The 57,377-nt window shown below is 72.6% G+C and carries 49 protein-coding genes and 1 pseudogene (2 of these 50 only partly in view); 37 read left to right on the top strand and 13 right to left on the bottom strand.

What is annotated here, in order from left to right:
- The 3 genes from ACFYP4_RS24045 to truA form a co-directional block, all read left to right on the top strand.
- On the top strand, positions 1-871 hold the 3' portion of the coding sequence (locus tag ACFYP4_RS24045; protein ID WP_003966937.1) for a DNA-directed RNA polymerase subunit alpha. It extends 152 nt beyond the left edge of the window; the window shows 871 of its 1,023 coding nt (coding positions 153-1,023); the start codon falls outside the window, past its left edge; its stop codon occupies positions 869-871.
- 173 nt (positions 872-1,044) lie between these two features.
- Positions 1,045-1,563, top strand: a complete 519-nt coding sequence (gene rplQ, locus ACFYP4_RS24040) for a 50S ribosomal protein L17 (RefSeq protein WP_358852948.1) — start codon at positions 1,045-1,047, stop codon at positions 1,561-1,563.
- A 90-nt stretch (positions 1,564-1,653) separates the two neighbouring features.
- On the top strand, positions 1,654-2,517 hold the full coding sequence (truA, locus tag ACFYP4_RS24035; RefSeq protein ID WP_358852947.1) for a tRNA pseudouridine(38-40) synthase TruA: 864 nt from the start codon (positions 1,654-1,656) through the stop codon (positions 2,515-2,517).
- A gap of 15 nt (positions 2,518-2,532) precedes the next feature.
- On the opposite strand, the gene ACFYP4_RS24030 is transcribed toward truA, so the two are convergent.
- On the bottom strand, positions 2,533-3,399 hold the full coding sequence (locus tag ACFYP4_RS24030; protein ID WP_388787909.1) for a hypothetical protein: 867 nt from the start codon (positions 3,397-3,399) through the stop codon (positions 2,533-2,535).
- A gap of 74 nt (positions 3,400-3,473) precedes the next feature.
- Here ACFYP4_RS24030 and ACFYP4_RS24025 point away from each other — a divergent pair, with 74 nt between their 5' ends.
- From ACFYP4_RS24025 to glmM, 4 genes are all read left to right on the top strand, one after another.
- Entirely contained in the window at positions 3,474-4,685 is a 1,212-nt protein-coding gene (locus ACFYP4_RS24025; RefSeq protein WP_358852945.1) for a glycosyltransferase family 87 protein, read from the top strand.
- A 269-nt stretch (positions 4,686-4,954) separates the two neighbouring features.
- Positions 4,955-5,398, top strand: coding sequence for a 50S ribosomal protein L13 (rplM, locus tag ACFYP4_RS24020; RefSeq protein WP_010986363.1), 444 nt, complete (start codon positions 4,955-4,957; stop codon positions 5,396-5,398).
- 42 nt (positions 5,399-5,440) lie between these two features.
- On the top strand, positions 5,441-5,962 hold the full coding sequence (gene rpsI / locus ACFYP4_RS24015) for a 30S ribosomal protein S9 (protein WP_358852944.1): 522 nt from the start codon (positions 5,441-5,443) through the stop codon (positions 5,960-5,962).
- A 226-nt stretch (positions 5,963-6,188) separates the two neighbouring features.
- Entirely contained in the window at positions 6,189-7,547 is a 1,359-nt protein-coding gene (gene glmM / locus ACFYP4_RS24010; protein ID WP_358852943.1) for a phosphoglucosamine mutase, read from the top strand.
- A 137-nt stretch (positions 7,548-7,684) separates the two neighbouring features.
- Here the strand turns inward: glmM and ACFYP4_RS24005 are convergent, their stop codons facing one another.
- Together ACFYP4_RS24005 and coaA are read right to left on the bottom strand one after the other, a co-directional pair.
- Positions 7,685-8,629 (bottom strand): DUF389 domain-containing protein, encoded by a 945-nt coding sequence (locus tag ACFYP4_RS24005; RefSeq protein WP_358852942.1) that lies wholly within the window; start codon positions 8,627-8,629, stop codon positions 7,685-7,687.
- Between the two features lie 21 nt (positions 8,630-8,650).
- On the bottom strand, positions 8,651-9,640 hold the full coding sequence (coaA, locus tag ACFYP4_RS24000) for a type I pantothenate kinase (RefSeq protein WP_358852941.1): 990 nt from the start codon (positions 9,638-9,640) through the stop codon (positions 8,651-8,653).
- 171 nt (positions 9,641-9,811) lie between these two features.
- Between coaA and ACFYP4_RS23995 the strand changes: the two genes are divergently transcribed.
- From ACFYP4_RS23995 to ACFYP4_RS23960, 8 genes are all read left to right on the top strand, one after another.
- A complete protein-coding gene (locus tag ACFYP4_RS23995) occupies positions 9,812-10,048 on the top strand; it encodes a hypothetical protein (protein WP_358852940.1) in 237 nt (78 codons plus the stop codon).
- A 78-nt stretch (positions 10,049-10,126) separates the two neighbouring features.
- Positions 10,127-11,974 carry a glutamine--fructose-6-phosphate transaminase (isomerizing) gene (gene glmS, locus ACFYP4_RS23990; protein ID WP_388787902.1) on the top strand — a complete coding sequence of 616 codons (1,848 nt, stop codon included), beginning with the start codon at positions 10,127-10,129 and terminating at the stop codon, positions 11,972-11,974.
- 38 nt (positions 11,975-12,012) lie between these two features.
- Positions 12,013-12,384 carry a holo-ACP synthase gene (locus ACFYP4_RS23985; protein ID WP_358852938.1) on the top strand — a complete coding sequence of 124 codons (372 nt, stop codon included), beginning with the start codon at positions 12,013-12,015 and terminating at the stop codon, positions 12,382-12,384.
- Positions 12,385-12,605: 221 nt separating this feature from the next.
- The gene (locus ACFYP4_RS23980) at positions 12,606-14,036 is read left to right on the top strand and encodes an NAD(P)H-hydrate dehydratase (RefSeq protein ID WP_388787898.1); all 1,431 of its coding nucleotides are present in this window, start codon (positions 12,606-12,608) and stop codon (positions 14,034-14,036) included.
- 257 nt (positions 14,037-14,293) lie between these two features.
- The gene (gene alr / locus ACFYP4_RS23975) at positions 14,294-15,445 is read left to right on the top strand and encodes an alanine racemase (RefSeq protein ID WP_388787895.1); all 1,152 of its coding nucleotides are present in this window, start codon (positions 14,294-14,296) and stop codon (positions 15,443-15,445) included.
- 224 nt (positions 15,446-15,669) lie between these two features.
- Complete coding sequence (locus ACFYP4_RS23970; RefSeq protein WP_358855260.1) at positions 15,670-16,917, top strand: alpha/beta hydrolase; 1,248 nt, start codon at positions 15,670-15,672, stop codon at positions 16,915-16,917.
- Positions 16,883-17,416, top strand: a complete 534-nt coding sequence (gene tsaE / locus ACFYP4_RS23965; RefSeq protein WP_358855259.1) for a tRNA (adenosine(37)-N6)-threonylcarbamoyltransferase complex ATPase subunit type 1 TsaE — start codon at positions 16,883-16,885, stop codon at positions 17,414-17,416. Before ACFYP4_RS23970 ends, tsaE begins: the two co-directional genes overlap by 35 nt.
- Before the next feature lie 159 nt (positions 17,417-17,575).
- Positions 17,576-17,743 carry a hypothetical protein gene (locus tag ACFYP4_RS23960; protein WP_358855258.1) on the top strand — a complete coding sequence of 56 codons (168 nt, stop codon included), beginning with the start codon at positions 17,576-17,578 and terminating at the stop codon, positions 17,741-17,743.
- 115 nt (positions 17,744-17,858) lie between these two features.
- Here the strand turns inward: ACFYP4_RS23960 and ACFYP4_RS23955 are convergent, their stop codons facing one another.
- On the bottom strand, positions 17,859-18,413 hold the full coding sequence (locus ACFYP4_RS23955; RefSeq protein ID WP_358855257.1) for a hypothetical protein: 555 nt from the start codon (positions 18,411-18,413) through the stop codon (positions 17,859-17,861).
- A 122-nt stretch (positions 18,414-18,535) separates the two neighbouring features.
- On the opposite strand from ACFYP4_RS23955, the gene tsaB reads away from it, so the two are divergent.
- The 7 genes from tsaB (at position 18,536) to ACFYP4_RS23920 (ending at position 24,337) form a co-directional block, all read left to right on the top strand.
- A complete protein-coding gene (gene tsaB, locus ACFYP4_RS23950) occupies positions 18,536-19,189 on the top strand; it encodes a tRNA (adenosine(37)-N6)-threonylcarbamoyltransferase complex dimerization subunit type 1 TsaB (protein WP_358855256.1) in 654 nt (217 codons plus the stop codon).
- A gap of 17 nt (positions 19,190-19,206) precedes the next feature.
- Complete coding sequence (gene rimI / locus ACFYP4_RS23945) at positions 19,207-19,713, top strand: ribosomal protein S18-alanine N-acetyltransferase (protein WP_358855263.1); 507 nt, start codon at positions 19,207-19,209, stop codon at positions 19,711-19,713.
- Complete coding sequence (gene tsaD / locus ACFYP4_RS23940) at positions 19,706-20,824, top strand: tRNA (adenosine(37)-N6)-threonylcarbamoyltransferase complex transferase subunit TsaD (protein WP_358855255.1); 1,119 nt, start codon at positions 19,706-19,708, stop codon at positions 20,822-20,824. The genes rimI and tsaD overlap by 8 nt, the downstream gene beginning before the upstream one ends.
- On the top strand, positions 20,821-21,072 hold the full coding sequence (locus ACFYP4_RS23935) for a hypothetical protein (protein WP_358855254.1): 252 nt from the start codon (positions 20,821-20,823) through the stop codon (positions 21,070-21,072). The genes tsaD and ACFYP4_RS23935 overlap by 4 nt, the downstream gene beginning before the upstream one ends.
- Before the next feature lie 160 nt (positions 21,073-21,232).
- Entirely contained in the window at positions 21,233-22,312 is a 1,080-nt protein-coding gene (locus ACFYP4_RS23930) for a LacI family DNA-binding transcriptional regulator (protein WP_358855253.1), read from the top strand.
- A 168-nt stretch (positions 22,313-22,480) separates the two neighbouring features.
- Positions 22,481-22,837, top strand: coding sequence for a YciI family protein (locus tag ACFYP4_RS23925; protein ID WP_358855252.1), 357 nt, complete (start codon positions 22,481-22,483; stop codon positions 22,835-22,837).
- Between the two features lie 255 nt (positions 22,838-23,092).
- On the top strand, positions 23,093-24,337 hold the full coding sequence (locus tag ACFYP4_RS23920; RefSeq protein ID WP_388788219.1) for an RNA polymerase sigma factor: 1,245 nt from the start codon (positions 23,093-23,095) through the stop codon (positions 24,335-24,337).
- 16 nt (positions 24,338-24,353) lie between these two features.
- Here ACFYP4_RS23920 and ACFYP4_RS23915 read toward each other — a convergent pair whose 3' ends face one another.
- Positions 24,354-25,532, bottom strand: coding sequence for a methyltransferase domain-containing protein (locus ACFYP4_RS23915; protein ID WP_388787887.1), 1,179 nt, complete (start codon positions 25,530-25,532; stop codon positions 24,354-24,356).
- Positions 25,533-25,622: 90 nt separating this feature from the next.
- Here ACFYP4_RS23915 and ACFYP4_RS23910 point away from each other — a divergent pair, with 90 nt between their 5' ends.
- From ACFYP4_RS23910 to groL, 4 genes are all read left to right on the top strand, one after another.
- The gene (locus tag ACFYP4_RS23910; RefSeq protein WP_358855250.1) at positions 25,623-26,591 is read left to right on the top strand and encodes a polysaccharide deacetylase family protein; all 969 of its coding nucleotides are present in this window, start codon (positions 25,623-25,625) and stop codon (positions 26,589-26,591) included.
- Between the two features lie 88 nt (positions 26,592-26,679).
- Positions 26,680-27,519, top strand: coding sequence for a polysaccharide deacetylase family protein (locus ACFYP4_RS23905; protein WP_388787883.1), 840 nt, complete (start codon positions 26,680-26,682; stop codon positions 27,517-27,519).
- A gap of 224 nt (positions 27,520-27,743) precedes the next feature.
- Positions 27,744-28,052: a co-chaperone GroES gene (gene groES, locus ACFYP4_RS23900; protein ID WP_019066754.1), complete on the top strand. Its 309-nt coding sequence runs from the start codon at positions 27,744-27,746 to the stop codon at positions 28,050-28,052.
- 112 nt (positions 28,053-28,164) lie between these two features.
- A complete protein-coding gene (groL, locus tag ACFYP4_RS23895; RefSeq protein ID WP_358855249.1) occupies positions 28,165-29,793 on the top strand; it encodes a chaperonin GroEL in 1,629 nt (542 codons plus the stop codon).
- A 133-nt stretch (positions 29,794-29,926) separates the two neighbouring features.
- On the opposite strand, the pseudogene ACFYP4_RS23890 reads toward groL, so the two are convergent.
- The 3 genes and pseudogenes from ACFYP4_RS23890 to ACFYP4_RS23880 all read right to left on the bottom strand — a co-directional run.
- Positions 29,927-30,220 (bottom strand): annotated as a pseudogene (locus ACFYP4_RS23890) (ester cyclase); the annotation flags it as partial.
- Between the two features lie 118 nt (positions 30,221-30,338).
- Positions 30,339-31,112, bottom strand: a complete 774-nt coding sequence (locus ACFYP4_RS23885; protein ID WP_358855248.1) for an SDR family oxidoreductase — start codon at positions 31,110-31,112, stop codon at positions 30,339-30,341.
- Positions 31,113-31,324: 212 nt separating this feature from the next.
- Positions 31,325-31,993, bottom strand: a complete 669-nt coding sequence (locus ACFYP4_RS23880; protein WP_358855247.1) for an MOSC domain-containing protein — start codon at positions 31,991-31,993, stop codon at positions 31,325-31,327.
- A gap of 80 nt (positions 31,994-32,073) precedes the next feature.
- On the opposite strand from ACFYP4_RS23880, the gene ACFYP4_RS23875 reads away from it, so the two are divergent.
- Entirely contained in the window at positions 32,074-32,970 is an 897-nt protein-coding gene (locus tag ACFYP4_RS23875; RefSeq protein WP_388787877.1) for a LysR family transcriptional regulator, read from the top strand.
- A gap of 152 nt (positions 32,971-33,122) precedes the next feature.
- On the opposite strand, the gene ACFYP4_RS23870 is transcribed toward ACFYP4_RS23875, so the two are convergent.
- Positions 33,123-33,458, bottom strand: a complete 336-nt coding sequence (locus ACFYP4_RS23870) for a WhiB family transcriptional regulator (RefSeq protein WP_358855245.1) — start codon at positions 33,456-33,458, stop codon at positions 33,123-33,125.
- A gap of 389 nt (positions 33,459-33,847) precedes the next feature.
- Between ACFYP4_RS23870 and ACFYP4_RS23865 the strand changes: the two genes are divergently transcribed.
- From ACFYP4_RS23865 to ACFYP4_RS23850, 4 genes are all read left to right on the top strand, one after another.
- Positions 33,848-34,459 (top strand): response regulator transcription factor, encoded by a 612-nt coding sequence (locus ACFYP4_RS23865; protein ID WP_003948568.1) that lies wholly within the window; start codon positions 33,848-33,850, stop codon positions 34,457-34,459.
- A gap of 280 nt (positions 34,460-34,739) precedes the next feature.
- Positions 34,740-35,315: a sigma-70 family RNA polymerase sigma factor gene (locus tag ACFYP4_RS23860; protein WP_355314556.1), complete on the top strand. Its 576-nt coding sequence runs from the start codon at positions 34,740-34,742 to the stop codon at positions 35,313-35,315.
- 235 nt (positions 35,316-35,550) lie between these two features.
- Positions 35,551-37,053 (top strand): IMP dehydrogenase, encoded by a 1,503-nt coding sequence (gene guaB / locus ACFYP4_RS23855; RefSeq protein WP_358855244.1) that lies wholly within the window; start codon positions 35,551-35,553, stop codon positions 37,051-37,053.
- Positions 37,054-37,181: 128 nt separating this feature from the next.
- Positions 37,182-38,306: a GuaB3 family IMP dehydrogenase-related protein gene (locus ACFYP4_RS23850; protein WP_358855243.1), complete on the top strand. Its 1,125-nt coding sequence runs from the start codon at positions 37,182-37,184 to the stop codon at positions 38,304-38,306.
- Between the two features lie 62 nt (positions 38,307-38,368).
- Here the strand turns inward: ACFYP4_RS23850 and ACFYP4_RS23845 are convergent, their stop codons facing one another.
- On the bottom strand, positions 38,369-39,004 hold the full coding sequence (locus tag ACFYP4_RS23845) for a hypothetical protein (protein WP_388787872.1): 636 nt from the start codon (positions 39,002-39,004) through the stop codon (positions 38,369-38,371).
- A 120-nt stretch (positions 39,005-39,124) separates the two neighbouring features.
- The gene (locus tag ACFYP4_RS23840) at positions 39,125-40,333 is read right to left on the bottom strand and encodes a nucleotide sugar dehydrogenase (RefSeq protein ID WP_358852838.1); all 1,209 of its coding nucleotides are present in this window, start codon (positions 40,331-40,333) and stop codon (positions 39,125-39,127) included.
- 270 nt (positions 40,334-40,603) lie between these two features.
- Here ACFYP4_RS23840 and ACFYP4_RS23835 point away from each other — a divergent pair, with 270 nt between their 5' ends.
- Positions 40,604-42,310 (top strand): glycerol-3-phosphate dehydrogenase/oxidase, encoded by a 1,707-nt coding sequence (locus ACFYP4_RS23835; RefSeq protein WP_358852839.1) that lies wholly within the window; start codon positions 40,604-40,606, stop codon positions 42,308-42,310.
- A 145-nt stretch (positions 42,311-42,455) separates the two neighbouring features.
- Here ACFYP4_RS23835 and ACFYP4_RS23830 read toward each other — a convergent pair whose 3' ends face one another.
- Complete coding sequence (locus ACFYP4_RS23830) at positions 42,456-43,667, bottom strand: serine hydrolase domain-containing protein (protein ID WP_388787868.1); 1,212 nt, start codon at positions 43,665-43,667, stop codon at positions 42,456-42,458.
- Between the two features lie 182 nt (positions 43,668-43,849).
- On the opposite strand from ACFYP4_RS23830, the gene ACFYP4_RS23825 reads away from it, so the two are divergent.
- From ACFYP4_RS23825 to ACFYP4_RS23805, 5 genes are all read left to right on the top strand, one after another.
- The gene (locus ACFYP4_RS23825; protein ID WP_388787865.1) at positions 43,850-46,126 is read left to right on the top strand and encodes a protein kinase; all 2,277 of its coding nucleotides are present in this window, start codon (positions 43,850-43,852) and stop codon (positions 46,124-46,126) included.
- A 206-nt stretch (positions 46,127-46,332) separates the two neighbouring features.
- On the top strand, positions 46,333-49,434 hold the full coding sequence (locus ACFYP4_RS23820) for a protein kinase (RefSeq protein WP_388787862.1): 3,102 nt from the start codon (positions 46,333-46,335) through the stop codon (positions 49,432-49,434).
- A 245-nt stretch (positions 49,435-49,679) separates the two neighbouring features.
- On the top strand, positions 49,680-51,413 hold the full coding sequence (locus ACFYP4_RS23815; RefSeq protein WP_388788216.1) for a serine/threonine-protein kinase: 1,734 nt from the start codon (positions 49,680-49,682) through the stop codon (positions 51,411-51,413).
- A gap of 207 nt (positions 51,414-51,620) precedes the next feature.
- Positions 51,621-53,285 carry a serine/threonine-protein kinase gene (locus ACFYP4_RS23810; RefSeq protein ID WP_358852843.1) on the top strand — a complete coding sequence of 555 codons (1,665 nt, stop codon included), beginning with the start codon at positions 51,621-51,623 and terminating at the stop codon, positions 53,283-53,285.
- 222 nt (positions 53,286-53,507) lie between these two features.
- Complete coding sequence (locus tag ACFYP4_RS23805; RefSeq protein WP_358852844.1) at positions 53,508-55,226, top strand: protein kinase; 1,719 nt, start codon at positions 53,508-53,510, stop codon at positions 55,224-55,226.
- A gap of 35 nt (positions 55,227-55,261) precedes the next feature.
- On the opposite strand, the gene ACFYP4_RS23800 is transcribed toward ACFYP4_RS23805, so the two are convergent.
- Positions 55,262-57,377: the 3' portion of a glycosyltransferase family 4 protein gene (locus ACFYP4_RS23800; protein ID WP_388787857.1), read on the bottom strand. Its footprint extends 98 nt past the window's final position; 2,116 of the gene's 2,214 nt are visible here — the last part of the coding sequence; its start codon lies beyond the right edge, outside the window — the gene reads right to left on this strand; it ends in the stop codon at positions 55,262-55,264.

The following is a 57,377-nucleotide window of genomic DNA, read 5'->3' as shown; positions in this document are numbered from 1 at the left end:
CACGTCCATCCGCATCGACGGCGTCCTGCACGAGTTCACCACCGTGCCGGGTGTCAAGGAGGACGTCACCGACCTGATCCTCAACATCAAGCAGCTGGTCGTCTCCTCGGAGCACGACGAGCCGGTCGTGATGTACCTGCGCAAGCAGGGTCCGGGTCTGGTCACCGCCGCCGACATCGCGCCCCCGGCCGGTGTCGAGGTCCACAACCCCGACCTCGTCCTCGCCACGCTCAACGGCAAGGGCAAGCTGGAGATGGAGCTGACCGTCGAGCGCGGTCGCGGCTACGTCTCGGCCGTCCAGAACAAGCAGGTCGGTCAGGAGATCGGGCGCATCCCGGTCGACTCGATCTACTCGCCGGTTCTCAAGGTCACCTACAAGGTCGAGGCGACCCGTGTCGAGCAGCGCACCGACTTCGACAAGCTGATCGTCGACGTCGAGACCAAGCAGGCGATGCGTCCCCGTGACGCCATGGCCTCCGCCGGTAAGACCCTGGTCGAGCTGTTCGGTCTCGCCCGCGAGCTGAACATCGACGCCGAGGGCATCGACATGGGCCCGTCCCCCACGGACGCCGCGCTCGCCGCCGATCTCGCCCTGCCGATCGAGGAGCTCGAGCTCACCGTTCGGTCGTACAACTGCCTCAAGCGTGAGGGCATCCACTCCGTGGGTGAGCTCGTCGCCCGCTCCGAGGCCGACCTCCTGGACATCCGCAACTTCGGCGCGAAGTCCATCGACGAGGTCAAGGCGAAGCTGGCCGGCATGGGCCTGGCCCTGAAGGACAGCCCGCCCGGATTCGACCCGACCGCCGCCGCCGACGCCTTCGGCGCCGACGACGACGCGGACGCGGGCTTCGTCGAGACCGAGCAGTACTGACAGTTCGGGACCGTCCGCCGGTTCTTGGGTGCGGGTGCGCTGTGGCTGATCGCGCAGTTCCCCGTGCCCCCTCCAGGCCCCTCCGGGGGCCTGGATCTCCGACAGGCGATCGCCTGCTCGGACACTGACCTCGGTACCTGATACGGCCGGGGCAGACACCTAGGAGAAACACCATGCCGAAGCCCACCAAGGGTGCCCGTCTGGGCGGCAGCGCCGCGCACGAGAAGCTGCTCCTCGCGAACCTCGCGAAGTCGCTCTTCGAGCACGGCCGCATCACCACCACCGAGGCCAAGGCCCGTCGCCTGCGTCCCTACGCGGAGCGTCTGGTCACCAAGGCGAAGAAGGGCGACCTTCACAACCGCCGTCAGGTGCTCTCGGTGATCACGGACAAGAGCATCGTGCACACGCTCTTCACCGAGATCGGCCCGCGCTACGAGAACCGCCCGGGTGGCTACACCCGTATCACCAAGATCGGTAACCGCCGTGGCGACAACGCGCCCATGGCCGTCATCGAGCTGGTGGAGGCCCTGACCGTGGCCCAGGAGGCCACCGGTGAGGCCGAGGCGGCGACCAAGCGTGCCGTCAAGGAGGACTCCGCCAAGAAGGACGAGGCTCCGGCCAAGTCCGACGAGGCCGTCGAGGACGCCAAGCCGGCCGACGAGGCCGCCGCCGAGGAGTCCAAGGACGCCTGAGGCTCTGCCTGGCTGTGAGCGGGTCCGTCCCTTCGGGGGCGGGCCCGCTTCCCCGTGTCCGGACGGAATCGGTCCTGAGAGGATCAGCGTGTGAGTGACGAAGTACAGCCCGGGTTCGTGCGGGTGCGGATGGACGTGTCGTACGACGGCAGCGAATTCTCCGGGTGGGCCAAGCAGGCCGGCGGGCGGCGGACCGTGCAGGGTGAGATCGAGGACGCGCTGCGCACGGTCACGCGCTCGGGCCAGACCACGTACGAGCTGACCGTGGCCGGGCGGACGGACGCCGGGGTGCACGCCCGCGGACAGGTGGCCCACGTCGACCTGCCCGCGGAGCTGTGGGCGGAGCACCGCGAGAAGCTGCTCAAGCGGCTCGCGGGGCGGCTCCCCAAGGACGTGCGGGTGTGGTCCCTGGCCGAGGCGCCGAGCGGCTTCAACGCCCGTTTCTCGGCGGTCTGGCGGCGCTATGCCTACCGCGTCACCGACAACCCCGGCGGCGTCGACCCGCTGCTGCGGGGACACGTGCTGTGGCACGACTGGCCGCTGGACGTCGACGCGATGAACGAGGCCGCCTCCCGGCTCGTAGGGGAGCACGACTTCGCCGCCTACTGCAAGAAGCGGGAGGGGGCGACCACCATCCGCACGCTGCAGGAGCTGAGCCTGGTGCGCGGGGACGACGGGGTCATCACGGCGACCGTCCGCGCCGACGCCTTCTGCCACAACATGGTGCGTTCGCTGATCGGGGCGCTGCTGTTCGTGGGGGACGGGCACCGCGGGCCCGAGTGGCCGGGGAAGGTGCTGGCCGCCGGGGTGCGCGACTCCGCCGTGCATGTCGTGCGGCCGCACGGGCTGACGCTGGAGGAGGTCGGCTACCCGGCCGACGAACTGCTCGCCGCGCGCAGCAAGGAGGCGCGCAACCGGCGCACACTGCCGGGAGCCCGGCCGGGCTGCTGCTGAACTCCCGGCGCGGCGCTACTGGTTGGCCGCCGCCGACGCCTGTGCCTCACCGCGGCGGCGGATCTGCCGGAAGGTGAACTCGGCGAGGTCGTCGCCGGTGGTGAACACCTTGGCGTCCTTCGTCGTCACGTCCTTGCCGTCGGTGAACCCGGCGAGCGTGAAGTAGGCGTACCGGCCGTAGGAGTTGGTGGTCGAGCGGCAGATCGCCGTCTGGCAGAAGGCGGGGACGCCCTGGCCGGGCAGGGAGGCGACGATGCTCTTCCTGTCGGCGTCCGTCTTGGCCCGGGTGGCCTGCGCCTCGGTGTCGAAGACGGCGACACCGACGGTCACCGCGACGCCGTCCCTGGCGTAGGTGACGCGCATGACCCGGGTGCAGCCGTTCTTCGTGAGCACCGCGGGGAGCGTGTTCTTGGCGGCGGACGCGCAGGCGGTCGTGGAGGCGGTCGGGCCCTTGCGGTAGACGCGTTCACCCATCGTCAGCTGCGAGCCGGGGAAGAGGATGTCCGGGCTGAGCGGCGCCGTGTCCTTCTTCGCGCTGGACACGAAGTCCTTCGGATCGAGCGGGGGAGGGGCCGAGGTCGGCTCGAAGGAGGGGGTGGGCTCGGCCGTGCCGCTCGGGATGTCCGCGGTGGCGGGCAGCCCGCTGGGCGTGCCGGAGGCCCCGTTGTCACCGTCCGAGGAGACGACGGCCACCGCGACCGCCGCGCCCACCGCGACGGTCGCCAGGGCGGCACCGCCGACCAGCAGCAGCCTGCGCCGTCGGTTGCGGGACTCGGACGCCTCGGCGAGCGCCGCCCAGTCCGGCGTCGAGTTGTCCCACTGCGGCTGCTGAGAACCCGGTTTCCAGGGATCCCACGGGGGCTCCCCCTGCCCATAACTCATGGGCCGCATCTTAGACGTGCCGCACGGGGTGCCGTTCCGCCCCGGAGGGCGGTCGAGCCCCTAGCGTGACCTGAGTGCACACGGGCAAAAGTGACATCTCCGGGTGGTTGGTGCGTCGGGCGTCCTGGCACGCGTGGTCGGTGCTCGCGGTGGTGCTCTGCGCCGGGGTCGTGGGCGTCGCCCGCCGCAGGGCCGACGGCGGGATGGACAACGCCATCGTCGTCCGGGCCGCCAGGACCTGGCTGGACGGCGGCTCCCCGTACGGCGATCCGCACTTCCTCTATCTGCCGAGCGCGGTGCTCGCGGCGGTGCCTCAGGCGCTCCTCCCGTCGTACGTGCTCAGGGTGCTCGTGCCGCTGGCCGTGACGGTGCTGCTGGTGGCGGGCTGGGCGTGCGCCCTGCGGATCCACGACGTGCCGTGGCGCAGCCGCTTCGCCGTGCTCGGGCTGACCGGCCTCGCGATGGGCTTCGCGCCCTTCGGGCACCTGGTGCGGCTCGGCAACTGGACCGTGACCGCCGCGGCGGCCCTGCCCCTGGCCCTGCTGTGTGCGGTGCGCGGGCGCTGGGTCGCGGCGGGTGCCGTGATCGGCACCGCGGTCGCGCTGAAGCCGTTGCTCGCGCCGGTGGCGCTGCTGTTCGTCTTCGCCGGGCGGTGGCGTGCGCTGGCCGCGGCGGTGCTGGTGCCGGCGGCGGCCTCGGGCGGTGCGGCGCTGCTGATGCCGGACCCCGCGGGGTTCTTCACCCGGACGCTGCCGTTCCTGCTGCGCGGGCGGGACGGCTTCGTCCGGCTCTACGAGGCGTCGCCCGCGGCGGTGCTGCCGCGGCTGGGGGTGCCGGCCGGGGCCGCCGCGCTGCTCGGGCTGGCGGCGGCGGCGTGCGGTACGTGGTGCGCGTACCGGCGGTGGCGGCTCGGCGGTCCCGGTGCGCAGCGGATCGTGGAGACGGCGGTGCTGCTGATGCTGTCGGCGTTCCTGGTCTCGCGCCCGTCGTACGACCACTATCTGCTGGTCGTGGTGCCGCTGCTGCTCGCCGGGGCGCCGGCCGCGGGGTCGGTGGCCCGCTCGCCGTGGTTCTGGCTGGCGCTGGTGCCGCAGGTGCCCGGTTTCGCCTGGCCGTACCTGGAGCCGGGGACCAGGCGGGCCTTCAAGGACTGTCTTACGCTGTGCGTACTGGCCGCCTCGGCGGCCGTGCGGCCCGGACTCCTCCCGCGGACCGCTGCCCGGCGCCCGGTGTCCCGGCCCGTTCCGGCCCGCCCCGCACAGCGGGAGGACTGCCCCCAGCGGTAGCGTCATAGTGGCCGGCACGGTCGCGGCGACAGCCGCCGGACGGGTGGCGCACGCGCGTTTTGACCCGTCCGGGGCAGGACGGTACTCTTGCAGTTCGTTATGTGTATTGGCTTGCTCATTCTCACGTGAGGGGCCCTTACACCGGTCCACCGGGCCGATGACCAGCGACCAGCACGCGGTTTGCGTCACCGCTGTGCGGTCAGGGCTGTCGTGATCGTCCGTGGTGGCCATGTCAGGACCCACTCACTGAAGAAGCGAAGGCTACGACCGTGCGTACGTACAGCCCCAAGCCCGGCGACATCACTCGCCAGTGGTACGTCATCGACGCCCAGGATGTCGTCCTGGGACGTCTGGCGACCACTGCCGCGAACATCCTGCGGGGCAAGCACAAGCCGATCTACGCGCCCCACGTCGACGCTGGTGACTTCGTCATCATCATCAACGCCGACAAGGTGCACCTCTCCGGCAACAAGAAGACCCAGAAGCTGGCGTACCGCCACTCGGGCTACCCGGGTGGTCTGCGCTCCGTCCGCTACGACGAGCTGCTGGCGAAGAACCCGGAGAAGGCCGTCGAGAAGGCCATCAAGGGCATGATCCCCAAGAACACCCTGGGCCGCCAGGTGCTCTCGAAGCTGAAGGTCTACTCGGGCGACCAGCACCCGCACGCTGCCCAGCAGCCGGTGCCGTTCGAGATCACCCAGGTCGCGCAGTAGTTCCGGCCACCACCTAAGACTGAAGAGAATCTGAGGAGAATCGTGGCCGAGACCACTGTTGAGCAGCCGGTCGAAGAGACTGAGCTCGTCGACGTCGAGAACTACACCACCGAGTCCGAGGTCCCCGTCGAGGGCGAGTACACCTCCGAGTCGATGGCGTCCCGCTTCGGTGACCCGCAGCCGGCCGCCGGCCTGGGCCGTCGCAAGAACGCCATCGCGCGTGTGCGCATCGTGCCGGGCAGCGGCAAGTGGAAGGTCAACGGGCGCACGCTCGAGGACTACTTCCCGAACAAGGTGCACCAGCAGGAAGTCAACGAGCCCTTCAAGGTGCTCGAGCTCGACGGCCGCTACGACGTCGTCGCCCGCATCTCGGGTGGCGGAGTCTCCGGTCAGGCCGGTGCCCTGCGCCTCGGCGTGGCCCGCGCGCTGAACGAGGCGGACGTGGACAACAACCGCCCGGCGCTGAAGAAGGCCGGTTACCTCAAGCGTGACGACCGTGCGGTCGAGCGCAAGAAGGCCGGTCTCAAGAAGGCCCGCAAGGCCCCGCAGTACAGCAAGCGCTAATCGCTGCCTGCTTCGTACGTTCGTTCGCCCCGGCGGCACGCTGTGTGCCGCCGGGGCGTTCGTTTATCACAGCTGTGGGCGTATAACGGCATAAGGCGTTCAAAGCTTTGGCTGCTCGGATGCTTATAGAAGCCTCATACGGGGCTTCCTTCACTTTCTGAGTCCTCGTCAGGGTCGAGGCCTCGGACGGTTTCTTCGGGATTTCCGATAGTTCGGAGGACAGCAAGTGGGACGACTCTTCGGCACGGACGGCGTGCGCGGTGTCGCCAACGCGGATCTGACGGCCGAGATGGCACTCGGTCTCTCCGTCGCGGCGGCTCACGTACTGGCCGAGGCGGGTACGTTCGAGGGCCACCGGCCGGTGGCGATCGTCGGGCGGGACCCGCGTGCGTCCGGGGAGTTCCTGGAGGCCGCCGTGGTCGCCGGACTGGCCAGCGCGGGCGTGGACGTCCTGCGGGTCGGTGTGCTGCCCACGCCCGCGGTGGCGTATCTCACCGGCGCGCTCGGCGCGGACCTCGGCGTGATGCTCTCGGCCAGCCACAACGCGATGCCCGACAACGGCATCAAGTTCTTCGCGCGCGGCGGTCACAAACTCGCCGACGAGCTCGAGAACCGGATCGAGGCCATCTACGAGGAGCACCGCACCGGCGCTCCCTGGGACCGCCCGACCGGTGCCGGGGTCGGCCGGGTGACGGCGTACGAGGAGGGCTTCGACAAGTACGTCGCCCACCTCCTCAGCGTTCTTCCGAACCGTCTCGACGGGCTGAAGGTCGTCCTCGACGAGGCGCACGGCGCGGCGTCCCGGGTGTCGCCCGAGGCCTTCACGCGGGCCGGCGCGGAGATCGTCACGATCGGTGCCGAGCCGGACGGGCTCAACATCAACGACGGCTGCGGCTCCACCCACCTGGATCTGCTGAAGGCCGCCGTCGTCGAGCACGGCGCCCACCTCGGCATCGCGCACGACGGCGACGCCGACCGCTGCCTCGCCGTGGACCACACGGGCGCCGAGGTGGACGGGGACCAGATCCTCGCCGTGCTCGCGCTGGCGATGCGGGAGCGCTCGGCCCTGCGGTCCGACACCGTTGTCGCGACGGTCATGTCCAACCTGGGCTTCAAGCTGGCCATGGAGCGCGAGGGCGTCTCCGTGGTGCAGACGGCGGTCGGTGACCGTTACGTCCTGGAGGAGATGAAGGAGCACGACTACGCGCTGGGCGGCGAGCAGTCCGGGCACGTCATCATCAGCGACCACGCGACCACCGGCGACGGCACGCTGACCGGCCTGCTGCTGGCGGCCCGGGTGGCCTCGACCGGCCGTACGCTCCAGGACCTCGCGTCCGTCATGGAACGGCTGCCGCAGGTGCTCATCAACGTGCCGGACGTCGACAAGTCGCGGGTGAGGACCTCCGCCGAGCTGGCCGCCGCCGTCACCGAGGCCGAGCGTGAACTCGGGGCCACCGGACGGGTGCTGCTCCGCTCGTCGGGCACCGAGCCGCTGGTGCGGGTGATGGTGGAGGCCGCCGACATCGATCACGCGCGGTCGGTGGCCGGCCGGCTCGCGGACGCGGTGAAGTCCTCGCTCGGCTAGGACACGTACGGCCGGGACGCGTGCGGCCGGGAAACGTACGGCCGGGACGCGTGCGGCCGGGACACGTACGGCAGGGAAACGCGTACGGCCGGGAAACGCGGAGGGCCCGGACCCATGAGGTCCGGGCCCTCTCGCGCTCAGGCCCGCCGCGACGGAGTACGCGTGCGCTGTACCGCCCAGAAGGCCTTCTGGGCGAACAGCGTGAGCGTGCCCGCGACCACGATGCCGCCGAGGTTGGCCAGCAGCTGCCAGGTGGAGCCCCACGTCTGGGAGTAGTCCGCGTAGCTGAAGGCCACCGCCGCGTTCGCGGCCGCCGGGACCGTGGTCACCGAGATCGCGACGCCGATCAGGGCGCCCGACTTGGCCGAGGTGAGCGACAGGGTGCCCGCGATGCCGGCCAGGAAGGCCACCACGAAGGACATCATGTCCGGCTTCCAGATGAAGGCGGTGTTGGGCCGGTCCGCCTCCACCATCGACCTCTCGAAGAGCCCGAAGACGTCCATCAGCCAGCTGAAGCCCGCCGTCAGCACCATCGCCGCGGCGAATCCGGCGAGCAGCGCCCACAGCGAGCGCCAGACCAGCTTCGGGGCGCGCTGCACCAGAGCCGTGGAGATACCGGCCAGCGGCCCGAACTCCGGCCCGACGGCCATCGCGCCGACGATCAGGATCGCGTTGTCGAGCATCACACCGCAGGCCGCGAGCATCGTGGCGACCGTCAGGAACGCGATGTAGGTGACGTTGAGGGTCGACTCCTCGTGCGTGACGTCCCTCAGCTGCTCCCACAGCACCGCGTCCGCACCCTCGCCCGGCGCGTCCTCCTCCGCCCGGTCCGCACGCTCCGACAGGGACAGGTCGATGTTGTCGACGGCGATGGACCCGCACTTGTCGAGATCCAACTCCCGCAGCGCGCCGATCAGTTCGTCCCCGGCCTCGCGCGCGACATCGCACGTCACCACGTCGCCGGACGGATCGCGTGCGGCGCCGGGCAGGACCACGAGATGGGTGGCGCCGACCGTCCGGCCGATCAGGTGCACCACCGCGTCGGTCTTGTCGGACGGGGAGATGAGGCGCAGATGCAGCATGAGGTCTTTCTACAGGGCTCGTTACAGCTTGCGCAGACTCAGGCGCTGCACCTTGTGGTCCGGCCCCTTGCGCACGACGAGGGTCGCACGGCCGCGCGTGGGGGCCACGTTCTCCAGCAGGTTCGGCTTGTTGATGGTCCGCCAGGTCGTACGGGCGTAGTCGAGGGCCTCCTCCTCCGAGACCTGGGTGTACTTGCGGAAGTACGAGGAGGGGTTCTGGAAGGCGGTCGCGCGCAGCTTGCGGAAGCGGGCGAGGTACCAGCGCTCGATGTCCTCGGCCCGGGCGTCGACGTACACGCTGAAGTCGAAGTAGTCGGCGAGACCGACGCGGGTGCGGCCGTCCTTGCCGGGGAGCGCCGGCTGCAGCACGTTCAGACCCTCGACGATGAGGATGTCGGGACGGCGGACGGTCAGCCGCTGGTCCGGCACGATGTCGTAGATCAGGTGCGAGTAGACGGGCGCCGTCACCTCGGCCTTGCCGGCCTTGATGTCCGCGACGAAACGGGTGAGGGCGCGCCGGTCGTACGACTCCGGGAAACCCTTCCGCGACATCAGCCCGCGCGCCTCGAGGTCCTTCGTGGGGAGCAGGAAACCGTCCGTGGTCACCAGCTCGACCCGCGGATGCTCCGGCCAGCGCGACAGCAGGGCCTGGAGGAGCCGCGCCACCGTGGACTTGCCGACCGCGACGGAACCGGCGACCCCTATCACGAAGGGGGTGCCGGACTGGGAGCCCTGCTCGCCGAGGAACGTGTTGAGGGCGCCCCGCAGCCCGTCGGTGGCGCCGACGTACAGATTGAGCAGCCGGGACAACGGGAGGTAGATGTCGCGCACTTCGTCGAGGTCGATGACGTCGCCCAGGCCGCGCAGCTTCTCGACCTCCTCGGCGTTCAGCGGGAGCGGCGTCTTTTCGCGCAGCGCGCTCCACTCGGTACGGGTGAGGTCGACGTAGGGAGTCGCCTCCGGCCTGGGCCGGTGGGCGCTCCGCGGCAACGAGGAGACCGGAGAGATCACAGTCCATTGTTACGGGAGTTTGAACGGGACGAGAGGTGGGATCCGTCACGCACGACCGGGTGACAACCGTGTCCCGGGCCTGGACCGGGGCGGCCGGCGCCGATAGGTTCCCGCCATCCGGGAGGCAGCGCCGCACCCCGGAAGCGCGGGGGGTTGGGAGTGGCGAACGCCATGCGCATCCGTGATGTCCTGCGCCGCAGGTCCGCGCCCGCCCCGGTGGCCGCGCCCCCGGACCTGGCCGGCCGCGTGTGCAGCGAGCTGGCCCTCGACCTGCCCGACGAGGACCTGGGCGAGGACCTCGACGACTGTCTCGCGCTGTACGAGCTGGGCAGCAAGCCGCGCTGCGAGGAGGCCGAGTACCTCGGGATGGTCCGGGACGCGATCGAACGCATCGAACGCGGGGACTGAGCCGGGCGGGGGCCCGATTTCCGATATCGGGCACGCGGTGCCGGTCCGGGGCGAGTAGGGGCCCTTAGGCTGCCAGCCATGTGCGGAATCGTGGGATACGTGGGGTCGCAGTCGGCACTCGATGTGGTGGTCGCCGGACTGAAGCGGCTGGAGTACCGGGGGTACGACTCGGCGGGCGTCGCGGTGCTCGCGGACGGCGGGCTGGCCGCCGCGAAACGGGCCGGGAAGCTCGTCAACCTGGAGAAGGAGCTGGTCGACCGGCCGCTGCCGAGCGGTTCGACCGGCATCGGGCACACCCGCTGGGCCACGCACGGCGGCCCGACGGACGCGAACGCCCATCCTCATCTGGACAACGCGGGCCGCGTCGCCGTCGTGCACAACGGCATCATCGAGAACTTCGCCGCCCTGCGCGCCGAACTGTCCGAGCGCGGGCACGACCTGACGTCGGAGACGGACACCGAGGTGGTGGCGCACCTCCTCGCCGAGGAGTTCTCCTCGTGCGCCGACCTCGCGGAGGCGATGCGGCTGGTGTGCCGCCGGCTGGACGGCGCGTTCACGCTGGTCGCCGTGCACGCGGACGAGCCGGACGTGGTGGTCGGGGCGCGGCGGAACTCGCCCCTCGTGGTGGGCGTGGGGGAGGGCGAGGCCTTCCTCGCCTCGGACGTCGCCGCCTTCATCGCCCACACGCGGTCGGCGATCGAGCTGGGCCAGGACCAGGTGGTGGAGCTGCGCCGGGACGGGGTGACGGTCACCGGCTTCGACGGCAGGCCCGCCGACGTCCGGTCGTACCACGTCGACTGGGACGCCTCGGCGGCCGAGAAGGGCGGCTACGACTACTTCATGCTCAAGGAGATCGCCGAGCAGCCCAAGGCGGTCGCCGACACCCTGCTGGGGCGCATCGACGCGGCGGGCTCGCTGTCGCTGGACGAGGTGCGGATCCCCGTCTCGGTGCTGCGCGAGATCGACAAGGTCGTCATCGTGGCCTGCGGTACGGCCTTCCACGCGGGGCTCATCGCCAAGTACGCCATCGAGCACTGGACCCGGGTGCCCTGCGAGGTGGAGCTGGCCAGCGAGTTCCGCTACCGCGATCCGATCCTCGACCCGCGCTCGCTCGTGATCGCCATCTCGCAGTCCGGCGAGACCATGGACACGCTGATGGCGTTGCGGCACGCCCGCGAGCAGGGCTCCCGGGTGCTGGCCATCTGCAACACCAACGGGTCGACGATCCCCCGCGAGTCCGACGCGGTGCTCTACACGCACGCGGGCCCCGAGGTCGCCGTCGCGTCCACGAAGGCGTTCCTCACCCAGCTCGTCGCCTGCTACCTGGTCGCGCTGTACCTCGGCCAGGTGCGGGGCACCAAGTGGGGCGACGAGATCCGGGCGGTGATCCGGGACCTGGCGGAGATCTCCCGTTCGGTCGAGCGGGTGCTGGAGACCATGGAGCCGGTGCGGGAGCTGGCGCGTTCCCTCGCCGACAAGAACACGGTGCTGTTCCTCGGCCGGCACGTGGGCTATCCGGTGGCCCTCGAAGGCGCGCTGAAGCTGAAGGAACTGGCGTACATGCACGCCGAGGGCTTCGCGGCGGGCGAGCTGAAGCACGGGCCGATCGCGCTGATCGAGGAGGACCTGCCGGTCGTCGTGGTGGTCCCATCGCCGCGCGGCCGTTCGGTCCTCCACGACAAGATCGTCTCCAACATCCAGGAGATCCGGGCACGGGGTGCGCGCACCATCGTGATCGCGGAGGAGGGGGACGAGGCGGTGGTGCCGTACGCGGACCATCTGATCCGCGTCCCGGCGACGCCGACCCTGCTCCAGCCCCTGGTGACCACCGTCCCGCTCCAGGTGTTCGCGTGCGAGCTGGCCACGGCCCGCGGCAACGAGGTGGACCAGCCGCGCAACCTCGCCAAGTCCGTGACGGTGGAGTGACGCCGGACCGGGGGCCGCGGCCGCCATAGGGTGCGGGCATGAGCATCATCGGGATCGGTATCGACGTGGCGGAGATCGACCGGTTCCGGGTGTCGCTGGAGCGTACGCCCGGACTGGCCGACCGGCTGTTCCTGGACCGGGAACTGCACCTGCCCAGCGGCGAGCGCCGGGGCGTCGCGTCCCTGGCCGCGCGCTTCGCGGCGAAGGAGGCGCTCGCCAAGGCGCTGGGCGCGCCGGCGGGCCTGCACTGGACGGACGCCGAGGTCTACGTGGAGGACAGCGGCCGGCCGCGGCTGCGGGTGACGGGGACGGTGGCGGCGCGGGCCGCCGACCTGGGCGTCCGCTCCTGGCACGTCTCGCTGAGCCATGACGCGGGGGTGGCGTCGGCGGTGGTGGTGGCGGAGGGGTAGCACGACGGGGCGGGCCGTGCGGCGGGGGAGACCGGCCGTGCGGCGGGGCCGGTCGGCCGTGCGGTGGGGCCGGTCGGCCGTGCGGTGGGGGGCCCGGCCTCGGTGCGTGCTCGGCACCGGCGCGGTGCGGGCGGGCGTACGGAGCGGTGCGTGCGGGGCACGGGAGCGGTGCGTGCTCGGCACGGACGCGGTGTGGGCGGCTGTACGGGACACTCGACGTCATGCGTACTGCGTACAGAGTGGAGACCGTGCGGACTGCCGAGCGGGAGCTGATGGCGCGGCTCCCGGAAGGGGCGTTGATGCAGCGCGCGGCGGCCGGACTCGCCGCCGCCTGCGCCGAGTTGCTGGGACGGGTGTACGGCAGCCGGGTGGTGCTGCTGGTCGGGAGCGGGGACAACGGCGGCGACGCCCTCTTCGCCGGGGCGCGTCTGGCCCGGCGCGGGGCGGGCGTCACCGCGGTGCTGACGGCCCCCGGACGCGCTCACGCGGACGGTCTCACGGCGCTGCGGCGCGCGGGCGGCACGACGGTCGCACCCGACGCCGCCGAGCCGCTGATCCGGCGGGCCGACCTCGTGATCGACGGCATCGTCGGGATCGGCGGCAGGGGCGGCCTGCGGGGTGACGCGGTCACGCTGGCCGAGCACACCGCCAGGTCCCGCGCGGCCGTCGTCGCCGTGGACCTGCCGAGCGGGGTCGAGGCCGACACGGGCGAGGTCTCCGGGAGCGCCGTGCGCGCCGATCTGACGGTGACGTTCGGGACCCACAAGCCCGGCCTGCTCATCGATCCGGCGCGCGGGCACGCCGGCTCCGTCCGCATGGTCGACATCGGGCTCGACCTGCCCGTCGAGCCCGAACTGGAGGCGTTGCAGCACGCGGACGTGGCCGCGCTGCTGCCCGCGCCGGGAGCGGAGAGCGACAAGTACCGGCGCGGTGTCGTCGGCGTCGCCGCCGGGTCGGCCCGCTATCCGGGCGCCGCCGTGCTCGCCGTGGCCGGCGCGCTGCGGGGCGGCGCGGGGGCGGTGCGCTATGTCGGGTCGGCCGGGGACGCGGTGATCGCCCGGTTCCCCGAGACGCTCGTGTCGGACCGGGGCCCCCGGCACGCCGGGCGGGTCCAGGCGTGGGTCGTGGGGCCCGGCGCCGGGGACGACGCGTCCGCGGTGGCCGAGGTGGTCGCGGCGGACGTGCCCGTCCTCGTGGACGCGGACGGGCTGCGCCTCGCCGACCCGGATGCCGTACGGGGACGTACGGCGCCCACGCTGCTCACCCCGCACGCCGGGGAGGCCGCCGCGCTGCTCGGTGTCGCGCGCGAGGAGGTCGAGCGGGCCCGGCTGACGTCCGTACGGGAGCTCGCGGCGCTGTACGGGGCGACGGTGCTGCTGAAGGGGTCGACGACGCTCGTCGCCGACGCCGGGGGCGGGGCGGTGCGGGTGAACCCGACGGGGACGCCGTGGCTGGCCACCGCGGGGAGCGGGGACGTGCTGTCGGGGCTGGCGGGGTCGTTGCTCGCGGCCGGGCTGTCCGCGCTCGACGCGGGGAGTGCCGCCGCGTATCTGCACGGGCTGGCGGGGCGGTTCGCGTCCGGTGGGGCGCCGGCGGGGGCGCATGACGTGGCCGCGGCCGTTCCCGACGCGTGGCGGGACGTGCGGGGCTGAGCGGGCCGGGCCGGGCCGGCCCTGTCCCGGGCCCGCCCGGGAACACCCGGACGGTTTCCTGCGTGCGTGCGTGCGCGCGCGCGGGGGCGGCTCAGGGTTTGTTACTCGCCCCCTCCGCCCCTTCCCGTCCCGTTCCCGGGGGCTGCGCCCCCGGACCCCCCTTTCGCGCTTCGCGCTCGTCCTCAAACGCCGGACGGGCTGGATCGTCATCGTCTCCGGACGGGCCGTCCCGGTGCTTCTGAGACACTGAGGGCGCCATGACTGAGACAGCACACCTGCGCGCTCGCGCCGAGATCGATCTGGCCGCACTGCGGGCCAACGTGCGGAGCCTGCGCGCCCACGCGCCCGGCGCGGCCCTGATGGCCGTCGTGAAGTCGGACGCGTACGGCCACGGAGCGGTGCCGTGTGCCCGGGCCGCCCTGGAGGCGGGGGCCACCTGGCTGGGGACCGCGACTCCGGAGGAGGCGCTGGCGCTGCGGGCGGCGGGGCTGACCGGGCGCGTCATGTGCTGGCTCTGGACTCCCGGCGGGCCCTGGCGGCAGGCCGTCGAGGCGGACCTCGACGTGTCGGTGAGCGGGATGTGGGCGCTGCGGGAGGTCGTCGGTGCCGCCCGGGACGCGGGTGTCGCCGCGCGGGTGCAGCTGAAGGCCGACACGGGCCTCGGGCGCAACGGCTGCCAGCCCGCCGACTGGCCCGAGCTGGTCGCTCAGGCGCTGCTGGCCGAGCGGGCGGGCCACGTCCGGATCACCGGCCTCTGGTCCCACTTCGCCTGCGCCGACGAGCCCGGCCACCCCTCGATCGCGGACCAGCTCGGCCGATTCCGCGAGATGGTGGCGTACGCGGAGGAGCAGGGCGTGCGCCCCGAGGTGCGGCACATCGCCAACTCGCCGGCCACGCTGACCCTGCCCGAGAGCCACTTCGACCTCGTACGCACGGGGATCGCGCTGTACGGCATCTCGCCGAGCCCGGAGGTCGGCACGCCGGAGGACTTCGGTCTGCGTCCGGTGATGACGCTGAGCGCGTCCCTCGCGCTGGTGAAGCACGCGCCGGGCGGTCACGGCGTCAGTTACGGGCACCACTACGTCACTCCGGGCGGCACGACCCTGGGTCTGGTGCCCGTCGGCTACGCGGACGGCATCCCGCGCCACGCCTCCGGCACCGGCCCGGTGCTGGTCGGCGGCAAGTGGCGGACGGTCGCGGGCCGGATCGCGATGGACCAGTTCGTCGTCGACCTCGGCGGGGACGAACCGCCGGCCGGTGCCGAGGCGGTGCTGTTCGGACCCGGCGACCGCGGTGAGCCGACCGCCGAGGACTGGGCGCAGGCCGCCGGCACGATCGCGTACGAGATCGTCACGCGGATCGGAACCCGCGTCCCGCGCGTCTACGTGCGGGAGGACGCGGGCGTCTGACGCCGCGGGAGGCGCGGATCGCGCGGTACGGAGAAAAGAACAAGGTGAAGAAGCAACAGCGCGGGTAACCGCCAACGGTGACCTGCACAGGACAACGGAACATGACCCGTCCGACGGCCCGCGCGCCCCGGGTACCGTCGTCGACGGCAGCACCCATCCCTCCGGACCCGGCCCAGGACCCGGCCCCGGACGACAGCCGGCCACCCGGCGAAGAGGAGCGGTACGTGAGCGAGAGCAGTGCGGAGGCCGTCACGGACGCCGCCGTGTCGGTCGCCGCCTCCGCCGCCGGTACCGCCGGGAGCTGGCGCCGGGCCGGGTTCGCCGGTGCCGCGATAGGCGTGGTCGCCGCGGGCGCCGCCGCCGGTGTCGCGATCGAGCGGCTCACGGTCGGCCGCGGCATGCGCAGGAAGGCCCGGCTCGCGCTCGACTCGAGCGCACCCTACGGCGCGCTGCGCGGCACCCCGGGCAAGGCGTACGCGGACGACGGCACCGAGCTGTACTTCGAGGTGGACGAGGTCGACACGGACGCCGCGCTCTCCCCGCGCCGCCGCCGGCTCTTCGGACGCAAGGCCCCCGCCCCCGTCACCGTCGTCTTCAGCCACGGCTACTGCCTCAACCAGGACTCCTGGCACTTCCAGCGGGCCGCGCTGCGCGGAGTGGTGCGCACGGTGCACTGGGACCAGCGCAGCCACGGACGGTCCGGGCGGGGCGTCGCCCAGGTGGAGAACCAGCAGCCGGTCACCATCGACCAGCTCGGCCAGGATCTGAAGGCCGTCATCGACGCCGCCGCGCCCGAGGGACCGATCGTGCTGGTGGGCCACTCCATGGGCGGCATGACCGTGATGGCCCTCGCGGACCGGTACCCCGACCTGATCCGGGAGCGGGTCGTCGCCGTCGCCCTCGTCGGCACCTCGTCCGGGCGGCTCGGCGAGGTCAACTTCGGGCTGCCGGTCGCGGGCGTCAACGCCGTGCGGCGGATCCTGCCCGGCGTGCTGAAGGCACTGGGACAGCAGGCGGAACTGGTGGAGAAGGGGCGGCGGGCCACGGCCGACCTGTTCGCGGGGATCATCCAGCGGTACTCGTTCGCCTCCCGGGAGGTCGATCCGGCGGTCGAGCGGTTCGCCGAGCGGATGATCGAGGGCACCCCGATCGACGTGGTCGCCGAGTTCTACCCGGCGTTCACCGAGCACGACAAGGCCGAGGCCCTCGCGCACTTCACCGGGCTGCCCGTGCTCGTGCTGGCCGGCGTCGGCGACCTGGTGACCCCGAGCGAGCACAGCGAGGCCATCGCGGACCTGCTGCCGGACGCCGAGCTGGTGCTCGTGCCGGACGCCGGGCACCTGGTCATGCTGGAGCACCCGGAGGTCGTCATAGACCGCCTCGCGGACCTGCTCGTGCGCGTGGGTGCCGTACCGGCAGGGGCTACCGTGGGTGGCTATGGAAGCACCAGCAGCACCGCACAACCCGGCTGAGCCCGCCGCGGGGGGCGTCAGCGTCCGGATCACCGTCACCTCCCCCGAACAGATGCAAGAGCTGGGCCGCCGCCTGGCCGAGCTGCTGCGCGCCGGGGACCTCGTCATGCTGAACGGGGAGCTCGGTGCGGGCAAGACCACGCTGACCCGGGGGCTCGGCGCGGGCCTCGGCATCCGGGGCGCGGTCACCTCCCCGACCTTCGTCATCGCGCGCGTCCACCCGTCCCTCGGCGAGGGCCCGCCACTGGTGCACGTGGACGCGTACCGGCTCGGCGGCGGACTGGACGAGATGGAGGACCTCGACCTCGACGTCTCGCTGTCCGACTCGGTCGTCGTCGTGGAGTGGGGCGAGGGCAAGGTCGAGGAGCTGACCGACGACCGGCTGCACGTGGTGATCCAGCGCGCGGTCGGGGACACCGCGGACGAGGTACGGCACGTCACGGTGACCGGGCTCGGCGGACGCTGGGCGCGGGCCGGCCTGGGTGTGCTCACGGCCTGACGGGCGGTGGTGCGGGCGCCGCGGGCAGGGAATCCACGCACGTTCCGACAACGCGTCGGCAACGTGTTGCACATCGCGTCCCGGCCGTGGTCACATGGACACCAGATCGTAGTTAGGTCTACCTAACCACGCTTGCCCCCGCGGCCCCAGGAGGCGTCCATGCCGGCTTCAGAACGAGACGAGGCGCTGCCGCGCGTGGTGGCCGCCGTGTCGATGCGGGACCTGCTGGCCTCGTGCGCGGCCGCCGACGCGGTCTCCACCCCGCCCCGCGCGCCCGCCCCGCCGCGTACGGAGCCCGCGGACGTACGGCACGACGAGGCTGCCTGAACCCGGGCCGGGGCGGCCTGAGCGCGGGCCCGTCCGGTCCCTGAGCCCGGAACCCTGTCCGGTCCCGGCCCGCCGGAAGCGGTCGCCGGGTGCCCTGTTCGCCGCGCGGACGCGGTTACTTGATGACGACGACCTTCTGGCCGATCGTCGCGAACGCCCACATCGCGTCGCCGTCCTCACGGGACTCGCGGATGCCGCCCGTCTTCGCGGCCGACTCCGGCCGCGCGGTGGAACCGCTGACCGCCGCGCTGAACCCGATCGCGACGCCCTGGTTGGTGGCGAAGCGGACGACGTGCTCGATCGGCGTGCCGTCGGAGCCCGTCACGGCGTTCGACCGGGACGTCACCGTGTAGGCGCCGGGGAGCGGGTCGACCGCGCTGGGGGTGACCTTGAACGTGCGCTGCACCTTGCCGCCCGCGCCGACCAGCCAGACGCGGTCGTCGTCGACCGAGTAGACGACCCGCTCGCCGGTGCCGGACCGGACCGGCAGCGCCGCCGGGTTCTTCTTGTCCCGCGGCGCCTTCGACGTGGTGGCCGTGGGCGACTTGGCCGCGTGCGGTTTCCCCAGCGTGTCCGGCACGTTGGCCGACGCCTGGTAGGCGAGGAATCCGACTGCGGCGACGGCCGCCACGGTGAGCCCGGCCACGAATCCCGAGCTGCTCCTAGCCACCTTGTGTGCCCACCTCTCGTACCACGTACCTGCCCTGTACGTCCTTTGTGGTGACGGTAGCAGCCGGGGCGCGGCAGACCGGGGCGGCCGTGCCCCGGTCCAGGGCGCCGTACGCTGTTTGCGTGCTCTTGCTCGCTCTGGATACCGCCACCCCCGCCGTCACCGTCGCCCTGCACGACGGCGCGTCCGTCGTCGCCTCGTCGAGCCAGGTGGACGCACGGCGGCACGGGGAACTGCTGCTGCCCGCCGTCGACCGGATGCTCGCCGAGGCGGGTACGTCGCTCGACGCCGTCACCGGCATCGTCGTCGGCGTCGGCCCCGGCCCCTACACGGGGCTGCGGGTGGGCCTGATGACCGCCGACACCTTCGGACTCGCGCTCGGGGTCCCCGTGCACGGCCTGTGCACCCTCGACGGACTCGCGTACGCCTCCGGTCTCGACGAGCCCTTCGTCGTGGCCACGGACGCGCGCAGGAAAGAGGTCTACTGGGCGCGGTACGACGACGCCCGTACACGCGTGACCGGGCCCGCCGTCGACCGGCCCGCCGAGATCGCCGAGACGGTCGCGGGACTGCCCGCCGTGGGCGCGGGCGCGCTGCTCTACCCCGACACCTTCCCGGTGGCCCGTGAACCCGAGCACGTCGCGGCGGCGGCCCTCGCCGCACTGGCCGCGGAGAGGCTCGCCGCGGGCGAGGAGCTGTCCCCGCCCCGGCCGCTGTACCTGCGCCGCCCGGACGCCCAGGTGCCCCGGAACTACAAGGTGGTCACCCCCAAGTGACCGCCGAGCTGCGCGAGATGCGCTGGTGGGACATCGAGCCCGTGCTGACCCTGGAGAAGGACCTCTTCCCCGAGGACGCCTGGTCGCGGGGGATGTTCTGGTCCGAGCTGGCCCACGCCCGCGGCCCCGAGGCCACCCGGCGCTTCGTCGTCGCGGTCGAGGGGGACCGGGTCGTCGGGTACGCGGGACTCGCCGCCGCCGGGGACGTCGGCGACGTACAGACCATCGCCGTCGGCCGCGACCACTGGGGCACCGGGCTCGGCGCGCGGCTGCTGAGCGACCTGCTGCGGGCCGCGACCGCCTTCGAGTGCGCCGAGGTCATGCTCGAGTGCCGCGTCGACAACGTCCGGGCGCAGCGGCTGTACGAGCGCTTCGGCTTCGAGGCCATCGGCTTCCGGCGCGGCTACTACCAGCCGGGGAACATCGACGCCCTGGTGATGCGGCTGACCATGGCCTCCGACGGCGGGGCCGCCGCGGACCCGACCTCCGTACAAGGAACACAAGGAACCGAGACCAATGGCTGACTCGCGCGACGAACCCCTCGTCCTCGGCATCGAGACCTCCTGCGACGAGACCGGCGTCGGCATCGTCCGCGGCACGACGCTGCTCGCGGACGCGATCGCCTCCAGCGTCGACGAGCACGCCCGCTTCGGCGGGGTCGTGCCGGAGGTCGCCTCCCGTGCCCACCTCGAAGCGATGGTGCCGACCATCCGGCGGGCGCTGAAGGACGCGGGCGTGACCGCGAGGGACCTGGACGGCATCGCCGTGACCGCGGGGCCCGGCCTCGCCGGCGCGCTGCTCGTCGGGGTCTCTGCGGCGAAGGCGTACGCGTACGCGCTCGGCAAGCCGCTGTACGGCGTCAACCACCTCGCGTCCCACATCTGCGTGGACCAGCTGGAGCACGGCGCGCTGCCCGAGCCGACCATGGCGCTGCTGGTCTCCGGCGGCCACTCGTCGCTGCTGCTGTCCACGGACATCACCTCCGACGTGCGGCCGATGGGCGCGACCATCGACGACGCGGCGGGCGAGGCCTTCGACAAGATCGCACGCGTGCTGAACCTCGGATTCCCCGGTGGCCCCGTCATCGACCGGTACGCCAAGGAGGGCGACCCGGGCGCGATCGCGTTCCCGCGCGGTCTCACCGGCCCGCGCGACCCGGCGTACGACTTCTCCTTCTCCGGTCTCAAGACGGCCGTGGCCCGCTGGATCGAGGCGAGGCGGGCGGCGGGGGAGGAGGTGCCGGTGCGCGACGTGGCCGCGTCCTTCCAGGAGGCGGTCGTGGACGTGCTCACCCGCAAGGCCGTCCGCGCGTGCAAGGACGAGGGCGTCGACCACCTGATGATCGGCGGCGGGGTGGCCGCCAACTCGCGGCTGCGGGTGCTGGCGCAGGAGCGCTGCGAGGCCGCCGGGATCCGGCTGCGGGTGCCGCGGCCCAAGCTGTGCACCGACAACGGCGCGATGGTGGCGGCGCTCGGCGCGGAGATGGTCGCCCGCAATCGGGCCCCCTCCGACTGGGACCTGTCGGCGGACTCCTCGCTGCCGGTGACCGACCCGCACGTGCCCGGCACTGCCCACGCGCACGACCACGACCACGACCACATGCACGAGACCGGCAGGGAGAACCTGTACTCGTGACCGTGGCCCTGATGTGGGAGGCCCGCGCCGTCGCCGGGCGCGGCGACGACCTGCTGGCCTGGGTGCGGGCGCAGGAACCGGCGGGGCGGCCCCTGCGCCGGGAGATCCTGCGCGCGCCGCAGGACCGCGTGCTGGTGATCACGTGGTGGGACGCTGCGTACGATGCCGAGCTTCCCGAGCTCCCCGAACCGGACGAGGCGTTGGTGACCCGGGCGGTGCACCGGTGGCGCTTCGAGTCGGTGACGTAGGGATCTCGGCGGGGCTCCGCCGGCAGCGCCCCTGAGGCTTTCGGCAGGCGCCCCGCGACGCCGGCTCGCCGAATGTTTCGGCTCGGTGGCCGAAAGTTACGGGAAGGTGGAGCCGTACGGGGGGTCCGTCGGCGGTAGCTGCGGGGATACGATCGCGGCCATGAAACCCGTGAAGAGCCCTGTGTCGCAGACCGCGACGCTCGCCGAGATCGCCCGCGAGGCCGGCGTGTCGGCTCCGACTGTTTCGAAGGTGCTCAACGGGCGGGCCGACGTCGCCCCGGGGACCCGCGCCCGCGTCGAGGAACTGCTCCGCGCCTACGGCTACCGGCGCCGCCGGGCCGAGGCCGGCCGCTCGCCCCTCATCGACCTGGTCTTCCACGAGCTGGAGAGCGCCTGGGCCATGGAGGTCATCCGGGGCGTCGAGAACGTGGCACGGAACGCGGGCCTCAGCGTGGTCCTCTCGGAGAGCGCGGGCCGGCTGACCCCCGGCCGCAGCTGGGCCGACCAGGTCGCCGCCCGCAGGCCGCACGGGGTGATCCTCGTCCTGTCCGGCCTCGACGAGTCCCAGCGGGCGCTGCTCACGAGCCGCTCCATCCCGTTCGTGGTGATGGACCCGGCGGGCGATCCGGGCGCCGACGTGCCGTCCATCGGTGCCACCAACTGGCAGGGCGGCCTCGCCGCGACCCGCCACCTGGTCGAGCTGGGGCACACCCGGATCGGCGCGATCAGCGGGCCCTCACGGATGATGTGCAGCCGCGCCCGCGTCGACGGCTACCGCGCGGCGCTGGAGACGGCGGGGCTGCCCGTCGACCAGGCGCTGATCCGGGCCGGGGACTTCCACCACGAGACGGGGTACCGCGCGGGCCTGGAGCTGCTGCGTTCGCCGGAGCGTCCGACGGCCGTCTTCGCGGGCAATGACCTCCAGGCCCTCGGTCTCTACGAGGCGGCGCGTGAGCTGGGCCTGCGCGTTCCGGAGGATCTGAGCGTCGTCGGCTTCGACGACCTGCCGGTGGCGCGCTGGGTGGGCCCGCCGCTGACCACGGTGCGGCAGCCGCTGATGGAGATGGCCGAGGCGGCGGCGAAACTGGTCCTGGAGCTGGGCCGGGAGGAGGAGTCGTCGGCGGCGACGCGGGTCGAGCTGGCCACGAGCCTGGTGGTGCGCAGCAGCACGGCGCCGCCGCCCGGCGGGGTGGGCCCCGCGGTCGCCGGGGTTCCCGACGGGGAGCCCGGTCCGGCCTGAGAATCCGGGCTCGTGGCCGCCCCCGCGAGCGCGTCGCGACAAAAGTGCCGAGAAATCTCCGAGGACGTGTCGATCCGGACGTCTCCCGTTCGACGTCAGGGGTGAGAGCGGGGAGAGACCCCGCCCGGGACGACCGGTACGGCCGGCCGTCGTACCGAAGGAGCCACCATGCCCCGCTACCTCACGATGGTCCGCATCGACGAGAACAACGCGCCCGCCGAGGGCCCGAGCCCCGAGCTGATGCAGCGGATGGGAGAGCTGATCGAGGAGATGACCAAGGCCGGCGTCCTGCTGGACACCGCCGGGCTCACCCCGACCGCTCAGGGCACCCGCGTCCACTGGGAGAACGGGCAGATCTCCGTCACCGACGGTCCCTTCACCGAGTCCAAGGAGGTCATCGGCGGTTACGCGCTCATCCAGGCCAAGGACAAGGCCGAGGCGATCGAGTGGACCAAGCGCTTCCTGAAGGTCCACGAGACGTACTGGACGGTCACCTCCGAGGTGCGGGAGATCATGGAGGGCTGAGCCGGTGCCCGGCCCGTGCGGCGCGGATGTGCCAAGGTGTGAGCCGTGACCGAGCAGCCCACCGGCCCCTCCGCCCCCACGGCAGCCGGCGCCGCCGAGCCCTCCGCTGAACCCTGTGCCGGAGCGGCAGCCGGTGCCGCCGGGCCCTTCGCCGGCCCCTCCGCCCCGGCGGCAGCCGGTGCTGCCGAGCCCCCTGTCGGCGCGGCGGCCGGCCCGGCCCGTGCGGCGGGCGCCGACGCCTCCGCCTCCGCCGCCGTGCGGGCGGTCGAAGCGGTCGAGGCGGTCTTCCGGATCGAGTCCGCCCGCATCATCGCGGGTGTCGCCCGGCTCGTGCGGGACGTCGGGATCGCCGAGGAGCTCGCGCAGGACGCGCTGGTCGCCGCGCTGGAGCAGTGGCCGCGCGACGGGGTCCCGGACAACCCGGGCGCCTGGCTCATGACCACGGCCAGGCACCGCGCCGTCGACCTCGTACGCCGCCGGGAGCGGTACGCGCGCAAGCTCGCGGAGGTCGGCCGGGACCTCGAAGCCGCCCCGCACCACCTCGACACCCCCGCCGATCCCGACGACATCGACGACGACCTGCTGCGGCTCGTCTTCACCGCCTGCCACCCGGTCCTGTCCGCCGAGGCCCGCATCGCGCTCACGCTGCGGCTCGTCGGCGGCCTGACCACGCCCGAGATCGCGCGCGCCCTCCTCGTCCCCGAGGCGACCGTCGCGCAGCGCGTCGTCCGCGCGAAACGGACGCTGGCCACCAGGAACGTCGCCTTCGAGGTGCCCTGCGGCCCGGAGCGCGAGGCCCGCCTCGGCTCGGTCCTAGAGGTCATCTACCTGGTCTTCAACGAGGGGTACGCCGCGACCGCGGGCGACGACTGGCTGCGCCCCGGCCTGTGCGAGGACGCCCTGCGGCTGGCCCGCGTGCTGGCCGGGCTGATGCCCAAGGAGCCCGAAGTGCACGGGCTGGCCGCGCTGCTGGAGCTCCAGGCCTCCAGATCGGCCGCCCGCACCGGCCCGTCCGGGGAACCCGTGCTGCTCAGGGACCAGAACCGCCGCCGCTGGAACCGGATGCTGATCCGCCGCGGTTTCGCGGCTCTCGCCCGCGCCGACGCCGTCTCCGCCGGCGGCCCCGGACCGTACGTCCTCCAGGCCGCGATCGCCGCCTGCCACGCCCAGGCGTACGCCTACGAGGACACCGACTGGGGGCGGATCGCCGCCCTGTACGGGGTCCTCGCCGCCCGTTCCCCGTCCCCCGTGGTCGAGTTGAACCGCGCGGTCGCCGTCTCCATGGCCGAAGGCCCCGGGCCCGCCCTCGCCCTGGTGGACGCCCTCGCGGACGAACCCGCCCTGCGCGCCTACCACTTGCTGCCCAGCGTGCGCGGAGACCTGCTCGCACGCCTCGGACGTACGGCCGAGGCCCGCTCGGAGTTCGAACGGGCCGCGTCCCTGGCCCGCAACGAACGGGAACGCGCACTGCTGCTGGCCCGCGCCTCGGACCACGGCTGACGCCGGGGGGCAGGACCTACGCCGGATGCCCGACCAGCATCGTCGGCGCCCCCGCCACCCGCGTGAGGAACACCGTCGCCGCGTTGCGCCCCTGCGGCTTCACCTTCCGGCGCAGCTCCTCGGGCTCGACGGCCGAGCCGCGCTTCTTGACGGTGAGGATGCCGACCTCACGCGTCCGCAGCAGCGCCTTCAGCTTCTTCACGTTGAAGGGCAGCCGGTCGGTGATCTCGTACGCGGTGGCGTACGGGGTCGGGCGCAGATGGTCGGAGGTGATGTACGCGATCGTCTCGTCGAGCAGGCCGCCGTCGAGCTCCTCGGCCACCTCGGCCACGAGGTGGGCGCGGATGGCGGCGCCGTCGGGCTCGTACAGGTACCTCCCCGGCGGGCGCACCGGCGGGTCGGGGAGCCCCCGCCCGCGCAGCCCGCGCGGACCGGGCAGCAGCGTGGCCCGCACCAGCCCCGGCTCGGTGCCGAACCACAGCACGGCCTCCTTCACGTCCCCGCCGTCCGAGATCCACTCCGCCTCCGCCTCGGCCGGGATCGCCTCGTGGGGGACGCCCGGCGCGATCTTCAGGGCCGCCCGCGGGGCTTTGAGGGCCGCCGCGGTCGCCCAGGACAGCGGCGGTGAGTAGGCCTCGGGATCGAAGATCCGGCCCCGGCCGCCGCGTCGGGCGGGGTCCACGAAGACGGCGTCGTACTCCGCCGTGGCCACCTCGGTGACGTCCGCCTCACGCACCTCGATCAGCTCCGCCAGGCCCAGCGCCTCGGCGTTCGCGCGGGCCGCCGCCGCCGTCAGCGGGTCCCGGTCCACGGCGAGCACCCGGATCCCGGCGCGGGCCAGGGCGATCGCGTCGCCGCCGATGCCGCAGCAGAGGTCGGCGACGGAGCGCACCCCGAGCGCCCGGAACCGCTCCGCGCGGTACGCCGCGACGCTCGTCCGCGTGGACTGCTCGACACCGTCGGGCGTGAAGAACATCCGCTCCGCGTCCGTGGCCCCGAACTTGGCCACCGCCCGCCGGCGCAGGTGGGCCTGGGCGAGCGCCGCCGTGACCAGGGGCGCCGGGTACGCGCGGCGCAGCCGGGTCGCGACGGCCAGCTCCCCGGCGGGCTCGGTGCCCCGCACCTCGTCGAGGAGGGCGCGGCCCTCGGGCGTGTGGAGGGAGGCGAAGGAGGCCAGCGGGTCCAGATCGGTCACCGGCCCATTGTGGGCCAGTCGGTGGACGGTACGCGTCCGGCGGCGGTGTCGGCCCGGCCCGCGCACGGTGGCCTGCGAGGATCCGGCACCATGCGACCAGTACGACAAAATGACGAAAATCGCCCGGAGCGGACGCTGTTTTGTGGTGCGGTGCCTAGTGGAACGGCGGGCGGAAGAACGGTGCGCCGGGTCCGGGGCGGCATCGTCGTGCTCGCCGCCGCCGCACTCGCCGCCGGCTGCGCCGACCCCGGCCCCGGCGCGCGGCCGGCCTCCGGGCAGCAGCCGCTGAACGCGCCGCCCGCCCGCGCCCTGGACGCGTACGCCTCGAAGCTGCGCACCGCGCACGCCGCGCGAGTCGCCGCGGCCAGACGCTGGGGGCTGGCCAGGGTCCCGCTCGCCCCGCCGGCCCCGCCGGCGAGGAAGCCGGAGATCACGACCCGCGCGGGCTTCGAGGTGGACGGCCAGGACGAACTGCCGCCCGTCTTCACGACCGTCCCCACCAAGGACAAGGTCGTCTTCCTCACCATCGACGACGGCGCCGAGAAGGACCCGGCGTTCCTCAGGATGATGAGCGAACTGAAGATCCCGTACACCGCCTTCCTCAGCGACTACCTGGCCAAGGAGGACTACGGCTACTTCCGGAGGATGCGGGACGCGGGCGTCGCCCTGAACAACCACACCCTCCACCACCCGTATCTGCCGAACCTCTCGTACACGGAGCAGAAACGGGAGATCTGCGGGATGCAGACCGTGATGAAGAAGCAGTTCGGCAAGCGCCCCACGCTCTTCCGGCCCCCCTACGGCAACTACAACGAGGACACCCTGCGCGCCGCCGCGTCCTGCGGGATCAAAGCGGCGCCGCTGTGGAACGAGGAGGTCTTCGCCGACCACTGGGACTACCGCGAGTGGGACCGGTCCCTGCACCGCGGCGACATCGTCCTCACCCACTTCCGGGGCCGCGAGGACTGGAAGGGCACCATGCCCGACATGGTCCGCCGCTTCCTGAAGAAGGTCACGAACGAGGGGTACGCCGTGGCGCGGCTGGAGGACTACCTGTGAGCGGTGCGCCCCGCCGGACGGCCGCGAGCGGTCACCCACGCCGGGACCACCGCCGGTGACCGGGCGCGAAGGGCACCCGGAGACGGGGGTGGCCGGGCGTGGGCGCGCTCTGCTCGCCGGGCTGCTCGTCGCCGGGCTGCTCGCGGGAGCCACCGGCTGCGCCCAGTCCGTCGACCCCATCGAGCGGCTGGGAAAGAAGGCGGCGCGGCAGGTGCGCCCGCACGGCCGGCCGGGGCCGCCCGCCGGGACGTACCGCCGCGGGGAACCGACGGCTCCGGGGCCGGGGCGGCCCGCCGGAACGTACCGCCGCTGGGGGCTGACCGCGCCGCTCGCCTCCGCCCCCCGGCCGCCCGGCCGACGGCCCCCCGTACGCGCGGCGGGCCCCGGCCTGCCGCCGGTCGTCGACCGCGTCCCCACCCGCGACAAGGTGGTCTTCCTGACCTACGACGACAGTGCCGAACGCGATCCGCGCTTCGCCGCCATGGTCCGCGAACTGCGGCTGCCGGTCAGCCTGTTCCTCACCGACCGTGTCGTCGGGCCGGGGTACGGGCACGTCGCGCGCCTCCGGGCGGTCGGCGCGAGCGTGCAGAACCACACGCTCGACCACTCCTCCCTGCGCGGACTGCCGTACGCGGGCCAGCGCGCCGAGATCTGCGGCCAGCGGGACAAGCTCAGGGAACGCTTCGGCGTCCTGCCCCGGCTGCTCCGCCCGCCGTACGGCACCTACGACGTCACCACACTCCGCGCCGCCGCCGACTGCGGGGTCTCGGCCGTGGTGCTGGGCCGCGAGCCCGGCCGGGACCGCCTGCGCCCCGGCGACATCCTCCTCGGCACCGACCAACCCGACCTCACCGGGACGACCACGCGCCTGCTGCGGCGCATCCAGGCCGAGGGCCTCACGCCGGCCCGCCTGGAGGACTACCTGTAGCGGCGCACGGGGTGCCCGAGGGGAGCGGAAAGCACGCGGCGCGCGCTCCCCGTTTGGCACTCCGCTTGACCGAGTGCTAATCCCGGTCATAGTCTCTGGTCTGGCACTCCCCCCTGGAGAGTGCCAATAGCGACGGGCAGGTCCGGCACCCGCGACGACGGATCCACCTGGTCGCCACCTCAGACAGTTAACCCCGTGAGATCTCCGAAGGGGGAGGTCGGATCGTGACGACCACCAGCTCCAAGGTTGCCATCAAGCCGCTCGAGGACCGCATTGTGGTCCAGCCGCTCGACGCCGAGCAGACCACCGCCTCTGGCCTGGTCATTCCGGACACTGCCAAGGAGAAGCCCCAGGAGGGCGTCGTCCTGGCCGTGGGCCCGGGCCGGTTCGAGAACGGCGAGCGCCTGCCGCTCGACGTGAAGACCGGCGACATCGTGCTGTACAGCAAGTACGGCGGCACCGAGGTGAAGTACAGCGGCGAGGAGTACCTCGTCCTCTCGGCTCGCGACGTGCTCGCGATCATCGAGAAGTAGTTCATCCCAGTTTTGCAGTGAGCTGCGCCCCTGGCCCCCGCGACCTTAATAAGCCGGGCGCTGGGGGCGCAGTTCGTTTCTCCCAAGTTTTCCGAGAGGGCTGAATCGCTCCATGGCGAAGATCCTGAAGTTCGACGAGGACGCCCGTCGCGCCCTTGAGCGCGGCGTCAACAAGCTTGCCGACACGGTGAAGGTGACGATCGGCCCCAAGGGCCGCAACGTCGTCATCGACAAGAAGTTCGGCGCCCCCACCATCACCAACGACGGCGTGACCATCGCCCGCGAGGTCGAGCTCGACGACCCGTACGAGAACCTCGGCGCCCAGCTGGTGAAGGAGGTGGCGACCAAGACCAACGACATCGCGGGTGACGGTACGACCACCGCCACCGTGCTGGCCCAGGCGCTGGTGCGCGAGGGCCTGAAGAACGTCGCCGCCGGCGCGTCCCCCGCCCTCCTCAAGAAGGGCATCGACGCCGCCGTCAAGGCCGTGTCCGAGGAGCTCCTCGCGACCGCCCGCCCGATCGACGAGAAGTCCGACATCGCCGCCGTCGCCGGTCTGTCCGCCCAGGACAGCCAGGTCGGCGAGCTCATCGCCGAGGCGATGGACAAGGTCGGCAAGGACGGTGTCATCACCGTCGAGGAGTCCAACACCTTCGGTCTGGAGCTGGACTTCACCGAGGGCATGGCCTTCGACAAGGGCTACCTGTCGCCGTACATGGTGTCCGACCAGGAGCGTATGGAGGCCGTCCTCGACGACCCGTACATCCTCATCCACCAGGGCAAGATCTCCTCGATCCAGGACCTGCTGCCGCTGCTGGAGAAGGTCATCCAGACCAACGCCTCCAAGCCGCTCCTGATCATCGCCGAGGACGTCGAGGGCGAGGCCCTGTCGACCCTGGTCGTGAACAAGATCCGCGGCACGTTCAACGCCGTCGCGGTGAAGGCCCCCGGCTTCGGCGACCGCCGCAAGGCGATGCTCGGCGACATGGCCACCCTCACCGGTGCCACCGTCATCGCCGAGGAGGTCGGCCTCAAGCTCGACCAGGTCGGCCTGGACGTGCTCGGCACCGCCCGCCGCGTGACCGTCACCAAGGACGACACCACCATCGTCGACGGTGGCGGCAAGTCCGAGGACGTCGTCGGCCGGGTCAACCAGATCAAGGCCGAGATCGAGTCCACGGACTCCGACTGGGACCGCGAGAAGCTCCAGGAGCGCCTCGCGAAGCTGGCCGGCGGCGTGTGCGTGATCAAGGTCGGCGCCGCCACCGAGGTGGAGCTGAAGGAGAAGAAGCACCGTCTCGAGGACGCCATCTCCGCGACCCGCGCCGCGGTCGAGGAGGGCATCGTCTCCGGTGGTGGCTCCGCGCTCGTCCACGCCGTGAAGATCCTCGAGGGCAACCTCGGCAAGACCGGCGACGAGGCCACGGGTGTCGCGGTGGTCCGCCGGGCCGCCGTCGAGCCGCTGCGCTGGATCGCCGAGAACGCCGGCCTCGAGGGTTACGTCATCACCTCCAAGGTCGCCGAGCTCGACAAGGGCCAGGGCTTCAACGCCGCGACCGGCGAGTACGGCGACCTGGTCAAGGCCGGCGTCATCGACCCGGTCAAGGTCACCCGCTCCGCCCTGGAGAACGCCGCGTCCATCGCCTCCCTGCTCCTCACGACCGAGACCCTGGTCGTCGAGAAGCCGGCCGAGGAAGAGGGCGACGCGGGCCACGGCCACGGTCACGGCCACTCCCACTGAGGTCGGCAGCACCCGAGGAAGCCCACCCTCCCCACGGGAGGAGGGAGGACGCCTCGAAGAAGTCCCCCTCCCCCCACCGGGTGAGGGGGGCTTCCCCTTTTCCCGGCCGCCGCCTGCTGATGCCGGCCGCTCAGAGCTGATCGTCCCGGACCACGTCCAGATCGGTGAACGTCGGCATCTCGTCGCAGAGTGCCACCATGTCCTGGAAGATCCGCTCCGTCTCCGGCATGCCGGAGTTGCGCATCGCCTCCTCGTACGACGGGAACTCCACGATCTCCACGAAGTGGTCCCCGTCGGACCGGTCCCGGCCGATGACGCTGTGCGTCGCGGTCCGCTTCCCCCTGGTCTGTTCGACCCACGTGTCCATCAGCCGGTTCATCTCGTCGAACCGGCTGGTCCTGCAGTCGATGAGCTGTACGAATGTCATGGCGCCGCCTCCGGCCCCCTGGGTCCGGTGGAACACTTCCATCGTCCCACCGGAGGGACGACACCATCCACTCCACGCCCGGGCCGGCTCCCCGGCGGCACGACCCGCGCGAACGCCCCTACTGCGGGCCGTACTTGCGTCCGGTCCTCGACGTGACGCCGCCCAGCAGCGCCCGCGGAGTCACCTTCACCAGGCCCATCAGGGCCTTGTAACGGGGGTCCGGGACGGACAGCGTCCTGCCCCGCGCCAGATCCGACAGCGCCGCCGCGACCAGCTTGTCCGCGTCGAGCCACATCCACTTCGGGATGTTGTCCGTGCCCATCCCAGCCCGCTGGTGGAACTCCGTGCGCACGAACCCGGGGCACAGGGCCATCAGCCGTACACCGCTGCCGGCCAGGTCCTTCGCCACGCCCTGCGTGAACTGCACGACCCACGCCTTGGAGGCCCCGTACGTTCCGCGCGGCACGAAGGCGGCGACCGAGGCGACGTTGACGACACCGCCCCGGCCCCGCTCCCGCATGGCCTCGGTCGCCGCCGACGTCAGCCGCAGCACCGCCTCGCAGTGCACCTTGAGCATCTTCAGCTCGTCCGCCATCGACACGTCGAGGAAGCGGCCCTTGTTGCCGAAGCCGGCGTTGTTGACCAGCAGGTCCACCGGGTGCCGGCGGTCGGTGAGGCGCGCTGCCACCGCCTCGATGCCCCCGTCCGTCGCCAGGTCCGCCGTCAGCACCTCCGCCTCGATGCCGTGCCGGTCGTGCAACTCGGTCGCCTGTTCGCGCAGCCGCTTGGTGTCCCGCGCCACCAGGACGAGGTTGTGCCCGCCGGCCGCCAGCCGCCGCGCGAAGGCGGCGCCGATGCCCGCGGTCGATCCCGTAATCAAAGCCGTTGTCATGGGCCAAGGTTAGTGACCACCGCGGCAGGAGCCCGCGCCCGCCGCCGCCCGTTACCGCACCGTGCCCGGCGGTCCCGCGGCCACGCCCGGCCGCCGCCCCGCCTGCCTTCTCGCCGCCGTGCCGCGGCCCGGCCGTGGCCCTGCGGGCGGTACGGGCCCCACCCATCCGGCCGGGGCCCGTACCCGCCGGTCCGCCGCGCCGGCTCCCCGCGCTAACGCCCGTACTTCTCCGCGTACTTGCGCGCGTCCTCCCGCACCTCCGGATGCAGCGCGTCCCCCGCCGCCAGCAGCCGCGGCAGCAGGGTCCGCTCCAGGGTGACGGCGCGGAACTGGAGCGCCACCGTCACGTCGTGGTCCGGGCGGTGCAGGATCCGGACCGGGTCGCCCGCGCTGATCTCCCCCGGCCGTACCACCCGCAGATACGCGCCCGGCGCACCCCGCCGGGTGAAACGCTTCACCCAGCCCTGCTCCCCGAGGTGGCCCTGGAAGGTACGGCAGGGGATGCGCCCGCAGGTCACCTCCAGGACGACGTCGGGACCCACGCCCCACCGCTCGCCTATGCGGGCGCCGGACACGTCGAGTCCCGACGTGGTCAGGTTCTCGCCGAACGCGCCGTTGGCCAGCGGGCGGCCCAGCTCCCGCTCCCACTCGTCGAGGTCCTCGCGCGCGAACGCGTACACCGCCTGGTCGTCCCCGCCGTGGTGGCGCTTCTCGCACACGGCGTCCCCGGCCAGTCCGCCGGCGCCGACCCCCTTGGGCCCCGGGGCCGCGACCCGCACGGGCCCCTCCACCGGCTGCTTGTCGATGCCGGTCAGGCCCTCCGGCTGATCCGTGTAGCCGACCGCCCGCGCCCGGCCGATGTTCAGTGAGAGAAGCTTCATGGCGGCACGTTAGGCGACCGGAGGCCAAAGCGTCGACGCAGTATTCGGCGCCCCACCCAAGCGCCGCTTATGCTCGGAGGGTGATCGAGGCCCGTCATCTCCGTGTCCTGCGCGCTGTGGCCGCCACCGGCTCGTTCTCGGCGGCGGGGCGCGCACTGGGCTGCACCCAGCCCGCCGTCAGCCAGCAGATGAAGGCCCTGGAGTCCTCCGTCGGTACGCCGCTGCTGATCCGCACCGGCCGGGAGATGCGCCTGACCCAGGCCGGTCAGGCCCTCGTGCGCCATGCGGCGGGCATCCTCGCCGGGCTGACCGCCGCGGAGGAGGAGGTGGCCGCCATCGCCGGACTGCGCGCGGGCCGCGTCCGGCTCGTCTCCTTCCCGAGCGGCAGCTCCACCCTGGTACCGACCGCGCTCGCCGCGCTGCGCGCCGACCACCCCGGTACCCGCGTCTCCCTGGAGGAGGCCGAACCGCCGCGCTCGGTGGAGATGCTGCGCGAGGGCGACTGCGACATCGCGCTCGCCTTCCGCTACGAGGGAGCGGCGGCCACCGAGGAGTGGCACGACCTGGTGGTGCGCCCGCTGCTGGTGGACCGGCTCGTCGGACTCGTCCCCGAAGGGCACCGACTGGGGACGGCGGAGTCGGTCGCCATGGGAGATCTCGCCGGAGAGCCGTGGATCGCGGGCTGCCCGCGCTGCCGGGGCCAGCTCATCGAGGCCTGCGAGAGCGCCGGCTTCGTGCCCCGCATCGACTTCGCCACCGACGACTACCCGGCGGTGGTCGGCCTGGTCGGCGCGGGCCTCGGTGTCGCGGTCCTTCCCGAACTGGCTGTCGAGTCCGTACGCGCCAAGGGAGTACGCACAGTGACGGTCGAGCCTCCGGTGCGGCGGGAGATCGTGGCGCTGACGCTGCCGGACCTCGCCCAGGTGCCCGCGGTGGCGGCGACCCTCGACCGGCTCGCCCGGGCCGCGGCCCGCTGAGGACGGGCGGCAGCGCACCCGGCGGCGCCGAGGCGGCGCGGCGAAAGACCGCTGAGGCGGGCTGCGGCGCAAAGAAGGACCGCCGAGGCAGGCGGCGGCGCACCAAAAGCAAGGGCACGCCTGCGCGTGCCCATCTTCGGAGAAACGTTCCTTCAATTGTTGTGCGACGGTGCGGCGGGGCCGCCGCTGCTCGTCGCCGTGACCAGCCGGTTGCGGGCGCGTCCCATCAGCTCTTCGCGCTCGTCCTCGGTCAGTCCGCCCCACACGCCGTACGGCTCGCGCACCGCCAGGGCGTGGGCCGCGCACTGGGCGCGCACGGGGCACCTCATGCAGACCTCCTTGGCCGAGTTCTCGCGAGCGCTCCGTGCCGCACCGCGCTCGCCCTCCGGATGGAAGAAGAGCGAGCTGTCGACCCCACGGCAGGCCGCGAGGAGCTGCCAGTCCCAGAGGTCCGCGTTTGGACCGGGAAGGCGGGAGAAATCTGCCATTGCGTGTCCCCTTGTTGCCGTTCTGGGCTGGTATGTGCCCACCGACCGTACATCTACGATCTAAGGAGATGAAAATATGACTCATTGCGAATCTAGCCATAGACACCAGCAAAAGGGAAGAAAACCGGCTAAATGGGGCATGGCTTGTGATGAAACGTTGAGGGTCCGTGGCGCATGTCTGCACCGTGTCCGCCCCCTCACGTAGAGTGCCGAAGATGGCGGACGGCCCCGTAACTCTTTCGAGTGACCATCGTTGAGAGTGCGAGGCGGTTGAAGGAACAAGCGCTCGGGCAGACGGCAGAATCCGTCCACGAGTGTCGACCGCACAGGTGACGATTCGTACCAGCCTGGAGGCTCAAGGTGACGCGCATCAGCTGCGGAGGGCGGTCATGACATCCGTCCTCGTCTGCGACGACTCCCCGCTCGCCCGAGAGGCGCTCCGCCGCGCGGTGGCTACCGTGCCCGGCGTCGAGCGCGTGACGACTGCGGCCAACGGCGAGGAAGTCCTCCGCCGCTGGGGCGCCGACCGCTCGGACCTGATTCTGATGGACGTACGCATGCCCGGTCTGGGCGGCGTCGAGACGGTCCGGCGGCTGCTCTCCGCCGATCCGGGTGCCCGCATCATCATGCTCACCGTCGCCGAGGACCTGGACGGTGTGGCGCTCGCCGTCGCCGCCGGTGCCCGCGGCTATCTGCACAAGGACGCCTCGCGCGCCGAACTGCGGGCCACGGTGACGCAGGCACTCGCCGACCCGACCTGGCGGCTCGCCCCGCGCCGACTGCGGTCGGCCGAGATGGGTGCGGCGCCGACGCTCACGGCGCGTGAGATCCAGGTCCTGGAGGGCATGAGCCACGGCCGCTCCAACGCGGAGATCGGCCGTGAGCTGTTCCTCTCCGAGGACACCGTCAAGACGCACGCCCGCCGGCTCTTCAAGAAGCTCGGCGCCTCGGACCGCGCGCACGCCGTGGCGCTCGGGTTCCGGTGGGGCCTGGTCCGCTAGGTGAGCTGCTGCGGGACGGCGATCCCCACCTGCCGTTCGGCGCCTCCCGCCCGCCGCGCGGCGGGCGGGGCCGGGCCCTCGGGCAGGGTCTCTCCGGTGCCCGGCCCCCGTTTCCCGGCGGATGCCGCATCCTTGAGGTGTGGAGTTCCTCGGGGACGAGTCGGTCGAGCGGAAGGGGAGGGCGCAGGAGATGAGTTCCGGCGCACCTACTCATAACGCTTCGGTGCACAACTATGGACGCGGTGCCACGGATCGGACGACGCCGAGGCACCATGGACCGATGCGCGACGACGAGACGACGGTGATCGGTGCGCTCGTCCATCGCGCGGTCGACGGCGACGAGCAGGCGACACACGACCTGCTCGCTCACGTACATCCTCTCGCGCTGCGGTACTGCCGCGCGCGTCTTTCCCGGCTTCCGGGCGACGCGCGGCACTTCGTGGAGGACCTGGCGCAAGAGGTCTGCGTCGCGGTGCTGCTGGCCCTGCCGCGCTACAAGGACACGGGGCGTCCCTTCGAGGCCTTCGTCTTCGCCATCGCGGCGCACAAGGTCGCCGACCTCCAGCGCGCCGCGATGCGGCACCCCGGTTCGACGGCCGTGCCCTCGGACGAGATGCCCGAGCGCCCCGACGACTCGCTCGGCCCCGAGGAGCGTGCCCTGCTCAGCAGCGATGCCGAGTGGGCCAAGAAACTCCTGGCCAACCTCCCGGAGAACCAGCGGGAACTGCTCCTGCTGAGGATCGCGGTGGGTCTCACGGCCGAGGAGACCGGACAGATGTTGGGAATGTCACCCGGTGCGGTCCGCGTGGCTCAGCACCGGGCCCTGAGCCGCCTGCGGGCGCTGGCGGAGCAGTAGCGGCTCCCCGGTGGGGCCGGCGGCTCGTCCCGCGGACGCCTCCATCCTCGACGGCGCCCGCGGCGGGTCGCGGCCCGCGCCGTGACGCCTCCCGGAGCCGGCGGGTGAACGGCTGCCGCGCCGGTTCCGTACGAAGCTACGAAGCCGACGGGCGTCCGGAACCGTGGAATGAGAGAGCCGTGCTTCCCGTTAGCATGGACATCCGCACCGATCAAGGCCATTTGGGGAAGGTGTCATGACTGCGAACGTCGACGGAGTGCCCGGAAAATTCGCGACACTCGGGCTGACCTACGACGACGTGCTGCTGCTGCCGGGTGCATCCGAGGTGCTCCCCAACGCGGTCGACACCTCGTCCCGCATCTCCCGCAACGTACGGGTGAACATCCCGCTGCTGTCCGCGGCGATGGACAAGGTGACCGAGTCCCGCATGGCGATCTCGATGGCCCGACAGGGCGGCGTCGGCGTGCTGCACCGCAACCTGTCGGTCGAGGACCAGGTCAACCAGGTCGACCTCGTGAAGCGCTCCGAGTCCGGCATGGTCACCGACCCCATCACCGTGCACCCGGACGCCACGCTGGCCGAGGCCGACGCCCTGTGCGCCAAGTTCCGCATCAGCGGAGTCCCGGTCACCGACGGCAACAAGAAGCTGCTCGGCATCGTCACCAACCGCGACATGGCCTTCGAGAACGACCGCTCCCGCCAGGTGCGCGAGGTCATGACCCCGATGCCGCTGGTCACCGGCCAGGTCGGCATCTCCGGTGCCGACGCCATGGAGCTGCTGCGCCGCCACAAGATCGAGAAGCTGCCGCTGGTCGACGAGGCGGGTGTCCTCAAGGGCCTCATCACGGTCAAGGACTTCGTCAAGGCCGAGCAGTACCCGCACGCCGCGAAGGACGCCGAGGGCCGGCTGCTCGTCGGTGCCGCCGTGGGCGCCAGCCCCGAGGCGCTGGAGCGGGCCCAGGCGCTCGCCGAGGCCGGTGTGGACTTCCTGGTCGTCGACACCTCGCACGGCCACAACAGCAACGCCCTCAACTGGATGGCGAAGATCAAGTCCAGCGTGAACGTCGACGTGATCGGCGGCAACGTCGCCACGCGTGACGGCGCGCAGGCGCTGATCGACGCCGGTGTGGACGGCATCAAGGTCGGCGTGGGCCCCGGCTCGATCTGTACCACCCGCGTGGTCGCCGGCATCGGCGTCCCGCAGGTCACCGCCATCTACGAAGCCGCCCTCGCGGCCCGTCCCGCGGGTATCCCGGTGATCGGCGACGGCGGCCTGCAGTACTCCGGCGACATCGGCAAGGCACTGGCCGCCGGCGCCGACACGGTGATGCTGGGCAGTCTCCTGGCCGGCTGCGAGGAATCGCCCGGCGAGCTGCAGTTCATCAACGGCAAGCAGTTCAAGTCGTACCGCGGCATGGGCTCGCTCGGTGCCATGCAGTCCCGCGGCCAGGGCCGGTCGTACTCGAAGGACCGCTACTTCCAGGCCGAGGTGGCCGCCGACGACAAGCTGGTGCCCGAGGGCATCGAGGGCCAGGTGCCCTACCGCGGCCCCCTCGCCAACGTGCTGCACCAGCTGGTCGGCGGTCTGCGCCAGACCATGGGCTACGTGGGCGCGGCCAGCATCGGGGAGATGGAGTCCAAGGGCCGCTTCGTGCGGATCACCTCGGCCGGTCTCAAGGAGAGCCACCCGCACGACATCCAGATGACGGTCGAGGCGCCGAACTACAGCCGTAAGTGAGCCCCACGCGCGCGTGAAGCACGCGTCGATCGTGCGACCGAGAGCGGTCCCGGAGGTTCCGGGGCCGCTCTCGGCGTGGGCGTCGGGGATACTGGAAGGCGCTGAAACGCAGAGGAAAGGCCACACACGTGACTGAGATCGAGATCGGGCGCGGCAAGCGCGGCCGCCGGGCGTACGCCTTCGACGACATCGCCGTCGTCCCGAGCCGCCGGACCCGGGACCCGAAGGAGGTCTCGATCGCCTGGCAGATCGACGCCTACCGCTTCGAGCTGCCGTTCCTGGCCGCCCCCATGGACTCCATCGTCTCCCCGGCCACCGCGATCCGCATCGGTGAGCTGGGCGGCCTGGGCGTCCTCAACCTCGAGGGCCTGTGGACGAGGTACGAGGACCCGCAGCCGCTGCTGGACGAGATCGGCGAGCTGGACGCGGACACCGCGACCCGCCGCCTCCAGGAGATCTACGCGGCTCCCATCAAGGAGGAGCTGATCGGGCAGCGCATCAAGGAGGTGCGCGACTCGGGCGTGGTCACCGCCGCCGCGCTGTCCCCGCAGCGCACGGCCCAGTTCTCCAAGGCCGTCGTGGACGCGGGCGTGGACATCTTCGTCATCCGCGGTACGACGGTGTCGGCCGAGCACGTCTCCGGTGCCGCCGAACCGCTGAACCTGAAGCAGTTCATCTACGAGCTGGACGTCCCGGTGATCGTCGGCGGCTGCGCCACGTACACCGCCGCCCTGCACCTGATGCGCACGGGCGCGGCGGGCGTGCTGGTCGGCTTCGGAGGCGGCGCCGCGCACACCACGCGCAACGTCCTCGGCATCCAGGTGCCGATGGCGACCGCGGTGGCGGACGTCGCCGCGGCCCGCCGGGACTACATGGACGAGTCCGGCGGCCGCTATGTGCACGTCATCGCGGACGGCGGCGTCGGCTGGTCCGGCGACCTGCCCAAGGCCATCGCCTGCGGGGCCGACGCGGTGATGATGGGCTCCCCGCTGGCGCGCGCCACGGACGCGCCCGGGCGGGGCCACCACTGGGGCATGGAGGCGGTGAACGAGGAGCTGCCGCGCGGCAAGAAGGTCGACCTCGGCACCGTCGGCACGATCGAGGAGATCCTCGCCGGTCCCTCGCACATCCCGGACGGCTCCATGAACATCTTCGGTGCCCTCCGCCGTGCCATGGCCACCACCGGCTACAGCGAGCTCAAGGAGTTCCAGCGCGTGGAGGTCACGGTCGCGGACGCGCAGCACAAGCGCTAGCCCCAAGTGCGGAAGGGCCCGGTCACCGCACGGTGACCGGGCCCTTCCGTACGCCGGGGCGGTTACTGACCGGCCTTCTTGGCGCTGGAGAAGGCCACGTACGCGGCGATGGCGAAGAAGACGAACGTCAGCGGGTCGGAGTCGGCCTTCCAGGCCTCCTGGACCGCGTCGAAGTGGTCGAAGAAGAGCTCGCTGAAGTCCACGCCCAGCTCCTTCGCGCCGATCATGGCCTCGCCGATCAGCTGGCCGAGGTAGACGGCGCCCGCGGACAGCACGACGCTGACCACCGGCAGGACCGGGTTGCGTCCGCCGACGCGGCCCGCGGCGAGGCCGGTCAGGAAGCCGACGCCGACCGCCGCCCAGCCGATCTCGTGCTTGGTGAGGCCGATGACCACTCCGTACGCGACTGCCGCGACCAGGGCGGTGCCGACGGCGGCGGCGAGTCCGAGGCCGAGGTTGGCCCGGGCCGGAGCGGACGGGGCCACGGGGGCCATCGGGAAGCCGGGCGCACCCTGCTGCTGCGGGAAGCCGGGGACGGGCGCTCCCTGCGGGGCGTCCGCGGGGCCCGGGCCGGCCGCGAACGGGTTCCCGGTGCCGGGGGCGCCGGCATACGGGTTCCCGGTCCCGGGGGCACCCGCGTAAGGGTTCCCGGACTGCTCGGCCGGTGGAACGGGCGGCGGCGTGGACGGCGTGCTCATGTGGATCCCCCCAGGGACAGCAGCGCACAGCGGGTGCGCCGGAAACGCGAGCGCACGTGCGTGCGAGCTGCCGCACACTAGCAGGCCCGGGTCGTCCTCCGTAGGGGGATTTCCCGGTGGTCAGAGCCGGTGTGCCGCCCCGGTCGGCGTGGCTCCGCGGGTGTCCAGGAGGAGCTGGGCCTTCACGGACAGGCCCTGGAGGTCGTACGTGCGGTGCTGCTGGAGCAGGATCGTCAGATCGGCGTCGGCCGCGGCCTCGTACAGGGAGTCGGCGCGGGGGATGGGGCGGTCCAGGACGCTCCAGGCGGGGATCAGCGGGTCGTGATAGCTGACGGACGCGCCGAGTTCCATGAGACGCAGGGCGATCTCGTGGGCGGGGGAGCCCTGCTGGTCGGCGAGGTCCTGCTTGTAGGTGACGCCGAGGAGCAGCACGCGCGCGCCGCGGGCCGACTTCCCGTGCTCGTTGAGGAGGGTCGCGGCGCGCTGGATGACGTACTGCGGCATGTGGTCGTTGACCTGCTGGGCCAGTTCGACCATGCGCAGGGTGCGGCCGGAGCGGCCTCGCAGGTCCTGGGCGACGCCGTGGCCGCCGACGCCCGGTCCCGGCCGGAAGGCCTGGAAGCCGAACGGCTTGGTCTCCGCGCACCGGATGACGTCCCACAGGTCGACGCCCAGGTCGTGGCAGAGCACGGCCATCTCGTTGACCAGGGCGATGTTGACGTGCCGGAAGTTGGTCTCGAGCAGCTGCACGGTCTCCGCCTCGCGTGGTCCACGCGCGCGTACGACTTTGTCGGTGAGGCGTCCGTAGAAGGCGGCGGCCGACTCGGTGCAGGCGGGGGTGAGGCCGCCGATGACCTTCGGGGTGCTGGACGGGTGGAAGTCGCGGTTGCCGGGGTCGACCCGGCTGGGGGAGTACGCGAGGTGGAAGTCGCGGCCGGCGCGCAGCCCGGAGCCCTCCTCCAGCAGGGGGCGCAGGAAGTCCTCCGTGGTCCCGGGGTGCACGGCGGACTCCAGGATCACCGTGGTGTGCGGGCGCAGCCGGGCGGCCAGGGTGCGGGCGGCGGCGGCCACCTGGCCCAGGTCCGGCGCTCCGTCCGCGCCCCGGGGCGTGGGCGCGCAGATGACCGCCGTGCGCACCCGGCCGAGCTCGGCCGGGTTGGTGGTCGGCCGGAAGCCTCCCGAGTGCATCCGGCGCAGCTCGGCGGCGGTGAGGGAGCCGCCCTCCGGTCCGGTCTTGTAGCCGAGGGTGGGGATGCCGGCGGCGACGGCGGCCTGGGCCAGGGGCAGGCCGAGATGACCGAGTCCGATGACGGCGAGATCTGCGGGCATGGCGTGGGCCGTCCTTCCCAGTAACCGTAGTGGGACAGGTGTGCAAGCCCTGTGGACAGAACGGGCGAGCGCAATGTCAGACTAGGAGTAAATATGACCGATATGCGGGATTCTTTGGTTGTGTTTTCCCGAGAGTCCCCGATCGATGTCCACAGGCGGCCGGGCCGGCGGTGGCCGAAGGTGGGCAACAAGGTCAGAATTTGGGCATGGGGTGAGAGCCGGGCTTCGCCGGACGGGTGCGGCCAGCGCAACGGATAGCGGGAGGCAGCGGTGAGGACAGCGACACTGGGGCCGGCGGAGCGAGCCGAGTCACTTGCGGGATTGGCCGAGCGTGAACTGGACATCCTGGTCGTGGGCGCGGGCGTGGTTGGTGCGGGCACCGCGCTCGACGCCGTGACACGCGGCCTGTCGACCGGGCTGGTCGAGGCGCGCGACTGGGCGTCCGGCACCTCCAGCAGGTCCAGCAAGCTGATCCACGGCGGCCTGCGGTATCTGGAGATGCTCGACTTCGCACTGGTGCGCGAGGCCCTCAAGGAGCGGGGACTGCTTCTGGAACGGCTCGCACCGCACCTCGTGAAGCCGGTGCCGTTCCTCTACCCGTTGCAGCACAAGGGCTGGGAGCGGTTGTACGCCGGCTCGGGCGTCGCCCTGTACGACGCGATGTCGATGGCCCGCGGACACGGCCGCGGGCTCCCCGGCCACCGCCACCTGACCCGTCGCCACGCGCTGCGCGTCGCCCCCGCCCTGAAGAAGGACGCGCTGGTCGGCGCCCTGCAGTACTACGACGCGCAGATGGACGACGCCCGCTATGTCGCCACGCTGGTGCGCACGGCGGCCGCCTACGGCGCGAAGGTCGCCAACCGCGCGAAGGTGACCGGCTTCCTGCGCGAGGGCGAACGCGTCGTCGGCGCCCGGGTGCACGACCTCGAAACCGGCGGGGAGTACGAGATCCACGCCAAACAGGTGGTGAACGCGACGGGTGTGTGGACCGACGACACCCAGGCGATGGTCGGGGAGCGCGGACAGTTCCACGTACGGGCGTCCAAGGGCATCCATCTGGTCGTACCGAAGGACCGCATCAACTCGACGACCGGTCTGATCCTGCGCACCGAGAAGTCCGTGCTCTTCGTCATCCCGTGGGGGCGCCACTGGATCGTCGGCACCACCGACACCGACTGGGACCTCGACAAGGCGCACCCCGCGGCCTCCAGCGCCGACATCGACTACCTGCTGGAGCACGTCAACTCGGTCCTCGCCCTGCCCCTCACCCGCGACGACGTCGAGGGTGTCTACGCGGGACTGCGCCCGCTGCTCGCCGGCGAGTCGGACGCCACCAGCAAGCTCTCGCGCGAGCACACCGTGGCGCATCCGGTACCGGGTCTCGTGGTCGTCGCGGGCGGCAAGTACACGACGTACCGCGTCATGGCCAAGGACGCGGTGGACGAGGCGGTGCACGGTCTCGACCAGCGGGTCGCCGAGTGCGTCACCGAGGACATCCCCCTCATCGGCGCCGAGGGGTACCGGGCCAGGTGGAACGCCCGAGCGCGCATCGCCGCCGACACCGGGATCCACGTCGTGCGCGTGGAGCACCTGCTGAACCGGTACGGGTCGCTCGCCGACGAACTGCTCGACCTCATCGCCGCCGACTCCTCGCTCGGCGCACCCCTGCAGGGCGCCGACGACTACCTGCGCGCCGAGGTCGTCTACGCCGCCTCGCACGAGGGTGCGCGCCACCTCGACGACGTGCTGACCCGGCGGACACGCATCTCGATCGAGACCTTCGACCGGGGCACGCGCTGCGCCCGTGAGGCCGCCGAGCTGATGGCGCCGGTCCTCGGCTGGGACAAGGACCAGATCGAGCGCGAGATCGAGCACTACGAGAAGCGGGTCGAGGCGGAACGGGAGTCGCAGCGCCAGCCCGACGACCTGACGGCGGACGCGGCACGGCTGGGAGCGCCGGACATCGTGGCGCGGTAGGGGGCGTGGCGGTGGGGCGTGCTCTGGCGCCCCGGCCGACCTCGACGTCCGGCGGCTTCGACGTCCGGCGGCCTCGGTCGTGCCCGGCGTGGATTCACTCGAACGGGTGTCGTGAGCTGGGATATCTGCTCGAAGGCCAACCGTTCTAGGAGGTGCGGGGGCAGAACTCGGCGGCGAGCAGGGCCGGTTCGAGGTCCGCGTCCGCGAGTCCGTCCGTGTTCACCCGGAAGGTGAGGACACGGCGGCCGTCGGCGGTCGCTGCGGTGCGCACGTAGCTGCCGGATATTCGGCCGTTGTGTCCCCACACCGTGATGCCGCACGGCAGCGTCACCGGATAGAGCCCCATGCCGTACGAGCCCTGTGCGGTACGGGTGTCGAGCATCTCGCGCAGCAGGGCCGGCGGGAGCAGCTCACCGCCCAGCAGGGCCGCGTAGAAGCGGTTCAGGTCGGGGAGTGTGCTGACCAGCTCGCCCGCCGCGCCGGCCACGCGCGGGTCGAGCTCGGTGACGTCGGACCCGTCGGCGGCGTAGGCGCGGCCGTGCGGGGAGGGGAGAAAGACGCGGGCGCCTGGAAAGGAAGTGCCCGTCAGACGGAGGGGAGTGAGGACGCGCCGCCGGACCTCGATGGCGTACGAGTGGCCGGTGACCTGACGGACGACCAGTCCGAGCAGGACGTAATTGGTGTTGGAGTAGGCGAAGCGGCCGCGGTGGGCCGGGGGGTGGGTGAAGGCGATGCGCAGAGCCTGAAGCGGGGTGACGGGGACGTCCCCCCTGGTCTCCGCCGTGAAGTCGTACAGGCCGCTGGTGTGGGTGAGCAGGGCGCGCAGGGTCAGCGCGCGACCGTCGTTGCCCGCTCCGTGCACCAGTCCCGGCAGGTGTTCCGCCACGGAGTCCGACAGGGACAGCCGGTGCTCGGCGGCCAGTTGCAGCACGACGGTCGCCAGGAACGTCTTGGTGATGCTGCCCGCGCGGAAGTGATCGCCGCTGCGGATGGCGGCACCGGCCCGGGAGCCGGCGGCCGGTGCGGACACGGCGCCGGACGCGGCCGGGCTCCGCGGTACGGACGTGACGTCAGGTTCCGCAGGGGCGCCCCGGACTGAGGTGGTGTCCGATCCCTGTGCGGTCCAGGGGAGGGAAGGGGTGGTGTCGGGGACGGCTTCGGCGTGGACGTAGCGGGTACCCGTCTCCTCGCGGATGAGGAGGGCCGCGGCCGGGGCCCTTCCCCGGGAGACGAGCAAAGTCAGGGCGGTGTCCGCGGCGGCGCTCGCGTCGGCGGGGGAACCGGCCGGTGTGAGGCCGAGCAGAACGGCGGTCACCGGAATGGTCACGAGTGTCCGGCGTGTCCGGAGCAGCGGCATCGCGGTCCTCCCTTGTCGGGGGCCCATCATGCGGGACGAACGGAGCCGTGCGGCAGGCGGTCTTCCGGGTCGGCCGCACCGAGGCCGGGTCCTGCCCCGGTCCCAGGGCACCCTGGGCGTCGGGTGGTCCATGCGTGAGGGACAATGAAGGCTCTGTCGGGGCGGGTTGCATGAGGGGACGCATGTCGGAGGCGGAGCGGGCGGGAGCATCCCGTCAGGACAAGAGCGGGCGTCTCCTCGCCGGGCGGTACCGGCTGGGAGACGTACTCGGCCGCGGCGGCATGGGCACGGTGTGGCGCGCCCAGGACGAAACCCTGAGCCGCACGGTGGCCGTCAAGGAGCTGCGGTTCCCGTCGAGCATCGACGAGGACGAGAAGCGGCGGCTGATCACACGGACGCTGCGCGAGGCCAAGGCGATCGCCCGGATCCGGAACCACGGCGCGGTCACCGTGTACGACGTGGTCGACGAGGACGACCGGCCCTGGATCGTGATGGAGCTCATCGAGGGCAAGTCCCTCGCCGAGGTCATCCGCGAGGACGGGCTGCTGACGCCGAGGCGGGCCGCGGAGGTCGGTCTGGCGATCCTCGACGTACTGCGGGCGGCGCACCGTGAGGGCATTCTGCACCGGGACGTGAAGCCGTCGAACGTGCTGATGTCCGAGGACGGCCGGGTCGTACTGACCGACTTCGGTATCGCGCAGGTGGAGGGCGACCCGTCCATCACCTCGACCGGCATGCTCGTCGGCGCGCCCTCGTACATCTCGCCGGAGCGGGCGCGCGGACACAAGCCCGGCCCCGCGGCCGACCTCTGGTCGCTCGGCGGACTGCTGTACGCGGCGGTGGAAGGCGTGCCGCCGTACGACCGGGGTTCCGCGATCGCGACGCTCACCGCGGTGATGACCGAGCCGGTCGAGCAGCCCAAGCACGCGGGACCGCTGGAGAAGGTGATCTACGGTCTGCTGGCCAAGGATCCCGAGCAGCGGCTCGACGACGCGGGCGCGCGGGCGATGCTCACCGAGGTGCTGCGGCAGAAGCCGGCATCCCGGGAGGCCGGGTCCGAGCCGGTGGACGCGACGAAGGTCGTGGCGCTGCCCCCGGTCCCGGAGGACTCGGACCGGGGCGGTTCGGGCGGCAGGCGCGGCGAGGACGCGGGTGAACGGCTGCGCGGGGCATTGCGTTCCCTGGGGAAGGTGGCGGGAGCGGCGGCGGTCACCGCACGCGCCAAGTCCGGAGCCACGGGCACGTCCGGCTCCGCGGCGGTTTCCCCGGCCAAGGGGGCCGACGGGGCCGCGGGTGCGGCAGGTGCGGCAGGTGCGGCGTCGGCCGGGGCGGTCACGCCGACCCCCGGTAAGCCCGGTGAGTCCGGGCCCGGTGCGGCCGGCTCCGGCAAGGCCGGCTCGGGTGCGACGTCCGGCCCGGGTGCGACGTCCGGCTCTGGCGGGGCGTCCGGTTCGGGGACGGCGCGTGCGGCGGGCGCGGGCGCGGCGGGCTCCGTCGCGGGCCGGTCCGGTGACGCCGGTACGGGCGGAGCCGCGGGCGCCGTGACGGCTTCGGCCTTCGCGTCCGAGAGCGGCAAGTCCGGTACGCGGGACGCCGCGGAGGGGCCGGACAAGGAGAGCGCGGGACGGACGTCGGGCTGGCCCGAGATGCCCCCCGCGCCCGTGCGGCCCGCGCCCAAGGCGGCCCCGCTGACCGACGTGGTGCCGCGGCGGACGCTGGTGCTCACGGCGGTGGTCGTGGTCCTCGCCATCATCGGTACCGTGCTCGCACTGACCCTCGGGGGCGGCGACGGCGATGCCGATGACAGCAAGAGCGGCGGCACCAAGACCTCGTCCGGCGGGACGGACGCGGGCAGCGCCGACAAGGACAAGGACAAGGGGTCCGGCGCCGACGCGGACGGCGACGGCAAGTCCCCCTCGGCCACGGCCTCTCAGAAGCCGGGTGCGGCCGCCGGCGCCGACAGCACGCCGAGCGGGGAAGCGTCGGACGACAAGGGCGGCGAGGACGACACGAAGTCGGACGACAGCACCGCCGTGCAGACGTACAGGGCGGGGCAAGGGTTCTCCATAGGTCTGCCGAAGGGATGGAAGTACCAGTCCACGGGCGCGGCGGGGTCCCGCTTCAGCGGCCCCGACGGGCAGAAACTCCTGGTCGGCTGGACGTCCACGCCCAAGAACGACCCGGTCGCGGACTGGAAGGACCAGGAGCGGTACATGGTCCGCTCGCAGTACAGGCGCATCCGTATAGAGAAGGTGGACTACCGCGGCTGGAACACGGCCGACTGGGAGTTCACCTACGTGGAGGGCGGGACGAAGTACCGGTCCATAGACCGCGGATTCGTCGTCAACTCGCATCAGGGATACGGGCTCATGTACACCGCGAAGGACGCCAAGTGGGACAGCGCCCTGCGCAAGAGCACCTGGCGGACGCTGACGACGACGTTCAAGCCGAAGTCCTGACGCAACGGCGGGGGCGCCGCGGGTGGACAGACCGGTGCCGGTTGTTCACCCGGGCGCGCCCGGGGACGAGTTCGCGGGCCTGAGATCTCGCATCAGCTCATTGCGGGTTGCCTCCGGCACGTATCGTGAGTGGTTGCGAACCGTACGGGACGACAACGGAGCGCAACGGGAACGGAATTGACCACCGGGGGGCCGGGGGAGGCGTCGTGGACGACTACGCGGGACGGGTACTCGCCGACCGCTACCGCCTGCCCCTGCCCCCGTCCGACGAGTACGAACTCGCCGAGACCCGCGCCTTCGACACCTACAGCGGCCAGGAAGTCCTGGTCAGGCAGGTGCCGTTGCCCGAGGTCGTCGAGGCGGAGGTGCTCGACGCGGACGGGCTGCCGGAGGGGTTCGTGGCGCGGGACGGCCGCCAGGGGCGGGCCGCCCGGGCCGGCGCTGCCGCGCGGACGACCCGGCGCCCCGCCGAACCGGCCGTGCGCCGCGCCATCGAGGCCGCGCAGGCCGCCGCTCAGATACCCGACCATCCCCGGCTCGACCAGGTCTTCGACGTGTTCGCCGAGGGCGGTTCGCTCTGGGTCGTCAGCGAACTCGTGGCCGCCCGGCCCTTGTCGGCGCTGCTCGCCGAGAAGCCGCTGACGCCGTACCGGGCCGCCGAGGTCGCCTCGGACGTCCTCATGGCCCTGCGGGTGCTGCACGCGCACGGCTGGGTGCACCGGAACATCACCGCACGCACGGTGCTCGTCTGCGACGACGGCCGGGTGATGCTCAGCGGTCTGGCGGTCGGGGCCGCCGAGGAGGCGCTGTGCGGGTACGACCCCGTGCCGCCCGGGGAAGCGGAGCCGGGCGGGGGCCCGCACGCAGCGGGGCCGGGACCCGGCGGGCCGGTGGCCGGAGGAGTGGCGGGCCACTCCCTCGGAGCGGGCGCCGGTGCCGGTGGTCCGCTCAGCAGGGATCCCGAGGCCGCTCGGCGGGCCGCGATCGAGGCACGTGAGAAGGGCATGGAGGCGCGGGCGGCCGGTGCGGAGGCGCGGGCCGCGGGTCGCGTCCCGGCCGCGGGCGGGACGCTCGGTGGTGTGCCCGCGCTGGGCGGCCCGGCGGCCGAGGACGACGACGTCCGGGCGGCTCGAGCCGGGGCGATCGCCGCGTACCGGGCCGGTGCGCGGGCCGCGGCCCGCGTCCAGGACGAGGAGCGCGACAGCCGTGCGGCGCTGCCCGCCCCCCGGCCCACACCGGGAGCCGAGGCCGCCCGCCGGCCCGGCCACGGCACGGAGTCCCGGCCGACGCCGGGTCATACCACCGACCCGGGACAGGTTCCGGGGTACGGTGCCGGGTCCGCGCGGGATTCCGGTTACGGTGCCGACTCCGGGCGGGGTTCGGGGTACGGGGGCGAGGCCGGGCGGGGTTCCGGGTACGGCATCGACCCCGAGCGGGATTCCGGTTACGGTGCCGGGTCCGGGCGGGGTTCCGGGTACGGGAGCGGGGCCGGGCGGGGTTCGGGTTACGGCGCCTCCGGGCAGGGTGCCGGGTACGGCGTCGACCCCGGTCGGGCCGTCGGTCGCGGTGCTGAGGGCGGGCAGGCTCCGGGGTACGGGGACGGTTCGCCGGAGGTGTCCGGGCGGGGTGGGGAAGCGCGTCGGAGTTCCGGGCAGGGGGTCGAGCGGGTCCCGGGTACGCCGCCCCCCGGCCAGATAGCGGACCCCTACGGAGTCGGGCGGGGCGACCCCTGGCACGGAGCCGCTCCGCGGAACGGGCCCCCGGGGCAGGGGCGGGCCGCTCTCCCCGGGAGCGGCGACCCGGCGCGGACGGCGTTCCACGACACCGGTGACGGCGCCCCGGTGCCGGGCCCGGCGCAGGGGACCGTCCATGAGTTCGGCGCCCACGGCGCGGGCGCCGCGACTCCGGTCCCCGCCAAGGGCGTTCCGCAGCAGCAGGCCCGTCGGCAGACCCCGCAGGACCCGCGGTCCGCCCAGAACGCCCAGGACGCCACCCGTTGGGACCACCCGGCCGCCGCCACCGCGCCCCGTCGCGGGCCCGCCACCGCGCTCGCCGCCGAGCGGGCACGGCAGGCGCGGATGACCGTGGTCGGGCCGGTGACCGAGCGCTGGGCCCCCGAGCAGGCCGGCCCCGTGCACGAGAACTGGCAGCTCGCCGCGCCGATCGGTCCCGCCACCGACCTGTGGGCGCTCGGCGCGCTGCTCTTCCGTGCCGTGCAGGGACACGCGCCCTACCCGGAGGAGAACACGGCCGAGCTGGTCCAGCTGGTGTGCGCGGAGCCCCCGGCGTACGCGGAGGAGTGCGGACCGCTGCGGCCGGTCGTGGAGTCGCTGCTGCGTCAGGACCCGACGGAGCGGCTGGACTTCGAGGACCTGCGCGGCTGGCTGCGCTCCCTGGTCCGGTCGGCTCCGGAGCCGGAGGCGGGCGCGCACGTCATCGCCGCGCCCCCCGTCGACCCGCGGCGGCTGCCGATCGTACGGCGCCGGGGCGAGCTCGTCCGCAGGCGTCGCGCGGGACTGCCCGCGACCAGCCCGCACGCCCGACACAAACGCGCGAAGCAGGAGCGCTCGGCACAGCCCCGGAAGCTGGGGCGGAACCTGGTCGTGCTGGTGCTGCTCCTGCTGGCCGCGGCGGTGGCCTACGCGGTGTACTTCATGCCGGGGGCGGAAACGACCGCCGGCCCGGACGGCGAGCGGACCGGAGCCTCCGAGAGCGCCGGAACCACGCCGGACCCCGGCACCGACGGCAGGGCGAGCAGCGAGCCGCGCCCCGACCAGACCTCGCCGGGGAGCGGCAAGCAGCCCTCCAAGTCGCCCGGCCGGACGCGCGGGCAGACGTCCTCCGACCCGGACGTCGCCCAGGGCTTCACCGTGCGCAAGGACGCGGAGGGCTTCCGGGTCGCCGTGGCCCGCGGCTGGGACCGGTCCGCCAAGAACGGGCGCGGCCAAGTCGTGTACGCGCACGGAGACTTCCAGCTCATCGTCGTACCGGGACGGGACGGTACGGACGCCTACGGCGGCGACCCGATGGCGTATCAGCGGGAGAAGGAGCGCGAACTGCAGCCGTTCCGCGACTCGACCTGGGCGACGTCCAGCGGGATGCGGACGATCGACGTGGGCGGGCGGACCATGGCCGAGGGGCAGTTCACGTGGACCGACGGCGAGGGGCGCGAGCTGTTCGTGCGCAATCTCGCGATGATCGTCGGGGGGCGCTACCACGTGGTGCAGGTGCGCGGCCCGGAGGCCGAACGGGACGAGGTGACGCGGCTGTACGAGCAGGCGTCGTCGACGTACCGGGTCACCGGCTGAGCCGCCCGACCGCCCCGTCGGCCGCCCGGACAGGGCCCCTGCCGTGACCGTCGCCGGCACCCGCGTCCCGCCCGCCCGGGACCCGCGTGGGTCCCAGGATGCCCGGGCGGCCGGACGGTTGCCTCGGCCGCGCGGAAGCGAGAACCGTCACAGTGCTGTCTCCGTACGACCGCGCCGGTTCCCTGCGGGACGGCGGGGTCCTTAGTGTGACCCCGTCAAGACCATTGCGGGGAAACGTGAATCAGATGCAGGGCCTGCTCCTCGCGGGCCGCTACCGCCTCGTCGAATCCATCGGCAGCGGCGGCATGGGCCGCGTGTGGCGCGCGCACGACGAGGTGCTGCACCGCGCCGTCGCGGTCAAGGAACTGACGGCGGCGCTCTACGTCGCGGAGAGCGACCGCGCGGTGCTCCTCGCCCGGACCCATGCCGAGGCCCGGGCCGCCGCCCGGATCAACCACTCGGCCGTCGTCACGGTGCACGACGTCCTCGAGCACGACAGCCGGCCGTGGATCGTCATGGAGCTGGTCGAGGGCAACTCGCTGGCCGACGAGGTCAAGGAGCGGGGACGCGTCGAGCCGGCCGAGGCGGCGCGCATCGGTCTGTGGGTGCTGCGCGGGCTCCGGGCCGCGCACACCGCCGGGGTGCTGCACCGCGACGTGAAGCCGGGCAACGTGCTGCTCGCCGCCGACCGGCGGGTGCTGCTCACGGACTTCGGCATCGCGCAGGTCGAGGGCGACTCGACCATCACCCGCACCGGTGAGATCGTCGGCTCGGTCGACTACCTGGCACCCGAGCGGGTGCGCGGGCACGACCCCGGGCCCGCCTCCGACCTGTGGGCGCTCGGGGCGACGCTGTACACGGCCGTGGAGGGAACGTCGCCGTTCCGGCGCACGTCCCCGCTCACGACGATGCAGGCCGTGGTAGACGAGGAGCCCGCAGTACCGCACCGCGCGGGTCCGCTGGGACCGGTGATCGAGGCGCTGCTGCGGAAGGATCCCGCCGCCCGCCCCGGCTCGCAGGACGCGGAGCAGATGCTGGCCGAGGCCGCGGAGGGACGACGGCCGCGCGCCGCACAGGCCCATGTGCCGACGCGGCACCTGGAGCCGGGCCGGACGGCCGCGGCCCACGGATCGGTCGGCGCGGCCGGATACGGAGCCGACAGCCATGTCTCCGGCAGCCATGTCTCCGGCACCCATGTCTCCCGCGACCCCGACGCACCCGGCGCACACGGCGCATACGGAGCGGGGGACCACGGCGCGACGACCCATGTGCCGGGCCACCAGGCACCGGGCGGCCCGGGCGGCCCGGGCGCGACCCTGTACGGACCCCCGTCCGCGTATCCGGCCGGCGACGCCGCTCCGGGCGCTCCGAGGAAGCACCGGCTGGGCCGCACGCTGGTCCTCCTGTCCCTGCTGGCCGTGCTCGTCGGAGGCGGCGGCGCCCTGGCCCTGCACTACGCCGGTGATACGGGCGATCAGGCCGGTTCCGGCGGGACGGGGCAGCAGAAGAACGGCGCCGTCCCCGAGGACTGGGAACCCGTCCACGACGTGGAGGGTTTCAGCCTCGCCCTGCCCAAAGGCTGGAAGCGCCAGGTCAACGGCAACCAGATCGACTACACGCCCGACGGCGGCAAGCACTTCGTGCGGATCGCCGTCGACGACTCGCCCGACTTCGACAACCCGTACGCCCACCAACTGGACCTGGAACAGCAGGTGAGCAAGTTGCGGGACTACCGGCGGGTGAGTCTGCAGTCGAACACCTACCGCGACTGCCACGGTGCCCTGTGGGACTTCACCTGGACCGCGCTCGCCCGGAACAGCTCGTTCCCCGGACCGCGCCGGGCCATCGAGCAGACGTATCTCGGCCGCGACGGCGTGGAGTACACGATCTACATGTCGTCGCCCGCGCCGGACTGGGACACCACGCGGGAACAGTTCGACGCGGTCCTGCGGGCCTGGCGGCCGAACGGGCAGGAGTGACGGGGACGCCGCCCCGGTCCCGGCCCCGGCCCCGGCCCCGGTCCCGGTCCCGGTCCCGGCCCCGCACGCGGTCGACGTCACCGGTGACCTCGTCGCGGACGGGCCGCACCCGGGCGGATCGCCGCCCCGCCCCCGCCTCGCGTCGCGTGTCGGCCGCCTCGCGCCGGCGTCCCGGAGGGCACCGGCCCGGTGCGGCATGATGGGCCCATGGGGACCGAGGGGGACAACGCCCGTGTCATCGCGAGCCGTTACCGGCTCGAGGCCAGGATCGGCCGGGGTGGGATGGGTGTCGTCTGGCGCGCGACCGACCAGTTGCTCGGCCGGCAGGTCGCGGTCAAGGAGCTGTGCCTCGACGACGCGCTCTCGGCGGACGAGGCGAGGATGCAGCGCGAGCGCTCCCTGCGCGAGGCCCGCGCCGTCGCCCGGCTGAGACACCCGCACATCATCGTCGTGCACGACGTGGTCGAGGACGACGAACGTCCCTACATCGTCATGGAGTTGATCGTCGGGGGCTCGCTCGCCGACCGCATCGCCCGGTCCGGGCCCGTGGACCCGGCCGAGGCCGCGCGGATCGGCATCGACCTCCTCGGCGCGCTGCGGCGCGCGCACGACGCCGGCGTCCTGCACCGCGACCTCAAGCCCGCCAACGTCCTGATGGAAGCGGGCACCGGCCGCGTCGTCCTCACCGACTTCGGGATCGCCCAGGTCGCGGGCGCGACGACGCTCACCGAGAACGGGGCGTTCGTCGGCTCGCCCGAATACACGGCGCCCGAGCGGATGTCCGGCGCGAGGACGGGCCCCGAGTCCGACCTGTGGTCGCTCGGTGCCCTGCTGTGCACGGCGCTCAGCGGCGTATCCCCGTTCCGGCGCGATTCGCTCGGCGGCATCCTGCACGCGGTGGTCTTCGACGAGGTGCGTCCGCCCGCCCAGGCCGCGCCGCTGCTTCCCGTCGTACGGGGGCTGCTGGAGCGTGATCCGGACCGGCGGCTCGACGCGGCGCGGGCGGAGGGGATGCTGCGGGCGTTCCGGGAGACGGGGCGTACGCCGCAGGTGGCGACCGGGTACACGCCGACCCGGCGGGACGTGCCGCTGAGCGGACGAACGCCGCCCCTTCTCCCGCCCGCGCCGCCTGCCGCCGCGTCCGGTCCGCACGTTCCGTCGAACCCCGCGTCCCGCTCCCCGGCGAGACCGTCGGCGCGGAGCGTGCTGGTCGCCGCCGCGCTCGTCGCCGCGATGGCCGGGGCCGGGCTCTCCGCCGCCGCGCTGCTGATGCGCGGCGGTGACGGCGCCGACGCGCCCACGAGTTCGGCGACGCACGGCTCGGCCCGTACGACGAAGAACAGCGCCACGCCGACGCCGCCCGCACCGATGACTCCCGGGCCCACGGTGACCGTGACGCGTTCCGAGGGCGCCTCGCCCGCCTCGCGCAAGGCGCCCGAGGGGTACCGCGTCGCCCGCGACCCCGGCGGGTTCACGCTCGCCGTGCCGGAGGGCTTCACGCGCGAGCCGCAGGGCGAACGGGTCTTCTACCTGTCGCGGGGGACCGCCTTCCGGCTCGGCGTCAAGGTCGCCGGACCCGGGACGGGCGGGCCCCTCGGCGTGATGCGCCGCGCCGCCGCCCGGGGGCCCTCCACGAACCCGGGCTACCGCGACGGCCGGGTCACCGCGACCCGGCACGGCGTGCATCCCGCCGCGCTCTGGGAGTTCAGCTGGGACGGCTTCACCCGGGCGGAGGGGGCGCGGCACACGTACGACCTGTGCTGGGAGCAGGACGGGCGGATGTACGACGTGTGGGTGTCGGCGCCGGTCGGCCGGGTCGCCGAGGCGAAGGAGTACTTCGACGTCGCGGTGGACACCTTCGTACCGTCCTGAGTCCTGAAACGAGCAGCTTTTCCTCGTGCCCGGACCCGGGCAGCCGTTCGCGGCGGTCCCCCGACCCCTCGCACCGCCCCGAACGGGAGGTCCCGTACCGCCCCAAAGCGGAGATCTCGTACCGCCCCAAAGGGGAGATAAGGGATGGGGTGCGTCACGGGTCTGTGACCGGCGGGCGGCCGGGGTGGCTCCCGCGGCGGCCGCCGCGATATGCATGGGTTCATGAGCAGCAACGGGGGAGCACCTCACGGGTCCGACGAGCCGACCAGTTTCGGGCTGCAACCGCCGCGGCCGGCGGTGCCCGGCCACCAGGTGCCCGCCCCCGGACAGCCGCAGCCCGCGGTGCCCTACCCGGGCAATCCGTACGCGGCGCCGGTGCAGGCGGTCCCGGACGGGCAGGCGCAGCAGACGCAGCTCGTCCCGGACCAGCGGGCGCAGCCGCGGCAGGCCCCGCAGGAGCCGGGCACGGGCCGGCTGATCGCCGGCCGCTACCGGCTCCTGTCCAAGCTCGGGCACGGCGGCATGGGCACCGTGTGGCGGGCCAAGGACGAGACGGTGGACCGCGAGGTCGCCGTCAAGGAGCCCCGCGTACCCGACCATCTTCCCGAGCGGGAACGTGCCAACGCCTTCGAGCGGATGCGTCGCGAGGCACGTGCCGCGGCCCGGCTCGACCATCCGGCGGTCGTGAACGTCCACGACGTGGCGGTCGTCGACGGGCAGCCGTGGATCGTGATGGAGCTGGTGCGGGGCCGCTCGCTGGGCGCCGCGCTCCAGGAGGGCACCCTCGGTGTCCGCGAGGCGGCCACGGTGGGCCTGGAGGTCCTCGGCGCCCTGGAGGCCGCGCACGCGGCGGGCATCCTGCACCGCGACGTCAAGCCCGACAACGTCCTGCTCGGCAGCCACGACCGTGTCGTCCTCACCGACTTCGGCATCGCCCAGATCGAGGGCGAGACGAACCTGACCGACACCGGCGGCTTCGTCGGCTCGCCCGAGTACATCGCCCCGGAACGGGTGCTGGGCCAGCGCCCCGGCCCCGCCTCCGACCTCTGGTCCCTGGGCGTGGTGCTGTACGCGGCCACGGAGGGCGTCTCCCCCTTCCGCCGCAGCAACACCCCCGCGACCCTCCAGTCCGTCCTCAACGCGACGCCCGCGGTGCCGTCCGCCGCGAAGGGGCCGCTCGCCGAGGTGATCAACGGTCTGCTGGACAAGGACCCGGCCCGGCGTCCCGGCGCCGCCCGGGTCCGCCGGCTCCTGGAGGAGGCCGCGAAGCCCCCGCAGGAGACCCAGGTCGTGCAGATCTCCGTCCCCGGCGGCAGGGGTCTCAGGCTCGGCCGCAAGGCGTGGCTGGGAGTGGGGGCGGTCCTCGTCGCTCTCGCGCTCGCGGGGTACCTGGTGATCGCGGACCCGTTCGCCGGCCCGCTGCCGGACGGCTGGGTGAAGAAGGAGGAGAAGGCGTTCGGCGCGACGCTGGCCGTCCCCGCGGACTACCAGGTGGACAGGCCCGACAAGGACGACACGGACAAGAACCGGGTGACCTACAGCGACTGGAGCGGCAGCGTCTGGATCAGCCTGGACCTGGCGCGCAGGACCGAGGACACGGGCAACGAGATCAAGGACTCCGCGCGGGACCAGATGTGGGCCGACAACGCGGAGTTCAAGCAGAGCGGCGAGTACCGGCTGGACATGCCCGCGGGGCCGAGGACGGATCCGCAGGAATCCACGCACCAGGGCGGGAAGTCCGCCGTGAACACGGTGAAGTACCACACCTCCGACACCGAGAACCCGCTCCCCCGGCAACTGAAGATCTTCTACTACAAGTCGAAGAAGACCGGAGACATGTACAAGCTGACGGTCGGCTACCCCGGCAAGGGCGACTTCACGGAGCGCGGCCGGGAGGTCGCGGAGACGGCGATCGCGCACCTGGACATCGACAGATTGTGACGTCCGGGAGAGCTCGCCACCGAAGGAATCCGTAATCAGCCGGCGCTGATCGTCAGGTCATTCGTGACAGTGAAAAACGGGCGGACCCCGACCGACGCGCCTGTGGGAGTCGCCAACTGGGCCTCCGGGTACTTGCTCGTCTGTTTCCGGTCCACGATGTCATCGGCGATCCGGCCCATCCGGACGGGCTCCTCGCCCCGGTTCGGACGCAGAAACAAGTCCCACATCGACTTCTCCGCGCCCACCGGTCCGGGAAGGGAAGTCAGGGCCACCTCGAACCGCCGCCCCTCGACCGTCGGCAGAGCCGTCTCGAAGCCGACCGCGTCCTCGCTCCGGGAGACCCCGAGCAATGCGGCGCCCTCGCCCAGGCGGGCCCCATGCAGCAGTCCCGCCAGCCGTACGCGGTCGTCCTCGACCCGGAGGGTCATCACCTCCGCGTGCGAGGAGCGGCGGAAGGTGCGTAGCGCCAGGAAGCCGTCCTTCGTGGTGTACGGAATCCACCAGGTGACCGCGCCGTCCGGGGGGAAGGCGGCGGCCAGGAGACCACGCTGCTCGACGAGCGCGGCCTTGAGTCGACGCCGTTCGGCGACCCCAGCCGCTGGCCGTCCTGCGGAGCGCTCCACATACAGATCCCAGCGGCCTTCTGACAGGTCGAGGTCGCCACGGTGGAGTTCAGCGGTCCAGGGACCATTCTCCGCGTCCGGCTGCTGCAGTGGCACGCGCACCTCGTCGTCGCCGTGACGGCGGGTCAGCAGCAGCTCCAGCAGCTCTCCGCGGATGCCCGACACCGCGATGCTCAGGTTGCATTCGGGGGTCGCCCGGCACGTGGCCTTCGGGCGCAGCACATGAGGACGGCCGTGCGCGGTCGGGGACGTGCGCACGGCCGAGGCCTGCGATGCCGACGGGTCGTTGGGGCGTGGGAGACGCGAGACGCCCGCCACGCGGACCAGCCGGCGTCCGAGCTTGAGGACCGCCGGCGTTCGGGCTTCGGCCAACTCGGCGATCAGTTGCATGTATTGCTCGGCTATACGGCGCGGTGCATAGCGCCGAGCAGTCGCTCGGGCGGCCGCACCCATGTGACGTCGTCCGCCCTCGTCGTCGATCGACTTCAGCAGCGCGGCCGCGAAAGCGTCCGGATCTCCCGCCGGTACGAGAATCCCATCGAAGCCGGCGGTGATGATCTCGCCGGGCCCGTGCGGGCAGTCCGTCGCCACCACAGGCACCCCCGCGTGCATGGCCTCCAGTATCGTCATGCCGAACGACTCCCAGTCGGAGCTGACGGCTGCGACGGAGGCCTTGGGCCATTCTGTCTCCATGGCCGGGTGTGCTCCCATGAGGAACGCGTGGTCGCTCAGCCCGAGCGTGTCGATCAGGGCGCGCAGTCTGGAGCGTTCGGGGCCCTGACCGTAGATGCGGAGCTGCCATTCGGGCCGGACGGCGACGACCGAAGCAAAGGCCTCTATGAGCAGATCGTAGCGTTTGACGGGCATGAGCCGTCCCGCCGCCATCACCAACGGGGCCCGTCCGTCCGAGGGTTCGGACTTGGGCTTCGGTGCCGCATTGGGTATGTCGATGATGCGGGTCCTGGACCGGGGCAACCGCGCGCGGTGGTCGGCCGCGTCCTGCGCGGAGACGGTGACGAACGCGTCGAGATGCCCGATGACTTGGTTCAGGGCGGCTCGGACCTCGGGGACGTGGTTGTCGTACGAGAGGTGTTCCTGTCCGATGCGCAGATAGCGTCGGGCGCCGTGTTGCGCGAGGAAGACGACGAGTGCGGGCCGGGTGGCGACAACGACGTCGGCGTCGGTCGCGGCAAGGAAGGCGCGAAGCCGCTCGTCGCTCAGCGCGCTGTAGCGATGAGCGAGGACCTCGGTCGGCGGTACGGCCTCGGAGGGGCGCGCCATGAGGGCGCTTTCGCCCTCGGACACGGCGGCGTCGGGGCGCTCGTCGACCAGAGGTGTCAGCCGCACCTTTGCGCTGATTCCCAGCAGAGGCTTCTCATCGGTGCGGAAGACCGACACGATTTCGACCTCGTGGCGCACGGCCAGGGCTCCAGCCAGGTTCAGCGTGGATCGGACGGTGCCGCCGATCGCGTAGGCGTTGTGCAGCAGGAAGCAGATCTTCATGCTTCCGACCCTGTTGTGCCTAAGG

The organism is Streptomyces sp. NPDC005551, assembly GCF_042871785.1.
In the GTDB taxonomy this organism is placed as follows: Bacteria; Actinomycetota; Actinomycetes; order Streptomycetales; family Streptomycetaceae; genus Streptomyces.
The sequence above is the reverse complement of the archived record's forward strand: the minus strand, read 5'-3'. Positions and strand labels throughout refer to the sequence as shown.

Coding starts and splice junctions, on each gene's coding strand:
- rplQ (WP_358852948.1), top strand. CDS start 1,045: ATGCCGAAGCCCACCAAGGGTGCCCGTCTGGGCGGCAGCGCCGCGCAC.
- ACFYP4_RS24030 (WP_388787909.1), bottom strand. CDS start 3,399: ATGAGTTATGGGCAGGGGGAGCCCCCGTGGGATCCCTGGAAACCGGGT.
- ACFYP4_RS24005 (WP_358852942.1), bottom strand. CDS start 8,629: ATGCTGCATCTGCGCCTCATCTCCCCGTCCGACAAGACCGACGCGGTG.
- ACFYP4_RS23995 (WP_358852940.1), top strand. CDS start 9,812: ATGCGCATCCGTGATGTCCTGCGCCGCAGGTCCGCGCCCGCCCCGGTG.
- glmS (WP_388787902.1), top strand. CDS start 10,127: ATGTGCGGAATCGTGGGATACGTGGGGTCGCAGTCGGCACTCGATGTG.
- ACFYP4_RS23985 (WP_358852938.1), top strand. CDS start 12,013: ATGAGCATCATCGGGATCGGTATCGACGTGGCGGAGATCGACCGGTTC.
- ACFYP4_RS23980 (WP_388787898.1), top strand. CDS start 12,606: ATGCGTACTGCGTACAGAGTGGAGACCGTGCGGACTGCCGAGCGGGAG.
- alr (WP_388787895.1), top strand. CDS start 14,294: ATGACTGAGACAGCACACCTGCGCGCTCGCGCCGAGATCGATCTGGCC.
- tsaE (WP_358855259.1), top strand. CDS start 16,883: ATGGAAGCACCAGCAGCACCGCACAACCCGGCTGAGCCCGCCGCGGGG.
- ACFYP4_RS23960 (WP_358855258.1), top strand. CDS start 17,576: ATGCCGGCTTCAGAACGAGACGAGGCGCTGCCGCGCGTGGTGGCCGCC.
- rimI (WP_358855263.1), top strand. CDS start 19,207: ATGCGCTGGTGGGACATCGAGCCCGTGCTGACCCTGGAGAAGGACCTC.
- tsaD (WP_358855255.1), top strand. CDS start 19,706: ATGGCTGACTCGCGCGACGAACCCCTCGTCCTCGGCATCGAGACCTCC.
- ACFYP4_RS23930 (WP_358855253.1), top strand. CDS start 21,233: ATGAAACCCGTGAAGAGCCCTGTGTCGCAGACCGCGACGCTCGCCGAG.
- ACFYP4_RS23925 (WP_358855252.1), top strand. CDS start 22,481: ATGCCCCGCTACCTCACGATGGTCCGCATCGACGAGAACAACGCGCCC.
- ACFYP4_RS23910 (WP_358855250.1), top strand. CDS start 25,623: ATGCGACCAGTACGACAAAATGACGAAAATCGCCCGGAGCGGACGCTG.
- groL (WP_358855249.1), top strand. CDS start 28,165: ATGGCGAAGATCCTGAAGTTCGACGAGGACGCCCGTCGCGCCCTTGAG.
- ACFYP4_RS23885 (WP_358855248.1), bottom strand. CDS start 31,112: ATGACAACGGCTTTGATTACGGGATCGACCGCGGGCATCGGCGCCGCC.
- ACFYP4_RS23880 (WP_358855247.1), bottom strand. CDS start 31,993: ATGAAGCTTCTCTCACTGAACATCGGCCGGGCGCGGGCGGTCGGCTAC.
- ACFYP4_RS23870 (WP_358855245.1), bottom strand. CDS start 33,458: ATGGCAGATTTCTCCCGCCTTCCCGGTCCAAACGCGGACCTCTGGGAC.
- ACFYP4_RS23865 (WP_003948568.1), top strand. CDS start 33,848: ATGACATCCGTCCTCGTCTGCGACGACTCCCCGCTCGCCCGAGAGGCG.
- ACFYP4_RS23860 (WP_355314556.1), top strand. CDS start 34,740: ATGCGCGACGACGAGACGACGGTGATCGGTGCGCTCGTCCATCGCGCG.
- guaB (WP_358855244.1), top strand. CDS start 35,551: ATGACTGCGAACGTCGACGGAGTGCCCGGAAAATTCGCGACACTCGGG.
- ACFYP4_RS23845 (WP_388787872.1), bottom strand. CDS start 39,004: ATGAGCACGCCGTCCACGCCGCCGCCCGTTCCACCGGCCGAGCAGTCC.
- ACFYP4_RS23840 (WP_358852838.1), bottom strand. CDS start 40,333: ATGCCCGCAGATCTCGCCGTCATCGGACTCGGTCATCTCGGCCTGCCC.
- ACFYP4_RS23830 (WP_388787868.1), bottom strand. CDS start 43,667: ATGCCGCTGCTCCGGACACGCCGGACACTCGTGACCATTCCGGTGACC.
- ACFYP4_RS23825 (WP_388787865.1), top strand. CDS start 43,850: ATGTCGGAGGCGGAGCGGGCGGGAGCATCCCGTCAGGACAAGAGCGGG.
- ACFYP4_RS23815 (WP_388788216.1), top strand. CDS start 49,680: ATGCAGGGCCTGCTCCTCGCGGGCCGCTACCGCCTCGTCGAATCCATC.
- ACFYP4_RS23810 (WP_358852843.1), top strand. CDS start 51,621: ATGGGGACCGAGGGGGACAACGCCCGTGTCATCGCGAGCCGTTACCGG.
- ACFYP4_RS23805 (WP_358852844.1), top strand. CDS start 53,508: ATGAGCAGCAACGGGGGAGCACCTCACGGGTCCGACGAGCCGACCAGT.